Genomic DNA, 57,671 nt, shown 5'->3' with positions numbered 1-57,671 from the left:
TGTCGAGCTTGAACTGCGGGTCCTTCTCGCCGAACGACACGCCGTTGACCCACATCAGCCAGGTCCGCCACTGGCCCGACGCCGAGGCGCCGGCGATGAGGCCGACCAGGGCGGTGATGCCCAGCAGCAGCCACTTCTTGTAGGGCGCGATGCCCATGCGGTAGCGGTCGAGGTTCTGCTGCTCCATCGACATGGCGCTCAGCGGCGGCCGCAGCCGGTGGGCGAGCCAGATGTTGAAGCCGACCGCCAGGGCCATCAGCAGACCGAAGACGAAGAACAGTCCGATCTTCGTCCACAGAGTGGTCGTGAACACGGACGAGTAGTTCACCGACCGGTACCAGAGCCAGTCCGTCCAGAACCCGGCGAACATGGTGAACGCCATGCCGAGTACGGCAAGGACGCCCAGTGTCATGAGCAGGGTCCGGACACGCCGGGACGGGCGGCCCACTCTGATCCGTGGCCCCGTCGGGCCTCCGCCGCGGTCCGGCATCTGGAAAGCCAAGGTGCGCACCTCGAAAGTCGCTGTTGGTCCGTCAGACCCGCGTCCCCGCGAGCCGTCCGTGGGCCACGTGATCGTAGGCCCTCACCTATGCAACTTACTCACGCTTTACTCGGTTCCCGATTCCGGCCATGAACCAGGCAGGATTGTGACCATGTCCAACACTCCCATGGCGGCGAGCCCCCTGACCCGGGCCGTACTCGAGATCGACGAGTACGTCTCCGGCCTCGGCTGGGACCAGCCCGCTCGCCTTTTCGCCCTCGTAGACACCGCGCGACTGCGAGCCCAGGAACCTGCCCTCGCGGCCCAGCTCGGCCTGGAGGACGAGCAGGAGTCCTCCGGCCTGACCCCCATCGAGCAGGAGGAGATCCCGGCGGGCAAGCCGCTCGACGAGTTCCTCGGCACGATCGCCTGGCCCGACGCGGTGGCCGGCTGCGCCCTGACGGTGGAGCGCCTCATGCTGCCCCCGTCCGCCGAGGCGCAGGTCCCGGAGGGCCTCAGCGACAAGAAGCTCACCCAGTGGGTGGCCAGGCACCCCGACCGCCAGGAGGTCCGCATGACCGTCGCGGTCCTCCGCGACGGCACCCGCGACTCGGCCCTGCGCCTGCGCGAGAAGGACTCCCCGACGGAGGTCCTCACGGGCGGCTCCCTGGTCCCGGGGCTGGCGGAAGCACTGGCGGCGACGTTCGAGGACTGAGTTCTACCGGTACGAGAACTGAGCCCTACCGGTACGAGGACTGAGTTCTTCGTGTACGACGACGGGGGCGCCCTCGGCCTTGAGGGCGCCCCCGTTCACGTACGCGCGCGTGCCGGTGCGGTCAGCCCTTGGTGGTGCACGCGGGCAGATCGGCGGTGTCGCCGGAGCGGATGTCCTCGAGGGAGGTGAGGGCGTCCTCGATGGTGTTCACCTTGACCAGGGTGAGCCCGCCGGGGACGTCCTCGGCGGCGGCCGAGCAGTTGTCGGCCGGGGTCAGGAAGTACTGGGCGCCCTTGTCGCGCGCGCCGACGGTCTTCATCTCGATGCCGCCGATGGGGCCGACCTTGCCGTCGTCGTCGATGGTGCCGGTGCCGGCCACGAACTTGCCGCCGGTGAGGCTGCCGGGCGTGAGCTTGTCGTAGATGCCGAGCGCGAACATCAGGCCCGCGCTGGGCCCGCCGACATCGGCGAGCTTGATGTCGATGGTGAACGGGAAGGTGTGGTCGGTCCCGGCGGAGATCCCGACGATGGCGCGCTTCTCGCCGTCGTCGTCGGACTCCTTGGTGGTGATGGTGACGTCCTGGGTCGCGGTGGCCGTCTTGTTCGCCTTCTCCGCGGCGGCCTGCTCCTTGGCGGGCACGATCGTGAAGGTGACCTTCTCGCCGGCCTTGTGCTCGGTGACGAGTTCGGCGACGTCGGCGGGCTCCTTGACGGTGGTCCCGTCGACGGCCTTGATGACGTCACCGGCGTGCAGCACGCCCTCGGCCGGAGAGTCCTTGACCACGGTGGAGACGATCACGAAGGACTTCACCGGGATGTCCAGCTCCTTCAGGGCGGCGACCTTGGCGCTCTCCTGGGACTGGCTGAACTCCTCGGCGTTCTCCTGGGTGGACTCCTCCTCGGTCTTGCCGTCCGGGTAGAGCGTGTCGTGCGGCACGACCTTGTTGTCGTGCGCCAGCCACCCGTAGACGGCCTCGACGAGGTTCATCTTGTAGTCGGCGCTGGTGACCCGGACGGTGGTCATGTTGAGGTGCCCGCTGGTGGAGTAGGTCTTCCGGCCGGAGATCTGCAGCACCGGCTCGCCGTCGTGCTCGCCGAGCGTGTTCACCGTCGGCCCCGGGGACATCTCCGAGTACGGCACGGGGATGAAGACTCCCGCGCACAGGAGCGCGATCAGCATCAGGGTGGAGGCGAGCATCGTCGCGGTGCGGCGTGGCATGGAACGACAGTACGGGACGCCCCTGTCAGCGACCCGTCAGGGCCACCTCGGAGGCGGACTCAGTGCTGCTTCTCCATGGCCTCGCGGAACCGCGCGTATCCGTCCAGCTCGGGCCCGTCGCTCCGCACCTTCCGGGTCCGATTGGCCCAACTGCCCCACAGACCTGCACCGATCGCAGCGACAAGCGGAATCAGCAACCAGGCGAGCGCCGCCATGTCGTCCTCCAACCCCGATGAGCGACCGCAACTGACTGATCAGCAGATTAGCCATCCGCACTGACAACGCTCACGCCAGGGGGGCGGTTACGCAACCGGAGGAGGGAAGGGATGTTCGGGGCGTCAGCAGGCGCCGACCCACTCCTCGGTCCCGTCGGAGAACTTCTGGTGCTTCCAGATCGGCACCTCGTGCTTGAGGTCGTCGATCAGCTTCCGGCACGCCTCGAAGGCCTCACCGCGATGCGGACACGACACGGCGACGACGACGGCGAGATCCCCGACGACGAGATCCCCGACCCGGTGCACGGCGGCCAGCGCCCGCACCGGATACTCGGCGACCACCTTCTCGGCGACCCGCCGCATCTCGGCCTCGGCGCTGGGATGGCACGAGTACCCGAGCCGGTCGACGTCGGCACCTCCGTCGTGATTCCGTACGGTCCCCACGAACAACGCGGTGCCCCCGGCCGCGTCGTCCCCGACGGCCTTGAAGACCTCGTCGAGGGAGAGCGGGGTCTCACGGATGGCGATGAGCTTGACGGGCTCCTGCGCGCCCTGCTCACCGGGGTGATCGTTACTGGCTGCCATGCCCCCCATCGTGCCCCATACCTCCGACCACACGGAATAGAGCCATCGCCCGGCACGCACGCGTGGCCGTTTGGAGCGTCCTACACATCGGGCCCGTAACCCGAGGGGGCTGCGCTGTTCCCTTCAGCCCGTCCGGCGTTTGAGGACGAGGCCCCTTAAGGGCCGAAGCGGGGTCGAAGGGGCGGCAGCCCCTGGGGACGGGAATGGGAAGGGGCCGCGGGGGCGAAGGGCCCCCACGCGCACCCACCCGCCCCCTCAGATCCGCCCCCTCAGATCCGCCGCCGAGCCTTCCGAGCCCGCCGCACCACAGCGGCCGCGCCCAGCAGCGCCACCGTCGCCCCCGCAGCCCCCGCAGCCGTCGCGTCCTTCCGCCCGAGCCGACGCCCCGCGACCGTGTGCCGCCCGGAGACCTCCTCCAGCAGCTCCGCGAGCACCTCCTCGTTCGTCCACTGCGCCCGCCACCCGGCGTCATGCAGCCGACTCCCGCTGACCACCCACGGGTACATCGTGTACGCCAGGTCCCCGGCCGGGGACGGCGTGAGCCCGATCCGGTGCAGCCGGGCAGCCGCCCCCAGCGCCACCGCCGACGGCAACTCCATCCGCCGGATCCCGCTGAGCTCCTCGACCTCCTCCTGCTCCAGCCACCCGTCACACCCGACAGCGAGCTCGCCCTCGACCTTCTCGAGAACGGCGTACTCCAGCGCACTGCACAGATCCTCGACATGGCAGAACTGCCAGGCGGGCCGGGACCCGGCGACGACGAGCAGTCGAGGCGACTCGAAATACCTGGTCAGAGCGGTGTCCGTGCCACCCACCAGCACGGCGGGCCGCACAACGGTGACATTGAGTCCCGGGTGAGCCCGAGGCGCCCTCCGCGCGAGCCGCTCGATCTCCAGCAGATCCCCGACCCCGGTGGCCTCCGCGGTCGCCCGCAACTCCGCGTCCTCGGACAAAGGCAGCTCGTTGTCCGGCAACGCGCCGTACACCATGGAGGACGTGCACAGCACCACCCGATGCACCCCGGCCGCCGCCGCAGCGGTCAGCACGGTCTGCGTCCCCCGTACGTTGTACGCCGTACGGGCGGCCCCGTCCGTCTCCAGATCGAGGTCCAGCGCGAGATGCACCACCACATCCGCGCCCCGCAGCTTCTCCGCGATCGCGGGATCCCGCACGTCCAGGATGTGCCACTGCGCCCCCGCGCACTCCCCGCGCCGCTCATCGATGGCGATGACCTGCTTGATCTCTTCCGACGCGGCGAGCCGCTCGGTGAGCAGCGCACCGATACCGCCCGCCGCACCGGTCACGGCGACGACGGGCCCGCGCAGCCCAGGATTGGTTGACTGGTTTCGCGCTGCGCGAACCTGTGGATCAGGGGAACTCACCGGGCGTCTCCAGCGGTTGTCTTCAGTACGTACACAAGTGACGCGTACGTACCAGGTGGCATCCATCCTGCCGCAGGCCGAGAGTCGGCGAAGCACCGAGGCCCGATCCGCCCACGGTGTCTACGCTGGGTGGTGTTATCGGGCAGTCGCGCCGTCGGAGACAAACCGGCGGCCTTAACAGCCGAGGAATCCCGTGAGTGACACCCCATTCGGATTCGGCCTTCCGCCGGAGGAGCCGGAAGACGGCGACGAGGGCAAGAAGAAGGACCAGCAGAGCGGTGGTGGTCAGGGCCCGGCCAACCCGTTCGGTTTCGGCGGGCTGCCCGGAGCCGGTGGCTTCGGTGGCCCGGGCGGTCCCGGAGGGGACAATCCGTTCGCTGCCATGTTCGGTTCCCTGAACCCCACCGACCTGGGCGCCGCGTTCCAGCAGCTGGGCCAGATGCTCTCCTACGAGGGCGGCCCGGTGAACTGGGACATGGCCAAGCAGATCGCCCGCCAGACGGTCTCCCAGGGCACCGCCGACGGCGTCAAGGACGCGAGCGTCGGTCCGGCCGAGCGCACGGCGGTCCAGGAGGCCGTCCGCCTGGCCGACCTGTGGCTGGACGACGCCACCTCCCTGCCGTCGGGCGCGGGCACCTCCGTGGCGTGGTCCCGCGCGGAGTGGGTCGAGGCGACCCTGCCCGCGTGGAAGGAGCTCGTCGACCCGGTCGCCGAGCGCGTCGGCACCGCGATGGGCGATGTCCTGCCGGAGGAGATGCAGGCCATGGCCGGCCCGCTGATCGGCATGATGCGCTCGATGGGCGGCGCCATGTTCGGCACGCAGATCGGGCAGGCCGTGGGCGTGCTCGCGGGCGAGGTCGTCGGCTCGACCGACATCGGCCTCCCGCTCGGCCCGGCCGGCAAGGCCGCGCTGCTGCCGCTCAACATCGAGGCGTTCGGCAAGGACCTGGGCGTGCCGCAGGAGGAGGTGCGGCTGTATCTCGCCCTGCGCGAGGCCGCCCACCAGCGTCTGTTCGCGCATGTGCCGTGGCTGCGCTCGCACCTGTTCGGCGCGGTCGACGGCTACGCGCGCGGCATCAAGGTCGACACCGCCAAGCTGGAGGACGTGGTCGGTCAGTTCGACCCGCAGAACCCCGAGCAGCTCCAGGACGCCCTCCAGCAGGGCATGTTCCAGCCGGAGGACACCCCGGAGCAGAAGGCGGCCCTGGCCCGTCTGGAGACGGCTCTGGCGCTCGTCGAGGGCTGGGTGGACGCGGTGGTCCACGCGGCCGCCAAGCCCCGGCTGTCGTCGGCGGACGCGCTGCGCGAGACGCTGCGCCGCCGTCGCGCCTCGGGCGGTCCGGCCGAGCAGACCTTCGCCACCCTGATCGGCCTGGAGCTGCGCCCCCGCCGTCTGCGGGACGCCTCCCGTCTGTGGGCCTCGCTCACGGACGCGCGCGGTGTCGACGGCCGCGACGGCCTGTGGGCCCACCCGGACATGCTCCCGACCGCCTCCGACCTGGACGACCCGGACGGCTTCGTCCACCGCGAGCAGCTGGACTTCTCCGAGCTGGACAAGATGCTCGGCGAGGCCGCGGGCGGCTCCGCGGAGAAGCCGAACCTGAAGAAGGACGAGGACGAAAAGGGCGACGACTCCGAGTGAGCCTGCACGACGACGCGGTCCTCGTACTCAAGGGGTACGAGGGCCAGGAAGAGTTGCGCCAGACGTACCTCGACCACTTGGCGGCCCACCCGGACGGCATGTGGAAGGCCTGCGGGGACGGTCACATCACGGCGAGCGCGCTGGTGATCGACCCGTCGCGCGGCCAGGTGCTGCTGACCCTCCACAAGAAGCTGCGGATGTGGCTCCAAATGGGTGGCCACTGCGAACCCGGCGACGCCACGGTGGCCGCCGCGGCGCTGCGCGAGGCGACCGAGGAGTCCGGGATCACGGGCCTGACACTGCTGCCGGGCGGCCCGGTCCGGCTGGACCGGCACCCCATCCCGGCCCCTTGTCACTGGCACTTCGACATCCAGTACGCGGCGCTGGCCCCGGCCGGAACCGTCGAGGCGATCAGCGACGAGTCCCTCGACCTGCGGTGGTTCGCGTACGCCGAGGTCGCGGACGTGGCGGACGAGTCGGTCGTGAGGCTGCTGGAGGCGACTCGCGCGAGGCTGTGACCCTCGGAGTCCCTTCGGGAACGTGTAAGGGGCGACCACCCATGGTGGTCGCCCCTTACGTCTGCTTTCTGGACGGTCAGCTCCAGACGTTGCCCTGATTCTGACCGCGTGCCCCGTGCTGGCCCACCCCGTACTGCGCGGCGAGGCCCGAACCGATCTGGGCGTTCTGCGGCGGCATCAGTTCGCTGGGCTGGACGATGGCGTAACCGCTGCCCATGAAGCTGAGCTCCCAGCCCTCGCCGGTGTTGCCGCGGCGCCGGAACACCCCCGAGGAGTGCGTCTGGGCCTGCATCTGGACGCGCAGCGAGGTCGACCAGGCGACGATCGCGTCGGCGTCGCAGTTGACGTACCTGTCGGGCGTGACCTGCATCATCAGCGGCATGCCGGAGGTCATGAGGGCGACCTTGCCGCGGCCGGTGATGTTGAGCTGGTACTTCCCGGAGCCGGAGATGCCGTAGAGGCTGTCGACGGCGATGACCTCGTGGTGCAGCGAGGAGTCCATGGCGAGGACGTAGGAGCTGTCGACGGTGAGGCCGTCCTGCTCCACGTCCACCAGGTGCACGTGCTGCTTGAGGTTGGCGAGGTAGACCGTGCCCTGCCCGTGGCAGCGCATCAGGTCCAGGCCCTCGCCGGTGTGCGCACGCGAGCGTCCCTGGTCGTTGCTCTGGTACTCGGCGTCGAACTCCATCAGGCCCTGGTAGGCGACCATCGTGCCCTTGCGGGCGAGGATGTCGTCGTGGCCCTCCAGGGTGACGCGGAGCATCTGCTTGTTCTGCAGCGCCCAGCGTTCCTGGGTCTGCTGGTCGTTGTAGGCGAAAAGCGGACTCTGCATGACGTTCTGGCTCCCCCTCAGCCCCGGACCCGGAGTCGGTCGGTGCTGTCCTCGCTGGGCTGGACTACGACGATGCCCTGGCCCGAGAAGGCCATCTGGTAGGCCTCACCGCTGCCGCGGCCGATGAGCGACTGCGCCTTGAAGCTGCGCTTGCCCTTGACCTTGAGGTTCGGGGACCAGGCGACGAGCGCGTCGGGGTCGACGTACGTCTCGTCCTCGCCGCCGCCGCAGTCGACGACGATCGGCTTGCCCCGGGAGGTCAGCGCGACCCAGCCCTGCCCGGAGATCTTGGTGTTCCACAGGCCCTGCCCGGCGAACTTCGCCAGGCCCTTGACGCGCTCGACACCCCAGGTGAGGTGTGCGTCGAAGGCGAGCAGGTTGGTGGCGTTGACGGAGATGCCGTCGCCGTTGAGGTTGATGACGACGACGTTGGCGCCGTAGTCGGCGAGGTAGAGCAGTCCGTCGCCGGAGCACTTCATCAGGGGCGCGCCCTCGCCGGTCATCCAGTCCTTGGCGATCTGGCGCACGGCCGGCGGGTTGGGCTCGTACTGGACGAAGCCCTCGTAGGCGACCATCGAGCCCACGCGCGCGAAGAGGTCGTTCCCGGTCTGCATGGCGATCTTCGCCATGTGGTTGCCGTGGTTCTCCATGCGGGCCGTGACGGGTGCGGGAGCGAAGCCCGCGAGTGGCTGGTTCATGACGGACTCCCTCAGATCTCGTACGGCTGGACGACGATGAAGTTGCCGGGCGCGGCCCGGAACTGCAGGTTCACGCTCTCGCCGGTGTCGCCGGGGTAGGCGTTGCGACGCATGCGGACCTGGCTGGAGACGACGACCTGGGCGGCGGACGACCAGGCGACCACGGCGTTGGCGTCCGCGAAGGTGGTGGGCGTGACCGGCAGCACCACGGGCGTGCCGTGCGTCTTGAGGACGATCGTGCCGGTGCCCTGGAACAGCATCGTGAACAGCGCGCCGCCCGGGATGCCGTGGCCCTCGATCCGGCGGACCTCGTACTGGAGGCTCTCGTCGAAGGCGAGGACGTTCTCGGCGGAGACGCAGATGCCGTCGCCCTGCAGCTCGATGGGGTGCAGCATCGTGGAGTTCTCGGCGAGGAAGACCTGGCCCTGCCCGGTGCAGCGCATCAGCTGCATCTCCTGGCCGGTCGCGTTGCCGACGACCCGGCCGGCGAAACCGGCGCCCTTGTAGCTGAAGTCGACCTTGCCCTGGTAGAGCACCATGCTGCCCTGGCGGGCGAGCACGGGCTGACCGCCGATGCCGAGGTCGACGCGGACGAGCTTCTTGTTCTGCTGCGTCCAGCGCTGGCCGGTGGGCGTCTCCTTGAACTGCGCGAGGGCGCCGGCGACACCGGCGGCCTGGGGCGCGCCCTGCGGCATGCCCTGGGGCGCACCGTAGGGGGCCTGCTGGCCGGGGGCCTGTCCGTAGCCGGGCGGCGGGGTGGGCTGGCCGTAGCCCGGAGGCGGAGTCGGCTGACCGTAGCCCGGAGGCGGAGTCGGCTGACCGTAGCCGGGCGGCGGGCCGGGAGCCTGGGGCGCCTGCGGGGCCTGGGGCTGGGCGCCGTAGCCGGGGGGCAGCGGGGCGGTCTGGCCGGGGGCCTGACCGTACTGGGGCTGCTGCGGCGGCTGACCGTAGGGCGCGGGCGCCGGGGCCGGGGGCGGCACCGGGGCGCCACCGGGCGGGGTCATGGGCGCGACGATGGTGGGCTGGGCGTGCACACTCGGGGCGGGCGCCGGGGCGGGCGCCGGGGGCGCGAAGCCCTGGGCGGGCGCCGGAGCGGGCGCGGGTGCCGGAGCGGCAGCCGGCGCGCCGAACGCGGGCGGGGCGGCGGCCTGGGCGGGCGGGGCGAAGCTCGGCGCGGCACCGGCCTGCGGCTGCTGCGGGGCGGCGGGGGCCTCCTCCTCGGCGACCTCGCCGCCGAAGTTCTTCAGCAGCGCTTCCAGGCCGCCGTCGAAGCCCTGTCCGACCGCGGCGAACCGCCAGACATCCTTCAGGTAGAAGTCGCCCAGCATCACGGCGCGCTCGGTGGTGAACTCCGAGCCGTTGAAGGAGTAGCGGGCGACCTCTTCGCCGCCGGCCACGATCCGGATGTATCCGGGGGCGATCTGCGACATCTGTCCGGCGCCGTCGATCGTCGCAGTGAAGGAGAGCTTCTGGATCTGCGCCGGGATCCGGTCGAGGGTGACGCGGAAGGACTCCGTGTCACCCGCCTGGGCGCCGAGGAGCTGGATGGACTCCTCGGGGGACTTCGGCTGGTTGAAGAAGACGAAGTACCGGTCGTCCGAGAGCCGCTCGTCGGCGTCGAGACCGAAGCAGCTGATGTCGAAGCTCAGTCCGGGGCCGGTGATCTGTACGCCGACGTACAGATCGGTGCCCGCGGTGAGGTCACTGACCTTGGCCTTGTGGCCGCGTTGGAATTCCCTGGCCATGCGTAACGACCGTCCCCCATCCAAATGCGAGTGCGTCGCGCCAGGCTAACGGCAAACTCGGACAACGGACGATGTCGGTACAGACCCGGTACACAACTGCCCGCGCGGGGGCGTCGGTCCCCGCGTCGGTCACTCTCCGCGCGCGCCCGGCAGATGAGGCAGCCGGTCGGCCGCGACGACCCCTTCGAGATAGCCACGGGCCCGCTCGGTGCGCGGATACGCCTCCAGGAGCCGCCAGAAGCGGGGCCCGTGTCCGGGCACGAGCAGATGGGCGAGCTCGTGGACGAGAACGTAGTCGACGACGTACTCGGGCATCCCCTGCAGCCGGTGCGAGAGGCGGATGCTGCCCTCGGAGGGGGTGCAGGAGCCCCAGCGGGTGTTCTGGTTGGTGACCCAGCGCACCGAGGAGGGCCGGGCGCGGCCGTCGAAGTACTGGGCCGACAGCCGCTCCGCCCGCTCGGACAGTTCGGCGTCGCCGAGGACCCGCTTGCTCTCCTGAGCGGCCAGCTTGTCGAGCATGACGCTCACCCAGCGTTGTTCCTCCGCCTCGGACATCCGGGCAGGGATCAGCACAACGGTGCGATCGCCCTCGCGGTACGCGGAGACCGTCCGGCGTCGACGGGCGCTTCTGCGCACCTCGATCGCGCTCGCACCCGAGCCGCTGGGCGGTTGACTCGACGCGCGTCGCTGTGGTGTTCCGGCACGGTGCAGTGGGTCGGCGGACACGCCCCGACGTTACCCGCTGTGAGTGGTGGAAGTCCCGACTCCGGGACGGTTCGGTTCCGATCCCCCACCATGCGTTTGATTTGTACGACGAATACCCACCGCCTGTGGACAACTTTCGGCATCGGATTGCGGATCCGGGCATGCTGGCATTCGCCGACGGAGCCACGGCCGACCGCCGAACGCTCTCCGGGCGGCGTACGGGGACGTTCCACGAGGGCTACGGGGGCCTGTCATGCAGTCTTCACAAGATCCGCCGGTTGCGGTGATCCCACTGGTTCCGCAGGTGAAGCCGGCGCTGCGGCGCGGCTGGCGCGACCTCGACACGGTGCAGTTCGGGATGACTCCGGCGCACGCGATGACGCTGGGTCCGATGGACACCGCGACGGGCAGTTTCCTGGACCTGCTCAACGGCACCCGGGGCCCGGGGCTGCTGCGCGAGGAGGGCCGGCGGATGGATCTGCCCGACGGCCATGTCGACCGGCTCATCGAGCGGCTGTCCCGGGCGGGGCTGCTCGACGACGCGCGCGGCGGCGGACCGGCCGGTGAGGCCCTGCGAAGGAAGAAACGGGTCCTCGACCGGCTCCGCCCCGACCTCGCCTCCCTGTCCCTGACCACGTCCGAACCGGGCGAGGCGATCGGGCTGCTGGCGGCCCGGCGCTCCCTTCGCGTGCAGGTCAGGGGCGCGGGCCGGGTCGGCGCTGTGCTGGCCTCGCTGCTCTCCGGCGCCGGGATCGGCGAGGTCGACGTGCGCGACATCGGCGAGGTCGAGCCGTGGGACGTGGCACCGGGCGGGCTGCCCGTCGAGGCGATCGGCGAGCGCAGGGACGAGGCCGCCCGACGCGCGGCCCGGCGGTACGCGCCGGACCGCTCTTCACGCGGACCGGTCTCCGTAGCCGGTGAGCCCGCGGCCGGTGAGCCCGGCTTCTCCCTGGTGATCCTCGCCCCCAGGGACGACGTAGCCGTGCACGCCCCGCCCCCGGCCGACCAGCTCATCGACTCCGGTACGCCCCATCTGTACGTCGGTGTCGCGGAGGGAACCGGTGTCGTCGGCCCGCTCGTCCTGCCCGGCGTGACGAGTTGCGCGGGCTGTCTGCACGAGGGGCGCACCGACCGGGACCCCGCGTGGCCGCGGCTGGTCGCGCAGTGGCGGTCGGGCTCGGGGCGGTCGCGTCATGTGCGCCCCTGTGATCTGGCTCTGGCCACCACGGTGGCGGGGCTGGCGGCCGCGCACGCCCTCTCCTTCCTCGACGGCCGGCTGCCGTCGAGTGCCGGCGCCCGCTGGGAGGTCTCCGTCCCCTCTCTGAACTGGCATGCGCGGCCGGTCTGGACGCATCCCGCATGCCCCTGCGGAGCAGCGGAGAAAGGTAAGGGAGAACACACCTCCGAGGAGGGGGAGTCGCACGAGACAATGAGCGGGCAAGGGCCGTCGCAGGAGTCGCCCCGCAAGGCGGACGCGGTACGGTCGGCTGGGACCTGGAGGGCGCATGTCTGATCTTCCCCGCAAGGCGGTCACCCGTACCGCCAAGCTCGCCGCGCTCCCGATCGGCTTCGCCGGCCGGGCGACCTGGGGGCTCGGCAAGAGAATCGTCGGGGAATCCGCGGAACTCGTCGGCCGTGAGCTGCAGCAGCGCACCGCGGAGCAGCTGTTCAAGGTGCTCGGCGAGCTCAAGGGCGGCGCGATGAAGTTCGGCCAGGCCCTGTCGGTCTTCGAGTCGGCGCTGCCCGAGGAGGTCGCCGGCCCCTACCGTGCCGCGCTGACGAAGCTCCAGGAGGCGGCGCCTCCGATGCCGACGCGCACGGTGCACAAGGTGCTGGAGGAGCGGCTCGGGGAGGACTGGCAGGAGCTGTTCGAGGAGTTCGAGGACAAGCCCTCCGCCGCGGCGTCGATCGGTCAGGTGCACCACGCGGTGTGGCACGACGGCCGCGAGGTCGCGGTCAAGGTGCAGTACCCGGGTGCCGGCGACGCCCTGCTGTCCGACCTGAACCAGTTGAGCCGCTTCGCCCGGCTGTTGGGCCCGCTGATCCCGGGCATGGACATCAAGCCGCTGATCGCGGAGCTGAAGGACCGGGTCTCCGAGGAGCTGGACTACGGCCTGGAGGCACAGGCCCAGCAGGCGCACGCCGAGGAGTTCGCGGACGACCCCGACGTCGTGGTGCCGGCGGTGGTCCACCAGTGCGAGCAGATCCTGATCACGGAGTGGATGGAGGGCGTCCCGCTGTCGGAGGTCATCTCCGAGGGCACCCAGGACCAGCGCGACCGCGCCGGCCAGCTCCTGGCCCGTTTCCTCTTCTCCGGCCCGGCCCGCACCGGCCTGCTCCACGCCGACCCACATCCCGGGAACTTCCGCCTCCTGCCCGGCGGCCCGCACGGCGCGGACGACTGGCGCCTGGGCGTCCTGGACTTCGGCACGGTGGACCGCCTCCCGGGCGGCCTGCCCACCCCCATCGGTGAGTCGCTGCGCATGACCCTCGACGGCGAGGCCGAGGCCGTCTACGAGCTCCTCTGTCTGGAGGGCTTCGTCAAGGAGTCCATAGAGCTGGACCCCGACGCCGTCCTCGACTATCTCCGCCCGATCATCGAACCGGCCCTGCGCGACGAGTTCACCTTCACCCGCGGCTGGATGCGCAGCCAGGCCGCCCGCATCGCCGACATCCGCTCCCCCGCCTACCAACTGGGCAAGCAGCTCAATCTCCCCCCGGCCTACCTCCTCATCCACCGGGTCACGCTCAGCACCATCGGCGTCCTGTGCCAGCTGGGCGCGACCGTCCGGCTGCGGGCGGAACTGGAGGAGTGGCTGCCGGGGTTCGTGGTGGAGGAGCCGGAGGAGTCGGTGGCGGAAGCCTGAGCCCGACCATCGGTTGCCCACCGGGGGCGGGCCCCGGCGACGCCGGCCCTACCACCAGGCCGAGTCCAAGCGGCCCTCGATCGCTCTGAGATTGTCCCTGGAGCAGGTGTCGCAGAAGTACTGTCGGACGCCGTTCTCCACGGAGCAGGTCCAGGTGGGGCGGGGTCCGTCGGCGGCGATGCCGCAGCGGGCGCACACCAGAGACCGGGGCTCCGTGGCGGAGCCGTCGTCCTCACTGCCCCCGGGAAGACTCGTCACGCGGCGACGATATCGCCGCGGCCGGTGGATCAGCGGGCACAACGCACCGCGGGGGCCGGTCCGTTCGGACGGACCGGCCCCCGCGGGGAGCTTTCGCCTCCCGGAGTCCGGGAGGCCACCGCTACAGGTGTGATCGGTTACTGCATGACGGCCATGGCGAGCGCACGGCGGGCGCGCATCGAGGCGCGCTCGGCCCGGCGCTGCATCCGGCGAGCGCTCATCAGGCGCACGGCCTGACGCTCGCGCTCGGCCTCACGCAGGCGCTCGTGCATATGTGCACGGGCCAGGGCTTCTGGTTGAAGTTGCATCTCACGGGTCCTGTTCTGACGCGAGTCGTGCGCGCCGGTGGTGGTGAAGTCTGGGGTCTCAGAGCCGATGGGCTCAGTGGTGGACGGCTTCATCGGGGCCTGCTTCTTGGGGTCGTGCGTGAGAGGGCGGTCGATCGTTCCTGCGGTGTTCATGCCGAGACCGGGTTCTTGCGCGGGCGACCACGCGGCCGCTTCCGGGCGACGACGACACCCTGGACGAACAGCTCGCCACCCCAGACGCCCCAGGGCTCACGCCGCTCCTTGGCGCCGGCGAGGCAGGCCTCGATCAGCGGGCAGGTGCGGCAGAGGGACTTGGCGTACTCGACGTCCGCCGGCGACTCGGCGAAGAAGACCTCCGGGTCGTAGGAACGGCAGGGGACGGGTACGCCGAGGTTCTCGATGGCGTCGTCGAGCGCGGTGAGCGCAGTGAGCGGGGTCAAGGTGGAGTCCTCCGTGAGGCCGGGCGGGGGGATCGTTTCGGAAGGCGGTACGGACGGGGCGTGCGCTTCGAGTTGCACGGTTCGTCTTCCTCGTCTGGTCGGTCCGGCCCTGTTGGACCGGTAGTCGGCTTTCTTGTCCCGAGGCCCCTTCGCTCCGCTGTCCAAGTTCTTGGACAAACAGAAGGGCCGCGGATCCCGGATGGGGTTCCGCGGCCCTGAAGGCGCCGGCCTGATCAATCAGGCTGGATCACTCCAGGGTTCTGGCCCACGGAAGGCCCACATCAGGTGGTGCTGCGTCGTCTGCTTCCGGCTTCCGGCACCGGCTGCCGTAAAGGCATAGGCCTGAGCCTTGCCCTCTACTGCTTCCAGCGCCTTGGTCGGTCGCTCATTGCGCTCGCGGACAGGGAGACCCGCGAGAGACACGGAGGACGCCGGACCGGCGACACGAATGCCGGACAGACCGGTGCCCTGGTTCGAGACGGCGAGCATGCACAGGGAGACGACGACCGAGCGATCGGTCATTTTCGCGGTGTTGATGTAGCTGGCGTTGATGCTGGTCACTGGACTCGCCTCCTCTCGGCGTCTCGGGGGACTGGGGTGAGCCAGTCCTACGGATATGTAAGTAGAGCACGGAATTGGGGCCTCCGAGAAGGCCTCCGTCCCCGTGGCTAAGAACCTATGGGGATTGCTGGGGCATGCGCAAACTATTTTTTCGACGAGTTCCTCTCAGTCCTCATCTTCTTCGGCCCCAGGCTCCTGGCCTGCACAGATGGCCAGCACATCGGCTCCGTAGCGGTTGAGCTTCCGGGCGAGCACCCCGGAGATACGAGAGAGCTCAGCCGGAGTGGTCGGCTCCGCCTCTGCGATCGCCTTCAGCGTCCTGTCCGTGAAGATGCAGAAGTCCGGCTGGCCGCTGCGCTCGGCCTGAACCGCGCGCCAGTCCCGCAGCCGCTCATAGAGCCCCTCGTCCATGTCGGACGGGCAGTCGTCACAACGCATCAGCTTCATCTCGCCGGCGTCGGTGAGGGTGCGCCCGCAGACCCGGCAGCGAGCCGGGGTGCGCTGGGTGCGCCTCGGCGCGGCAGCCGCCGTACCGCCGGTGAAACCCCGCTCCACGCCTCCGGTGCCCGCCGTGGCGGCCCGTCCCGCAGCGCCGGTCGAGCCGGGGCGCAGGCCGTCGAGGAACCGGCTGGGGCGGCGGTTGGGCCGCCCGCCGGGCGAGCGGGAGAGCGCCCAGGAGACATGGAGGCGCTCCCTGGCGCGGGTCACGCCCACATAGAGGAGCCGACGCTCCTCCTCGATCTGCTCGTCGGTCTTTGCGTAGGTGATCGGCATCATGCCCTCGGCGACCCCGACCAGGAAGACGACGTCCCACTCCAGGCCCTTGGCCGAGTGCAGGGAGGCGAGGGTGACGCCCTGGACGGTCGGGGCGTGCTGCGCATTGGCCCGCTCGTCCAGTTCGGCGACGAGGTCGGCGAGGGTGGCGTCGGCTCTGGCGGCGGCGAAGTCCTGTGCCAGGTTCACCAGGGCGGCCAGCGACTCCCAGCGCTCCCTGACCGCGCCGGAGCCGGCCGGCGGCTCGGACGTCCAGCCCTCGCCGGAGAGCACGGCGCGTACCTGGGAGGGCAGGTCGGGGGCGTCGTCCAGCCGTGAGTCGTTGCCGCCGAAGCGGGCCGCGCCCCGCAGGTTGACGATGGCTCTGCGCACTTCGGGGCGGTCGAAGAAGCGCTCGGCACCGCGCAGCTGGTAGGGGACGCCCGCGTCGGCGAGGGCCTGCTCGTAGGTCTCGGACTGGGCGTTCGTCCGGAACAGGATGGCGATCTCGGCGGCCGGCACCCCGGCGGCCATCAGCTCGCGGATGCGCCGGGCGGCGCCCTCGGCCTCGGCGGGCTCGTCGGTGTACTCGGTGTAGAGGGGCTCGGGGCCCGGGGCGCGCTGGGAGACCAGTTCCAGGCGGTGGTCGGCGGCGCGGCCGCTGGCCTGGGCGAGCAGTCCGTTGGCCAGGTGGACGACCTGCGGGGTGGAGCGGTAGTCCCGGACCAGCTTGACGACGGTGGCCCCGGGGTGGCGGGTGCGGAAGTCGAGCAGATGGTCGGGAGTTGCTCCCGTGAACGAGTAGATCGTCTGACTGGCGTCGCCGACCACGCAGAGGGTGTCCCGGTCGCCGAGCCACAGCTCCAGCAGCCGCTGCTGGAGGGGGCTGACGTCCTGGTACTCGTCGACGACGAAGTGCTGGTACTGGGCGCGGACCTGGTCGGCGATGTCGTGCCGGTCCTGCAGGACCGCCACCGTCAGCAGCAGCACGTCCTCGAAGTCGATGACTCCGCGCTCACGCTTGAGGTCCTCGTAGGCGGTGTAGAGCTGGGCGACCTCGGCGGGGTTGCGCGGGGCCTCCCGGCCCGCCTTGGCGGCCGCGAGGGCGTAGTCGGCGGGGACGGTCTGGGTGACCTTGGACCACTCGATCTCGGCGGTGACGTCCCGCAGCTCGCCCCGGTCGAGGCGGATGCGGCAGGCGGCGGCCGCGTCGGCGACGAGCTGGATCTTGCGGTCGACGAGCCGGGGCATGGAGCCGCCGACGGCTTTCGGCCAGAAGTACTGGAGCTGGCGCAGGGCTGCGGAGTGGAAGGTGCGGGCCTGGACGCCGGCGGCGCCGAGCTGGCGGAGGCGGCCGCGCATCTCACCGGCGGCGCGGTTGGTGAAGGTGACGGCCAGCACGCTGGAGGGCTGGAGGATGCCGGCGCGCACTCCGTAGGCGATGCGGTGGGTGATCGCCCGGGTCTTGCCCGTACCGGCCCCGGCCAGCACGCACACCGGCCCCTGCAGGGCGGTGGCCACCTCGCGCTGCTCGGGGTCGAGCCCTTCGAGCACCGCGTCGGCCGAGTCCGGTACCTGCGGGAAGAGGGTGGAGTGCGTTGCTGCTGTCACACCGCCATGCTGCCAGGTCGGCGGGGACGGCTGTGCCGGTTGTCCACAGGCAGGGGCTCGCAGTCGTACTAATGCGGCAGGCGTCACCTGGCCGGGCACCGCGGTTCGGGAATGCCGGCGCCGGTCGCATACGTTCTCCCCCTGGACCACCCCGTCCCCCGAGCCACCAGAGGAGTGCGCGAGACATGCAGGGCACTGTGACGATGTACAGCACCACGTGGTGCGGTTACTGCCAGCGGCTGAAGAAGCAGCTGGACCGCGAGGGCATCGCGTACACCGAGATCAACATCGAGCAGGACCCGGCGTCCGCGGCCTTCGTCGAGAAGGCGAATGGCGGAAACCAGACGGTTCCGACCGTGCTGTTCGCCGACGGTTCGACGATGACGAACCCGTCGCTGGCGCAGGTGAAGCAGAAGATCGCCGCGTAAGCGCGCGGGTACGCATGCGAAGGGGCCGCTCCCGGTGGGGAGCGGCCCCTTCGCGTCGTCGTCAGACGCTCCGTGTCGGCATCGGCTTTCCGTACCAGAGCTCGATGAGCCGGGCCGCGATCGAGATGCCGTACGGCGGCAGGACCTCGCCGGAGTCGAAGGCGGCGCCCAGTTCGTCGCGGGAGAACCAGCGGGCCTCGTGGATCTCGTCGCCGTCGACGTCGATCTCGGTGGAGGTGGCGCGGGCCATGAAGCCGAGCATGAGGCTGGAGGGGAACGGCCAGGGCTGGCTGGCGACGTACTCGACCTGGCCGACGCTGATGCCGGCCTCCTCGAAGACCTCGCGGCGCACCGCCTGCTCGATGGACTCGCCGGGCTCCACGAAGCCGGCCAGCGTCGAGAAGCGGCCCTCGGGCCAGTGGACCTGGCGGCCGAGCAGGATGCGGTCCTCCTCGTCGGTGACGGCCATGATCACGGCGGGGTCGGTGCGCGGGTAGTGCTCGGCGCCGCAGGCCTGGCAGCGGCGGATGTGGCCGGCCGCGGCGATGACGGTGCGCTCGCCGCAGCGGGAGCAGAAGCGGTGGGTGCGCTGCCAGTTCTCCAGACCGACCGCGTGCACCATCAGGCCCGCCTCGCGCGGCGACAGCAGCAGGCCGGCCTCGCGCAGCCCCGCGGGCCGCGCGGACTGGTCGATGCGGCCGGGCAGGGCGTCCTTCTGGAGGGCGAAGTAGCGGACGCCGTCCTCGTCGATGCCGAGGAAGTAGCGGTGCGCCTCGGTGAGCGGGGCCTCGAAGGCGGGCGTCATGACGAGTTCGGTACGGCCGTCGGCCGTCTCGTCGATGAGGACCTGGCCGCCGGAGACCACGAAGCAGCGCGTCGTGGGGTGGCTCCACGCCGCCGCGAGCCAGGCCTCGTCGAGCCGGTGGTGGGCGGCCCGGTCGATGCCGCTGGGGGCGGTGAGCGAGATGGGTCGGTCGGCGGTGTGGTCGGTCCAGGTGGTCACGGGTGCTTCCAACTCCCCCAGTGGAACGGATTGTTTCGGCGGGCGGTTCGGCGGGACGTGCGGCAGGAGGCGACCGCGTCCGGTGTTCGGCGGTACGGGACAGCTCTTCCAGTCTGCCCCGCGCTCCATGCCGATCCGGACGCCTCGGGAGGATCAGGGCGCATGCCGCCAGTGCTCCGCGAGGTCGCCCCAGAGATACGCGGTGGTCTCGACTCCCTTGAGGAGCAGATCGAGCTCGACCTTCTCGTTCGGCGCGTGCCAGCCGTCGGAGGGGACGGAGATCCCGAGGAAGAGCACGGGGGCGCCGAGCACCTCCTGAAGGTCGGCGGCCGGGCCGGAACCGCCCTCGCGGGTGAAGCGGACGGGTTTCTCGAAGGCGCGGCCCATGGCCCGTACGACGGACTGCAGGGCCGGGTGGTCCAGCGGGGTCAGACACGGGCGCGTGGCGGAGCCGAACACGATCTCGCAGCGGATCCCGGCGGGCACCTGCTCGGCGGCCCAGGCGCGGACGACCTTCTCGATGTGCGCCGGGTCCTGTCCGGCGACAAGGCGGAAGGACAGCTTCACCATCGCGGAGGACGGGATGATCGTCTTGCTGCCAGGGCCCTGGTAGCCGCCGCCGATGCCGTTGACCTCGGCGGTGGGGCGGGCCCAGATGCGCTCCAGGGTGGTCAGCCCGGCCTCGCCCTGGGTGGCGTACGACTTGGCCGTGCGCAGCCACTGCCGCTCGTCGAAGGGCAGTTCGGCGAAGAGTTCGCGCTCGCGGTCGGTGAGTTCGACGATGCCGTCGTAGAAGCCGGGGACGGCCACGCGTGCGTGCTCGTCGTGCAGGGCGGCGACCAGGCGGGCGGCGGCGGTCGCCGGGTTGGGGACGGCGCCGCCGAAGGAGCCGGAGTGGATGTCCTGGTCGGGGCCGAGGAGGCGGATCTCGCACTCGGCGAGACCGCGCATGCCGGTGCAGACGGTCGGGGTGTCCTCGGACCACATGCCGGTGTCGGAGACGATCACGGCGTCGGCGGCGAGCCGCTGCGCGCGCTCCTCGACGAGGGCGCGGAAGTGCGGGGACCCGGACTCCTCCTCGCCCTCGATCAGCAGTTTGAGGTTGACGGCCGGGGTGGTGCGGCCGGTCGCGGCGAGGTGGGCGCGGACGCCGAGTGTGTGGAAGAACACCTGGCCCTTGTCGTCGGCAGCCCCGCGCGCGTAGAGGCGGTTCTCCCGGACGACGGGCTCGAAGGGCTCGCTGTCCCAGCCGTCCTCCAGGGCGGCGGGCTGCACGTCGTGATGGCCGTAGACCAGGACCGTGGGCGCCCCGGGGACGTCTGAGGGCCACTCGGCGAAGACCGCGGGGGCGCCGGGCGTCTCCCAGACCTCGGTGGTCGGGAAGCCGGTCTCCCGCAGTCTGGCGGCGAGCCAGTCGGCGCTGCGGCGTACGTCGGGCGCGTGGTCGGGCTGGGCCGACACGGACGGGATGCGCAGCCATTCGGCGAGATCGTCGAGGAAGGGGGCGCGATGCTGCTCGATGTACGCACGGACGGCGCTGACGACGCTGTCAACGGGATGGCTCATGGTCACGAGCCTATCGGCCCGCACCGACATCCTCGGTGGGCGGTTCCTCACAGTTTGCTTGCGCGGAGATGTCGGAGGTGCCGGAGGCGGCGGAGGGACCGGACGGGTCGGCGGGGTCCTCCCGCAGCAGCCGCTCCAGTGCGCCCCGGTCCGCGAGATCGTCCGGCCGGTCGATCTCGCCGCTGCGGACGTACAGGAACGCCGCCGTGACCGACTCCAGAGGCACCCCCTGCTGCTCGGCCCAGGCGAGCCGGTACAGGGCGAGCTGGAGCGGGTCGGCGGTGCGGTCCCGGTTCGTCTTCCAGTCGACGATCTCGTACGTCGCCGTCTCGCCGTCGCCCTGTTTGTATACGGCGTCGATGCGGCCCCGCACCACGCGTCCGGCGATGGCGAGCTGGAAGGGCGCCTCGACGCGATGGGGCGTGCGATGCGCGTACTCGGTTCGCTCGAACGCGTCCTTGAGGGCCTCCAGGTCCCGCTCGTCGGCGATCTCTGCCTCGCTGCCGGGCAGCTCCTCCGGCTCCAGCATGGGCAGCGTCAGCTCTTCGAAGCGGGCTTCCACCCACGCGTGGAACCGGGTGCCTCGGCGAGCGGCGGGTTGTGGGGGGCGCGGCATGGGGCGCGCGAGTTCCTGTGCGAACCCGTCCGGGTCCTCGGCCAGCCGCAGCAGCTGGGAGGCGGTGAGCGACGCGGGCAGGGGTACCTCGGTGACGGCCTCCCGCGCGCGCAGGAGCTCACCGGTGAGGGCGTCGAGGTCGCGGTCCCAGGAGGCGAGGGTGCGGGCTTCCTCCGGGGTGAGGCGGCGGTGGGCGGGCTCGGTGTCCTGCCCGGCTTGCGTCGGGTGCGCACGCGCGTGCTCGGTCTCACCGAGGTCCGGCCGCGTCGCCTGGTGCGGGACCGTCGGGCGGTCGGTCGTCCATGAGTCCCAGTCGGCTTCGGCGTCGGAGGAGACCTCGTCCTCGTAAGGGGGTTCGCCGTAGGCAGGCTCCTCGTAGGGAGGCTCGTCCTCCTCCGGCGGCGGCGGCCAGTCCGGGTCGTCGTGGACGTCCGGGTCGTGCTCGGCCGCGGGGTGACCGTCCGCGTGGCTCGCGAGGCGCTCCAGGTGGGCCAGGACCGTCTCGGCGGCGGCCCGGCGGCGGGCCAGGGCCCTGTCGTCGAGGGGCAGGGGCCACACCTGGTCGACGGTGGCCGCGTGGAGGGCGGGGTTCTCCTCGTCCTCGGCGGGCTCGTCCGCCCAGGCCTCGATCTCGCCGTACCCGGCCTCGCAGTGGGCGTAGAGGGCCCGGAGGAAGTCGGACGGGCCGCGCGGCTTCTTCTGGGCGGGACCCCACCAGTGGCCGGAGCCGAGGAGGAGGGAGCGCGGGCGGGTGAAGGTGACGTAGCCGAGGCGGAGTTCCTCGGTGTGCTGATGATCCTTCATGGCCTCCTGGAAGGCCTTCAGTCCCCGGGAGTCCCAGGCCTCGACGTCGGGCAGGGTGGCCGCGTCACCGCGCAGTTCGTGCGGCAGCACCTTGCCCTGCGCGGTCCACTTCTCGCGGCCCTGGGTGCTGGGGAAGGTGCCGGTGACCAGCCCGGGCACGGCGACGACGTCCCACTCCAGGCCCTTGGACTTGTGCGCGGTGAGCACCTTGACGGTGTTCTCGCCGCCGGGCAGGGCGTTGTCGAGGCCCTTCTCGTACTGCGCGGCGGTGCGCAGGAAGCCGAGGAAGGCGAGCAGGGTCGCCTCGCCGTCGCCGGCGGCGAACGAGGCGGCGATGTCCAGGAAGTTGGAGAGGGTCTCGCGGCGGCGGGCGGCCAGGGCGTGCGGGGACGCCGACAGCTCCACCTCCAGGCCGGTGACGGCGAGGACGCGGTGCAGGACGTCCATGAGCGGGTCGGCGAGGGAGCGGCGCAGGTCGCGCAGTTCGGTTGCCAGGCGGGCGAACCGCACGCGCGCGTCCGGCGAGAAGGGCAGCCCGTCGTCGTCCCCGTCACCGTCGAACGGCGTCTCCAGGAACGTGTCGAGCGCGTCCGCGAGCGATATCACCTCCGAGGGATCGACCCCCTCGACGGCCTCGGCGAGCCGGCGGTCCGGGTCGTCGTCGCCGTCCACGCGCGCGTGGGACACCAGCCGCCGGGCGCGGCGCCCCAGGAGGGCGAGGTCGCGCGGGCCGATGCGCCAGCGGGGCCCGGTGAGCAGACGCACCAGGGAGGCGTTGGCGCCGGGGTCCTGGAGGACCTCGCAGACGGCGACCAGGTCGGCGACCTCGGGCAGGTGCAGCAACCCGGAGAGGCCGACGACCTCGACAGGGACGTCCCGGGCCACCAGCGCGCCCTGGATCTCGGCGAAGTCGGTCGCCGTGCGGCACAGGACGGCGATCTCGCCCGGCGCCTTGCCGGTGTTGACCAGATGCGCGATCGAGTCGGCGATCCAGTCCATCTCCTCGGCGTGGGTGCGCAGCAGGGCGCAGCGCACCACACCGTCCCGCTCGGCGCCGGGGGCCGGGCGGAGGGCCTCCACGCCCGCGTGCATGGCGCGCAGGGGCTCGGCGAGGCCGTTGGCGAGGTCGAGGAGGCGGCCGCCGCTGCGGCGGTTCTCGCTGAGCGACTGGCGGGCGGCCAGGTGACCGTCGGGGCGGGCGAAGTGCTCCGGGAAGTCGTCGAGGTTGGCGACGGAGGCGCCGCGCCAGCCGTAGATCGCCTGGCAGGGGTCGCCCACCGCGGTCACCGGGTGGCCGGTGCCGCCGCCGAAGAGGCCCGCCAGGAGGACGCGCTGGGCGACCGAGGTGTCCTGATACTCGTCGAGCAGGACGACCCGGAACTCGTCGCGCAGGATCCGCCCGACCTCGGGGATCTGGGCGAGTTCGGCGGACAGGGCGATCTGGTCGCCGAAGTCGAGCAGGTCACGCTCGCGTTTGGCGGCCCGGTAGCGGACCACCAGCTCGGCGAGTTCACGGCGCGCGGCGGCCGCTTCGGGAACCTTGCGCAGGTCGGCGTTGGTCAGCCTGGCGCCCTGCAGGGAGAGCAGCAGCTCGGCGTCGTACGCGCGCAGCGCCTCCGGCCGTACGAGGTGTTCGGCGAGCTCGGCGTCGAGGGTGAGGAGGTCCCCGACCAGGTCGGGGAAGGAGCGGGTCAGCGCCGGGTAGGGGCCCGGGGCCTCGCGGAGCACGCGCGCGGCGAGCTGGTAGCGGGTGGCGTCGGCGAGGAGCCGGGAGGTCGGCTCCAGGCCGATGCGCAGGCCGTGGTCGGTGAGCAGGCGGCCCGCGAAGGCGTGGTACGTGGAGATCACGGGCTCGCCGGGCGGGTTGTCCGGGTCGATGACGTCGGGATCGGTGACGCCCGCCTTGACGAGCGCCTTGCGCACGCGCTCGGCGAGTTCGCCGGCCGCCTTGTTGGTGAAGGTGAGGCCGAGCACCTGCTCGGGGGCTACCTGGCCGGTGCCGACCAGCCACACCACGCGGGCCGCCATCACCGTCGTCTTGCCCGACCCGGCACCGGCCACGATCACCTGCGGGGCGGGCGGCGCGACGATGCAGGCCGTCTGCTCCGGGGTGAACGGGATACCGAGGAGCTCCTTGAGCTGATCGGGATCGGTGATACGGGCGGGCATGTCGGAGAGGCTAGCGGCGCCCACTGACAGTCGAGGACGAATCGCCCCGCGGTCCACCTCCGGGTCGAAAGAAGCGCAGGTCAGCACGTGTGGTGCAACCGATCACACCCGTGCGCTCACTCCACCACGTGACGTCCTTCGGGCCGCGCGCTGCACGACGCCCGGAACGCGCAGTGCGTGCAGTGCTGACCGGCGCTGGGCGTGAACCGCTCGTCGAGGACCTTCCCCGCCGCCGTGGCGAGCAGGTCGCCGACCCACTCCCCCTCCAGCGGCTCCTGGGCCTGCACCTTGGGCAGCGTCTCGCCGCCGTCCCGCCTGGCCGCGCCCTGCCGCAGCTGGACGAGTTCGGCGCCGCCGGGCTCCGGTCGTACGCCGTCGAAGGCCTCGTCGACGGCGCCCTCGCGGACGGCGAGCTGGTAGACGGCGAGCTGCGGGTGGTGCTCGACCTCGCGCGCGGTGGGCGCCTGCTTGCCGGTCTTGAAGTCGACGACGTACGCGCGCCCCTCTCCGTCGGCCTCGACGCGGTCCATCTGGCCCCGGATGCGCACCTCGTAGTCGCCCGCTTCGAGGGTCACGTCGAAGTCGTGCTCGCTGGCGACCGGCGTACGTCCGGTGCGGTCCATGACGTGCCACTTCAGGAAGCGTTCGAGCGCCACGCGCGCGTTCTCCTTCTCCTGCGCCGACTTCCAGGGCGCGTCGAAGGCGAGCGCGTTCCACACGGAGTCGAGGCGCTCCATGAGGACGGCGAGGTCGGCCGGGGTGTGTCCGGAGGCGACCTCGTCGGCGAGGACGTGCACGACGTTGCCGAAGCCCTGGGCGACCGTGGCGGGCGCGTCGGCCTTCACCTCGCGGCCCAGGAACCACTGCAGGGCGCAGGTGTTGGCGAGCTGGTCGAGGGCGCTGCCGGAGAGCACGACGGGCTGGTCGCGGTTGCGCAGCGGCACCTTGGACTCGGTCGGCTCGAACATGCCCCACCAGCGGTAGGGATGGGCGGACGGGACGAGCGGACGGCCGTCCTCGTCGGCGAGCGCGGCGAGCCGGGCCAGTCGGCGGGCGGCGGCCTCCCTGAGGGTGTCCGAGACGCGCGGGTCGACGGTGGTGGCGCGGAGTTCGGCCACCAGGGCGGCGACGGACAGCGGGCGGCGCGGGCGGCCCGTGACGTCCTTGGGTTCGACGCCGAGTTCGGTGAGGAAGCGGGAGGGCTGGTCGCCGTCGTCGGCGGGCGCCTTGACCGCCGTGACGACGAGCCGCTCACGCGCGCGCGTGGCGGCCACGTAGAACAGGCGGCGCTCCTCCGCCAGCAGCGCGCCAGGGGTGAGCGGTTCGGCGAGACCGTCGCGGCCGATGCGGTCGGCCTCCAGGAGGGAGCCGCGGCGGCGCAGGTCGGGCCACAGCCCCTCCTGGACGCCGGCGACGACCACCAGGCGCCACTCCAGGCCCTTGGAGCGGTGCGCGGTCATCAGACGGACGGCGTCGGGGCGTACGGCACGCCGCGTGAGCGTGTCGGCGGCGATGTCCTCGGCGTCGATCTCCTCCAGGAAGTTCAGGGCGCCCCGGCCCCCGGTGCGCTCCTCCGCGCGGGCGGCGGTCGCGAACAGCGCGCACACGGCGTCCAGGTCGCGGTCGGCGTTGCGCCCGGCCGCGCCGCCGCGCCGGGCGGCGCGCTCCAGCCGTGAGGGCCACGGAGTGCCGTTCCACAGGTCCCAGAGCGCCTCCTCGGCGCTGCCGCCGCCCGCGAGGCGCTCCCTGGCCTTGCGCAGCAGCGCGCCCAGCCGCTGGGCGCCCCGCGCGTACGCGGGGTCGTGCACGGCCAGCCGCTCGGGCTCGGCGAGCGCCCGCGCGAGCAGCTCGTCCGAGGGCGCCGGCAAGGCGTTGCCCCCGGCCCGCTCCTCGTCACGCAGGGCACGGCCGAGGCGGCGGAGATCGGCGGCGTCCATGCCGGCGAGGGGGGAGGTGAGAAGGGTGAGGGCGGTCTCGGTGTCGAGCCAGCAGGGGTCCGGATCCGGGGCGTCGGAGGAGGCCGCCGTATCGGGGTGGGGCTGCGGCTCGTCGGTGGCGGTCCCGCCCTCGGCGGGGGGCTCCGGCTCCTCGGTGTCGACCTCGTCCTCGGCGCGGGGCTCGGGCTCCTCAGCGCCGATCCCGTCCTCGGCAGGGGACCCCGCCTCCTCAACGCCAGCCCCGTCCTCGGCGGAGCGCTCCCGCTCCTCGGTACCGGCCTCGCCCTCGGCGCGGGACCCCGCCTCCTCAGCGCCGGTCCTGTCCTCGGTACGAGACCCCGGCTCCTCAGACCCGCCTCCCGCCTCCGGACGTACCGCCTCCGCCGCTGCCACCGCCCGCAACGCCGTCAGCAGCGGTGCCACCGCCGGTTCGTGTCGCAGTGGCAGGTCGTCGCCGTCGATGTCGAGGGGCACGCCGGCCGAGGTGAGGGCGCGCCGGACCGTCGGGATCGTGCGCGACCCGGCACGCACCAGTACGGCCATCTCGCTCCACGGGACGCCGTCCTCCAGATGCGCCCGGCGCAGGATGTCGGCGATGTTGTCCAGCTCCGTACCGGGCGTCGGGTACGTGAAGACCTCGACGCGGCCGCCCTCGCGGACCGGGGCGAGTTCGCGGTGGGCGCGGACCTTCTCCGCCGGGAGCCGGGTCAGGGGCATGCGCTGGGTCAGCAGGCGGGTCGCGGTGAGCAGGTCCGCGCCGGAGCGGCGGGAGGTGCGCAGGACCTCGACGGGCGCCGGACGGCCGTCCACGCGCGCGAAGGCGTGCGGGAAGTCCAGGATGCCGTTCACGTCGGCGCCCCGGAAGGCGTAGATCGACTGGTCGGGGTCGCCGAAGGCGACGAGGGTGCGCCCGCCGCCGGCGAGGGCCTGCAGCAGCCGTACCTGCGCCGGGTCGGTGTCCTGGTACTCGTCCACGAACACGGCGTCGTACTGCGCGGCGAGCCGCCCGGCGACCTCGGGGCGGTGGGCGAGGAGCACCGCGCGGTGGACCAGTTCGGCGTAGTCGAGCACGCCCTGGAGGTCGAGGACGTCGAGGTACTCGGCGAGGAAGGCGGCCGCCGCCCGCCAGTCAGGGCGGCCGATGCGGCGGGCGAAGGCGTCCAGCGCGCCCGGGCCGAGGCCCAGTTCGCGGCTGCGGGCGAGCACCGCGCGGACCTCGTCGGCGAAGCCGCGCGTGGTCAGACAGGCGCGCAGCTCGTCCGGCCAGCGCACGTGCGCGAGGCCGAGCCGCTCCAGGTCGGGCTGGCCGGCGAGGAGTTCGCGTACGGTGACGTCCTGCTCGGGGCCGGAGAGCAGCCGGAGCGGCTCGACGAACAGGTCGCTGTCCTGGTGGGCGCGGACCAGGGCGTAGCAGAAGGAGTGGAAGGTGGTCGCCTGGGGCGCGCGGGCGGCTCCTATGCGCAGGGCCATGCGGTCGCGCAGTTCGACGGCCGCCTTGCGGCTGAACGTCAGCACGAGCACGCGCGCGGGGTCACCGCCCCGGGCGATCCTGGCCGCGACGGACTCGACGAGCGTGGTGGTCTTCCCGGTGCCCGGACCTGCGAGGACGAGCAGTGGACCGGCCTTGTGCTCAACCACGGAGCGCTGTGCGGCGTCCAGACGAGGGGGGTCCACGCGGGTCGGCGGGGTACGCACCAGTCGATAAGCGCCACGGCTCCCCTGCCGCACCTGGGGGTGCGGCAGGCGCCTGGTGGAGGAAGAGGAGCTCACGTGGTTCGCCGGTCCTGGTGGGTGTGCTGGTCGGGCGTCCGCCGTGCGTGCAGGGCGGTGATCGCGGGGTGAGGGGGACGCGTGCAGCCGACGCTACGCCGACGGACGGACCGGAAGCAGGGCTTCCGCTTCTTCCCATACGACACTCATGGCGCTCGCGACACCTGCGTCCCTCGCCCCACGAACGTACGCCATGCCACGGACGTGCCCGCTTTCGCCCGTTTCCCCCAGACGGATCACAGGCTGCCCCTGGATCCGTTCCATGGCGGAAGCTGTCAGGTGTGACCCTCCGCGCGTTCGCCGCCGTCCCATCGCGCCCGCTTCATGTCGAGGCGCGGCAGATGACCGTCGGCGGCCCTGGAGGCCGTCTTCAGAGGCGTGCCCTCCGCGCGGTAGTGGTCGAGCGCCCGCAGCTCGTGCCCGGGGAGCAGTACGCCGTCCGAGCGGACGACCCGCCACCACGGAACGGCTCCGCCGTAGAGGGCCATCACGCGTCCGACCTGACGCGGGCCGCCCTCCTCCAGCCACTCGGCCACGTCGCCGTACGTCATGACGCGCCCGGGCGGGATGTGCTCGGCGACCTCCAGGACCCGCTCGGCGTACTCCGGCAGCGCGTCCGGCGGGACGTCGCTCGGAAGGCTCTCGTCGCTCATCCGCCCCATCCTGCCCCATCCCACCGACAACGTGACGCGCTGGCGACCGTGCGCATCCCTCGCCCCGGGGCAGCGCTTCGGGCAGACTGTGCGCCCCCGCGTTTGCACCCTGATGCCCCCGTGTGTCGGTGGGGCATGCCACCATCGTGCGGGCGGTGACCGGTGATACGAGATCAAGAAGAGACGATGAAGCAACAGGGCGTGCACCCGGAGGACGCGGAAAGCACCTCTGACGCTTCGTCGCGCCCGGACACCGACGACGCGGACGAAGCGTCGGCCGCGACGACCGAGTTCGACGACGAGCCGCACAGCGAAGAGGTCGAGGGCGACGAACCCCTCCTCCCCGCGCGCGTGCACCGTCCTTCGGACCTCATGCGGCTCCTGGTCGGCCTGCTGGCCGTCGTCGTGCTGCTGGCGATCGCCGCGTTCGCGCACGGCACCACCTCGGGCCTCGAACAGGACATCAACAAGGGCACCGGCCAGGCACCCGACCTGCTCATCAAGATCGCCGGTCTGGCCTCCAGCATCGCGATCCTGCTGGTGCCGGTCGCCTTCGCGATCGAGCGGCTGATCAAGCGCGACGGACTGCGCATCGCCGACGGCGTCCTCGCGGCGGTCCTCGCGCACGGAGTGACCCTCGCCACCGACCTGTGGGTCGCCAAGGCCGCCCCCGACTCCATCCAGGAGGCGCTCACCCAACCCTCACCCGGTGACATCCACGCCCTCACCGACCCGGTGCACGGCTATCTCGCGCCGGTCATCGCGTACATGACGGCGGTGGGCATGTCGCGGCGACCGCGCTGGCGCGCGGTGCTGTGGATCGTGCTGATGCTCGACGCCTTCTCGATGCTCGTCACCGGCTACACCACACCGTTCTCGATCATCCTGACGGTGCTGATCGGCTGGACGGTGGCCTACGGCACGCTCTACGCGGTCGGCTCGCCCAACGTGCAGCCCACCGGGCGGACGCTCATGGCGGGCCTGCGGCACGTCGGCTTCCACCCGGTGAGCGCGGCGCGCGAGGAGGTCGCGGAGACGCCGGAGACGGGCGACCGCGGCCGGCGCTACTTCGTCACTCTGGAGGACGGCCCGCCGCTGGACGTGACGGTGGTCGACCGCGAGCAGCAGGCGCAGGGCTTCTTCTACCGCGCGTGGCGCAATCTGACCCTGCGCGGCTTCGCCACCCGCAGCAGCCTCCCCTCCCTGCGCCAGGCCCTGGAGCAGGAGGCCCTGCTCGCCTACGCCGCCATCGCGGCCGGTGCCAACGCCCCGAAGCTCATCGCTACCTCCGAGCTCGGTCCCGACGCCGTGATGCTCGTCTACGAGCACACCGGCGGCCGCACGCTCGATTCGCTGGCGGACGAGGACATCACCGACGAGCTGCTGCGCGACACCTGGCACCAGGTGCGGGCGCTGCAGTCCCGGCGCATCGCCCACCGGCGGCTCGTGGGTGACGCGATTCTGGTGGATCGTTCCGGCACCGTGATCCTCACCGATCTGCGCGTCGGCGAGATCGCGGCCGGCGACCTGCTGCTGCGCATGGACATCTCCCAGCTGCTGGTGACGCTCGGTCTGCGGGTGGGCGCCGAACGCGCGGTGGCCGCGGCGGTGAGCGTCCTCGGACCGGACGCCGTCGCCGACTGTCTGCCGATGCTCCAGCCCATCGCGCTCAGCCGCTCCACGCGCGCGACGCTGCGCACACTGGCCCGGGAGCGGGCCCAGCGCGAGCGCGACGCGATCCTGGAGGCCTCCAAGCAGGCCAAGCAGGCCAAGCTCGAAGAGGCCCACGAGGACGCCAGACCCGTACTCGACAAGCCCGACAAGAAGGCCGTACGCGCGGAGGCGCGGGCCGAGAAGCGGGCCATCGACGAGGCGGTGGAAGAGGCCCGCGAGGAGGATCTGCTCACCCAGATCCGCCACGAGGTGCTGCTGATCAGGCCGCAGGCGCCGGTCGAACCGGCCCGCCTGGAGCGGGTACGGCCGCGCACGCTCATCAGTTTCATCGCCGGCGCCATCGGCGCGTACTTCCTGCTGACGCAGCTCACCCACATCGAGTTCGGCCCGCTGATCCAGAACGCCGAGTGGGGCTGGGTCGCCGCGGCCGTGCTGTTCTCGGCGGCGAGCTACTTCGCGGCGGCCATGTCGCTGCTGGGGTTCGTGCCCGAGCGGGTGCCGTTCATGCGGACCGTGGGGGCGCAGGTCGCCGGGTCGTTCGTCAAGATCGTCGCGCCGGCCGCGGTCGGCGGCGTCGCCCTCAACACCCGCTTCCTGCAACGCCAGGGCGTGCGGCCCGGGCTCGCGGTGGCCAGCGTCGGCGCCTCGCAGCTGTTCGGACTCGGCTGCCACATCCTGATGCTGCTGTCCTTCGGCTATCTGACCGGCACCGAGAAGACGCCGTCGCTGTCGCCGTCCCGGACGGTCATCGCGGGTCTTTTGACGGTCGCAGTGCTCGTACTGGTCGTCACGTCGGTGCCGTTCCTGCGGAAGTTCGTCGTCACGCGCGTGCGCTCGCTCTTCGCGGGTGTCGTGCCGCGCATGCTCGACGTCCTGCAGCGGCCGCAGAAGCTCCTCACCGGCATCGGCGGGATGCTCCTGCTGACCGCCTGCTTCGTGATGTGCCTGGACGCCTCCATCCGCGCGTTCGGCACCGAGGGCTCCTCGATCAGCATCGCCAGCGTCGCCGTGGTCTTCCTGGCCGGCAACGCGCTCGGTTCGGCGGCGCCGACGCCGGGCGGTGTGGGCGCGGTGGAGGCGACTCTGACGGTCGGTCTGATCGCCGTGGGCCTGCCCAGCGAGGTCGCGGCACCCGCCGTACTGCTGTACCGGCTGCTGACCCTGTGGCTGCCGGTGCTGCCGGGCTGGCTGGCCTTCAACCACCTGACCCGCAAGGGCGCGCTGTAAGCAAGCACGCATGTTCCGCACGACGGCCACGCGCGCGTGTCCGGTACGACGCCCACGCGCGCGTACCTCGTACGGCCCGTGCCCCGAGCGGCTCGCCCTGCCCGACCGCAGGATGGGTTCATGCCGAACCCTCCCCGCCTGCGCGCCGCTGCCCTGACCGCCTCCGTCGTCCTGATCTGCACTCTGGTGGCGGGCTGCGGCGACGACTCCGAGGACCAGGACGTGACGGCTCAGAAGCTGAGCTGGAAGGACTGCCCGGCCCCGAACGCGGCAGAGGGCGGCGGTGACGCCCCGTCACCTCTGCCGAACGGCGACAAGTGGCAGTGCGCCACCATGAAGGCGCCGCTCGACTGGGACGAGCCCGAGGGCGAGAAGATCGGGCTGGCGCTGATCCGCGCGAAGGCCGACGGTGACGAGAGCAAGCGGATCGGCTCGCTGATCTTCAACTTCGGCGGTCCGGGCGGCTCGGGCGTCACCGCCCTGCCCGCCTTCGGCGAGGACTACGCCAAGCTGCGCACCCGCTACGACCTGGTCAGCTTCGACCCGCGCGGGGTGGGCCGCAGCGCCCCCGTGAAGTGCCTCGACGACCTGCAGCTGGACGCCTTCTACCAACAGGACGCGACCCCCGACACCGCCGCGGAGCGCACCCGGTTCATGGCCGACACCAAGGAGTTCAACGCGGCCTGCGAGGACAACTCCGAGAAGATCCTGCCGCATGTCCGCACCACCGACGCGGCCCGCGACCTGGACCTGATGCGCCAGGTCCTCGGCGATGACCGACTGCACTACTTCGGCATCTCGTACGGCACCGAACTGGGCGGCGTCTACGCCCACTTGTTCCCCAAGAGGGTGGGCCGCGCGGTCTTCGACGCCGTTGTCGACCCGACCGAGGACAGCGAACAGGGCGCCCTCGGCCAGACCAAGGGCTTCCAGCTCGCGCTCGACAACTTCGCCGAGGACTGTGTGTCCCGGACCGAGGACTGCCCCATCGGCGACAGCGCCCAGGACGTGAAGGACCGTATCGCCAAGCTGCTGAAGGATCTCGACAGCGCACCGATTCCCGGCCTCGGCCTGCGCAAGCTGACCCAGACCGCGGCGACCAGCGGGATCGTCCAGTCCCTGTACTCGCAGGACTTCTGGGAGTACCTCACCGAGGGCCTCGATCAGGCGTACGACGGCGACGGCCGGGTGCTGATGGTCCTGGCCGACTCCATGAACGGGCGCAACGAGGACGGTGAGTACAGCAACGTCGGCGCGGCCAACATCGCCGTCAACTGCGCCGACGACAAGCCCCGTTACACCGAGTCCTACGTCCAGCGGAAGCTGCCCGAGTTCCGGTCCGCCTCCCCGGTCTTCGGCGACTACCTGGCCTGGCAGATGATCAGCTGCACCGACTGGGCCGTGGCGGGCGAGGCCGACCACCCGGACGTGAGCGCGGCCGGCTCGGCGCCGATCCTCGTCGTCGGCAACACCGGCGACCCGGCGACACCGTACGAGGGGGCGCGGAAGATGGTGGAGGCGCTCGGCAAGGGCGTCGGCGTCGAGCTCACGTACAAGGGGCAGGGGCACGGCGCGTACGACAGCAAGAACAAATGTGTGCAGAGCGCGGTGAACGGCTATCTGCTGGACGGGAAGGTGCCGACGGCCGGGACCATCTGCTCCTGACCCTGACCCTGCCCCTGACACTTCAAGAAAACTGCAGGTCAGAAGGTTATCCACAGGCATGTCCTGCCGTCGTGTGATCCGCCTACCATGGCATGACCGCCATCCGCGGCACGGTGCGGACGGCTTGCGAGGGGGGATCGCGATGACGCGTTTCGTACGGTGGACGGCTCTGGCCGCCGCCGCGGCACTGCTGGTGGGGGGCTGCAGCGGCGGCTCGTCGGACGATGACAAGGGCGACGGCAAGGGCGACGGGGAGACGAGCGCGACCGGCCCGTCGTCGAATCCCCCCGGCACCCAGGGCGCGGCCGCCCTGCCGGCGTCACTGACCTCGCAGCGGCTCGACTGGGCGGACTGCGAGGGCACGGCGGACTCCCCCGCGCCGAGCAGCGACTGGCAGTGCGCGACGCTCAAGGTGCCGCTGGACTGGTCCGAGCCGGAGGGCCGGACGATCGGCCTGGCGCTGATCCGCTCCGAGGCCCGCGGCGACAAGGACCAGCGCATCGGCTCGCTGCTGTTCAACTTCGGCGGCCCGGGTGGCTCGGGCGTCTCGATGATGCCGCTGTACGGCGCGACGGTCTCCCCGCTGCGCGAGCGGTACGACCTGGTGAGCTGGGACCCGCGCGGCGTCGCCGCCAGCGAGGGCGTCCGCTGCCGCAGCGACAAGGCCATCCAGACCGCCGAATCGGTGGACGCCACCCCGGACACCGCGGCCGAGGAGGCGGCCTACTTCAAGGACGCCACCGACTTCGGCAAAGGCTGCGAGAAGGCGGCCGGCAAGCTGCTGGCGCACGTCTCGACCACCGACACCGCCCGTGACATGGACCTCATGCGCCAGGTGCTGGGCGACTCGAAGATGCACTACTTCGGCATCTCGTACGGCACCGAACTGGGCGGCGTCTACGCCCATCTGTTCCCGGGGAACGTGGGGCGGCTCGTCCTCGACGCGGTCGTCGACCCGAGCGCCGACACGGTGGGGCACGCCGAGAACCAGACCCGGGGCTTCCAGCGAGCGCTCGACGACTATCTGAAGTCCACCGGGCAGGACCCCGAGCAGGGCACACGGAAGATCGCCGACCTGCTGAAGGAACTCGACGCGAACCCGCTGCCCACCGGGACCGACCGGAAGCTGACCCAGACCCTCGCGGTCACCGGCATCGTGCTGCCGCTGTACAGCAAGGCCAGCTGGCCGACCCTGACCAGTGCCCTGGAGGCCGCCGAGCAGGGCGACGGCTCCGAGCTGCTGACGCTGGCCGACGGCTACAACGAGCGGGACACCTCGGGCCACTACGGCACGACGACCCACTCGCAGCGGGTCATATCGTGCTTGGACGACAAGCAGCGGCCCACCGCCGCGGAGACGAAGAAGCTGCTGCCGGCCTTCGAGAAGCTCTCGCCCGTCTTCGGCCCCTTCCTCGGCTGGGACACGGCCGGCTGGTGCCACGACTGGCCGGTGGCCGGACAGTGGGACACCCCGGAGGTGAGCGCACCCGGTGCGCCGCCGGTCCTGGTGGTCGGCAACACCGGCGACCCGGCGACTCCCTACGAAGGCGCCCGGAAGATGGCGGACGAGCTGGGCAAGGGCGTCGGTGTGACGCTCACCTGGAAGGGCGAGGGGCACGGGGCGTACGGCAGCGGGAGCGACTGCGTGGACTCCACGGTGAACGCGTATCTGCTCAGGGGAACGGTGCCGAAGGACGGCAAGGTCTGCTCATGACGACGGCGGGGGCCGCCCCTGTGAGGAGCAGCCCCCGCCGTACGGAGCAGGTCCGGTCAGTAGACCGGCTTGTGCGGCTCGATCTGGTTGACCCAGCCGATCACACCGCCGCCGACGTGCACGGCGTCCGCGAAGCCCGCGGACTTCAGCACGGCGAGGACTTCCGCACTGCGGACACCCGTCTTGCAGTGCAGGACGATCTTCTTGTCCTGCGGGAGGGTCTCCAGGGCGGTGCCCATGAGGAACTCGTTCTTCGGGATCAGCTTGGCGCCCGGGATGGAGACGATCTCGTACTCGTTGATCTCGCGGACGTCGATGATCTCGATGTTCTCGTCGTCGTCGATCCACTCCTTGAGCTGCTTGGGAGTGATCGTCGAGCCGGCGGCCGCCTCCTGGGCCTCCTCGGAGACGACGCCGCAGAAGGCCTCGTAGTCGATGAGCTCGGTGACGGTCGGGTTCTCGCCGCAGACCGCGCAGCCCGGGTCCTTGCGAACCTTGACCTGCCGGTACTGCATCTCCAGGGCGTCGTAGATCATCAGGCGGCCGACGAGGGGCTCACCGGTGCCGGTGAGGACCTTGATGGCCTCGGTGACCTGGATGGAGCCGATGGACGCGCACAGCACGCCCAGGACGCCGCCCTCGGCGCAGGAGGGGACCATGCCCGGCGGCGGGGGCTCCGGGTAGAGGCAGCGGTAGCAGGGGCCGTGCTCGGACCAGAAGACGGAGGCCTGGCCGTCGAAGCGGTAGATCGAACCCCACACGTACGGCTTGTTCAGCAGTACGGCCGCGTCGTTGACCAGGTAGCGGGTCGCGAAGTTGTCGGTGCCGTCGACGATCAGGTCGTACTGGCTGAAGATGTCCATCACGTTGTCGGCCTCGAGCCGCTCCTCGTGAAGGATCACGTTCACGTACGGGTTGATGCCGAGGACGGAGTCACGCGCGGACTCGGCCTTGGAGCGGCCGATGTCTGCCTGGCTGTGGATGATCTGACGCTGCAGGTTCGACTCGTCGACCTCGTCGAACTCCACGATGCCGAGCGTGCCGACGCCCGCCGCGGCCAGGTACATCAGCGCCGGCGAGCCCAGGCCGCCGGCGCCCACACAGAGCACCTTGGCGTTCTTCAGCCGCTTCTGCCCGTCCATCCCGACGTCGGGGATGATCAGGTGGCGGGAGTACCTGCGGACCTCGTCTACGGTGAGCTCGGCAGCGGGCTCGACCAGGGGTGGCAGCGACACGGGGACTCCGTTGGTCGGTCAGTCATTACGGTTGTTCTCCCCGTAACACTGCCATGGCCTTTTTCATTCCGAGACACCCGTCCCGATCCGCGAGACGATTTCGTCCCAGTAACCGGGCATGGTCTCCCAGGGGTCGGTGCGGCCGCCGCGGTCCGTGCGGTCGGTGAAGTAGATGGTCGAGGCGCCCTGCCAGCGGGCGATGCGCAGGGCCTCCTCCAGGTGCGGGCCCGGTACTCCGTGGACGAAGTGGCAGAAGCGGTCGGGCGGGTAGTCGGCGGTCCACTCGGCCACCTGCGACCAGCGGTAGTCGCTCCACGGGCCGGAGAACGTGACCAGCTGGTCGGCGGTCTCGGCGTAACCCGGGTACGGGTGCGTGCCGTGGCCGAGGACCACGTGGGCGTCGTCGCGGATCGCGCGGAGCGTGGTGACCGTGCGGCGGATCTCGGGGAGGGCGGTGCGTTCGGTCGGGCACCGGTCGAGGAGGAAGCCGTCGACCTTGTACCAGTCGATGTAGCGGTGCGCGTCGGAGACCATCTCGCCGAAGCTGCGGGCGCCGTACGTCGCGTCGATGCCGCCGAGCACCCGGATGCCCGCGTTGCGCAGCCGGCCGGCCGCCTCCAGACAGTGCGGGTCGGGGCGGCTGCCGGGGCCGTCGGCGACGTTGAGGACGACCCAGTGCAGCGGGGTGCCGGGTCGGGTGAGCTCGGCCCATTCGGCGGGGGCGACGAGGGGGTGGGCGAAGCCGGGGACACCGAAGCCGGGGTGCAGCTCGATGCCGGGTTTTGTTGTCTTCGTGCTGGTCAGATGCGGCATGCCGCCTCCATCCAGATGTCTGCGAGGGACTCTTCGAGGTTGATGCGCGGGCGCCACCCGAGGCGGTCGCGGGCGGTGCGCACGTCGGCCTGCTGCCAGCTGCCGCAGCCGTCCGGGTACGGGTATGCGACCGGAGCCGCGTGGTCTGGTTCGGAGCGGGGGTGGCCGATGGATGGGCGCAGGGGGCCGGGAGGGCCGTCGAGTTCATGGAGGGCGCCGCCGTATCCGGCCACGCGCGCCAGGACGGCGGCGGCGTCGCGGAGGCGGACCGCCCTGCCGGAGCCGATGTTGATGACGCCCTGGGCGGCGGAGAGGCTGGCGGCGTGCACGGCGCGGGCGACGTCCCGGACGTCGACGAAGTCGCGCTGGGCGCCGAGGCCGGCGAGCTTGAGCTCACCGTCACCGGACTGCATGGCTCGGCGCATGGCTTCGGCGAGGCGGCCGAGGGGGGATCCTGCGGGGGTGCCGGGGCCTGCGGGGCTGAAGACGCGGAGGACGACTGCGTCGAGGCCGGAGCCCAGGACGAGTTCGGTGGCGGCGAGTTTGCTGACGCCGTACGGGCCGCCGGGGCGGGGGACGGCGTCCTCCGCTGTCGAGGAGCCCGGCTGGCTGGGGCCGTATTCGGCGCCGCAGCCGATCTGGACGAGCCTTGCTCCGCAGCCGCTGCGGCGGAGGGCTTCGCAGACGGTGGCCACCGCGACCGTGTTGTGGCGGGTGAGTTCGCGGGCGCCGCCTCTTGTGGCGCCGGCGCAGTTGATGACCACGCCGGGGTGGACCGCGTCGAGGAAGCGGGTGAGTGCGCCGGGGCTGCCGGACGCGAGGTCGAAGCGGACGTCCGCGTCGTCGCCGCGGCCGAGAGCGGTGAGCTGGACGGCCGGGTCGGCGAGCAGGCGGTCGGCCACGAAGCGGCCGATGTAGCCGTTGGCTCCGATCAGCAGGACTCTCATCGTGCGGCTCCCGGGGCCTCGTCGTCGGGGCGGGAGGTGTTCATGCGGTGCGCTCCTTTGTGGAGGGGGTTGCGTGGTGCCGTCGGCGGTTGAGCGGGATGCGGGGTGCCTGCGGCGGCCTGTGCGGCTGGGCGGGGGTGCGTGCAACGCCTGGTCCGCCTGGTCGTTCGTCGTGGGGCGCCGTTCGCGGGGGCCCTCGGCGCTTCTCGCCGCGTCACCATGGCTGGTCCGTGACGGGGGCGTGGGCTGACGCCCTCGTCAGCCTGCGCGTGGCGTGCAGGAGCAGGACCGCGGCTCCTGCTCCGCAGGCGAGCGTCGGGATGCTGCCCGCGCCCCAAGCCGCTACGACGGTTTCGACCGGGGCGGCCAGGAAGTCGCAGCCCGGGAGGCGGGACGTGAAGACCGCGGCGAGGGCGGTCAGCTCGGTCGCGGCCGTGGCCGTGAGGACCAGGGCCGGCGCGTGGGTGAAGCCGTGGGTCGTGAGGAGGCGGCCCAGAAACAGGAGGGCGCCGAGGGTGACGGTCTGGGCGTAGGGGGCGGGGGTGGACAACACCGCGCCGGTCAGCGTCAGCAGGGATGCCAGGGCGCAGAGGTAGAGGGCGACTGCGCCCAGGAGGAGGGGGAGCACGGAGGACGTGAAGTCCTCCAGCCCTCGGCTGAGGCTGAGCTTGCGGCGGGCTCCCGCGGTGAGAAGGCGGGCCGTCCAGGCCGCGGGGGCGCACGAGAGGGTGAGGGCCAGGACCGTGGCGGTCGTCAGGGGCCAGGGGCCGTCCTGGGCGCCTGTGGGCAGGGCGTCGGGGCCGCCGCTGACGGCCGCTTGGAGGAGGCCGTCGCCCAGGAGGGCGTAGGCGGCCAGCCAGCAGGTCAGGGTGACGGTGCGGGGCGGGGTGTGGTGTGTCGTGCGCAGAGGGCCTCGCGCCAGGGCCGCGCGCAGGGACAGGGCCACCGCGAGGGTGCCCACGACCGCTGCGATCAGGCGTGGCTGGCCGGTGGTGAGGCGGAGGCCGGCCACGGTGGCGGCGCACAGGGCGCCCGGGAGGAGGGTGAGCAGCAGCCAGTCGGCGCTCACGCGGGGCGCCGCGGGGGGTGGGGCGAGGGAAGGGGTTTCGGCGTCTCGCGGTACGCGCGCGTACATCTCCTCTGCGAGGGAGAAGACGTCCCGGTGGCGGAAGCGGGTGGCGGTGCGGTCGGTGACCCCGTGGGCCTCCAGGCCGGCCGCGATCTCCAGCGGGTCCACGGCTCTTTCGCACAGGTCGCGGTGGCGGTGCATCAGGGCCTTCACCGGGTCCGCGGCGGTGCGGCGAGCCGTCGTGGCGGTGGTCGTCTGGTGCTGCTGTCTGCGGGACGAGGATGCCTTGGAGGCAGTGGGGCGGGGACGTGCGGCGGGCGGTTCTTCCAGGCCGCCCGTGGCTTCCACGCCCTTGCCGCCGGACGGCTCGGTCGCTGCATCGTCACGGCCGTACGGCTCGATCTCCGCACCCTCACCGCCGGACGGCTCGCTCTCCGCGCCCTCGACACCGGACGGCTCGCTCTCCGCGTCCCCACCGCCGTACGCCTCGCTCTCCGCGCCCTCCCCCTCCAGCCATTCCTCCGACCGCTCGTCCCAGGGGCCGGGGCTGTTCGGGGTGCCGGGGCGGTCCAGTTCGCCCAGGTCGGTCATCGGGCTCCCTCCGGGGCGGGCAGGGGGGTGTTGGCGCGGACCGGGGGGCCCGCTGCCCAGCCGGGGCCGCCTCGGGCGACGACGCGGGCGCCGGTGTCCGTCCAACGGCCGGGGAGGTGGGCCTCGGCCGGGACGGCGAAGGGGAGGGGCTCGCCGGTGGTGTCGTCCAGGACGACCCGGCGGACCGGGTGCCGGGAGACGATCTCCAGGTAAATGCCGTGAAATGCCGTGATGTTCTGTTCGACGGTGAACAGCTCGAGCGCACGGGCGCGTGCGGCGGCGCCCAGGCGCTCACGGCGCTCGGGGTCGCGCAGCAGCGCCACGCACGCCTCGGCGAGCGCCCGCGGATTGCGCGGGGGTACGACGAGCCCGGTGCCGCCGATGACCTCCACGACCGCGCCGACGTCGGTCGAGACGGTCGCGCGGCCGCAGAACATGGCCTCGACCAGGCTGAGCGGGAAGCCCTCGACGACGCTGGAGAGGACGGTGACGGCGCCCGACGCGTACGCCTCGGCGAGTGTCGGGACCTCCGGGCCGCCGATCTCCTCGAAGGAGACCGGGTTGTCGCCGACGGCGTGCAGGCCGTCGGCCTCGTCCGGGAAGAGCTGTGCGGCCAGTGCCTTGCAGTGGCCGAGGTAGGCGGCGCCCTCGGGGCCCGTGGGGGCGCCGATGACGCGCAGTCGGGTCTTCGGCTCCTCCTTGCGGATCTCCGCGAAGGCGTGCAGCAACGAGATCAGGTCCTTGGTCGGCTCCACCCGCCCGACCCAGACCAGGGTGTCCGGGTCCGCGCACTCCGGGGACTCGCCGACCTCCGCGAAGTGGGTGGCGTCCATGCCCGGGTAGACCGTGCGGATCTTCTCGCGGTCGGCGCCGCAGCGTTCCTGCCAGCGGCGGGCGTGGGCGTTGCCGGGCGTGACGAGCGCGGCCTTGCGGTAGATCTCGGTGGCGAGCCGGCCGTGGAAGGCGGCGAGGAGGGAGCGGACCGGGGGCGCGGCCTCCGTGGCGGAGAGGTAGTGCGTGCGCAGTTGTACGCCGTACTCCGTCACCAGGAGGGGGACGCCCGCGAAGTGCCGCGTCAGCAGACCGGGCAGGGCGGCCGGGCCGCCGGAGGCCGCGTGGCACAGGTCGACCGAGCCGAGGCCGTCGTCCTCGTACCAGTCGAGGGACAGGGGGCGCAGGGCGCGTTCCAGGTGTCCGGCGACGGCGAGCAGGTCGGGCACGCGCGCCTCACGCGCGGTGCGCGGGGCGCCCGGCGCGCGACAGGCGCGTTCGAGGGCGCGTACGGCGGTCTCGGAGCGGAGCGCCCCGACCAGCCCGCCCTCGTCGCGGGCGAGTTCGGCGAGGCCGTACAGCGCATTGGCGAAACGGTCCGCCTCAGCGGTGGACGACCCCTCGGAGGGGCCCGCGCAGAGGACGGCCGCCAGCTCGCCGTAGCACTCGGCGAACCGTCGGCGTGCGCGGCGCCCGTATCCGACGCCGTCGTCCTCGGCCGTCCACAGCGGCGCCGTACGCACGCGGCTGACCTGCGGCGGGAGCGGGACCCAGCCCTCGTCCTCCTGACGCTCGCTGCGGCTGAGCGCGTAGATGTCGAACTCATGCTGCTCGAGCCCGCGCACGAGCCGGTCGCACCAGAGCCTGGCGTCACCGCTCACATACGGATAGCCACCCTCCGTAAGCAGTCCGATGCGCACGAGCGCACCCCCGATCTCCCGTATGGGGAGCCGCCGTTGGTCCGGCGGCTCGCAGCGGGACGAACGTATGCGGACAAGGCGGTGGCGCGACGGACGGTTGTCCATCGCGCCACCAAAAGGGGTGAACGGTCGTAACTTTCCCGTGCGGGTCGCGTTCGATCGCGCTAAGAGATCAAGCAGTTACGTTACGTCAGACAGCGGCCGGTTCCCGACGTGCGGCTCTGCGCCTCGCGGCCGCTTCGGGATCGAGTGCCGGTACGGCGGCCAGGAGCTGCTTGGTGTACGGGTCCCGGGGGGTGTCGTACACCTCGTCGGCGGGGCCCGATTCGACGATCCGGCCGCGCCGCATCACGGCCACCCGGTCGCTGACCTGGCGCACCACGGCGAGGTCGTGCGCGACGAAGACGAGCGCGAGCCCCAGTTCGCGCTGCAACTCGCCCAGCAGGGCGACCACCTGGGCCTGGGTCGTCACGTCGAGGGCGGTGGTGGGCTCGTCGGCGATCAGGAGGTCCGGTTCGCAGGCGAGCGCCCTGGCGATGAGCGCCCGCCGGCGCATGCCGCCGCTGAACTCGTGCACGCGGTACACCTCGGCGATCTGGTCGCCGATCGCGTAGTACGGGTCGAGGGACGACAACGGGCCCTGGAAGACCATCGCGGCCTTTCCGCCGCGCAGCCGCCGCAGTTCCTCGTCCGACGCCGCCGGCACGTCTCTGCGCATGTCAACGCGCCACAAGCGGGCCACAGGAGAGGCGCCCGTCAACTCCCGGGGTACGCCCAGGGGTTGGCCTTGCAGGTGATCCCGTTGTAGGTCAGGAACTTGGTCTGCTGCTGCATGACCGGGGCGAGCTCGCCGTCCTTGTCGCAGGTCACGTGGTGGAAGCCGAGCCGGTGGCCGACCTCGTGGTTGATCAGCATCTGCCGGTAGGCGTGAATTTGATCACCGTAGGTCTTGGACCCCTGCGCCCATCGATAGGCGTTGATCATCACGCGCTCGGTGGAGAGCGAATCGCAGGACACGTTGTCCACGGTCGTGTCCAGACCGGACTTCGCGCACCACTCCGCGGTCGTCCCCGGACTGGCCAGCGTGATCACGAAATCGGGCTTGCCGGAGTAGATCCGCTCAAAGGTACGGGCGCCGTTGTGCGCCCAGCTCCGGTCGTCGTTGAGCGTCTTGTGCACGGCCTCGGCGAACAGCTCCCCGTCGAGCCCGAGCCCCTGCTCCACATCCACGCGATAGGTGAACTTCTGCCCCGTACCGGGTGCCTTGTCGACCCCCTTGACCGCGTCGAACCTCCCCGACCCGTCGAGCTTCGCACTGAGCGCGTACTTCCGCCCCATCGCCTGCTCGTACGTCAACGTCACCGCGCTCGGAGCCGCGGACGGCGCCGGCCGCCCGTCCGACCGCGAGGCCCAATCCCGCGCGTCCCGCGCCTGATCGGTCGCCGACTGCGGCTGTACGGCGCTGTCGTCCCGCCCGTCGGTGACCTGCCCGGCGACCACGACGGCCAGCACGGTGGTGACGGCTGCGGCCGCGATCCCGGTGAACGTCCGCCCCTTGCCGCCGTTCTGCTGCCCGGCCGCACCGGCGGGCGGCGCGTCCTCGTCGACGTCGTCGGTACGGGGCTCCGGCACGGTCCGCCAGTCGGTGACCGAGGCGTACGGGTCCTCGGCCCCCCGCGGAGAGCCGGGTCCGCGGGGAGACCGCGGCGCGAAGACGTCCTGCTCCTCGAAGGCGTCGAGATAGTCCTGCCGAGGGCTCGCGGCCCCCGCCTGCCGGGCTCCTCCAGGAGGCGGCGCCTGCCGCTGCCGCGGTATGGCCACACCGGGCGGCGCACCGGTCACGCCGTACGCCCCCAACTCACCCCACGCACCACCGGTTTCCCGCTGCTCGGGGTGCCCACCACGAACCCGGGGAGTGCCGTGCGCGGGGGTGCCGTCGGAGAACCGCGGCACACCGTGCGCGGGCGTGCCGTCAGGGAACCGCGGCACACCCTGGGCGGGCGTACCGTCGGGCAGCCGCGGAACCCCACGAGCCGGAGTCCCGTCGGCGAACCTCGGCACCCCACGAGCCGGCGTCCCGTCAGGAAGCCGCGGCACCCCACGAGCGGGCGTGCCTTCGGCGAACCTCGGCACACCCTGGGCAGGCGTCCCGTCGGGCAAGCGGGGAACCCCTCGTGCAGGCGTCCCGTCCCCGATGCGCGGCACCCCCTGCGCGGGAGTCCGGTCGGCGAACCCGGGCGCCCCTTGCGCCGGAGTCCCACCGAACCCGGGACCCCCCGCCGGAGTCCCACCGAACCCAGGCCCCTGCGCCGGCGCCGGCCCCGCGCCCGGGATCCTCCGGGCGCCCTGCGGAACCGCCCGATAGACCGGGTCCCCGTACACCGAAGGCCCGCCCGGGGCCGGCATCCCCTGCCGCGGCGAAGCGGCGCCCTGCTGTGGACCTGCAGCTCCTCGCTGAGGCGCGGCGGCACCCTGAGGCGCCGCAGTGCCCTCGGCACCCCGGTCAGCTCGTCTTGCAGTTATGTCCGCGGGGTCGCTCTTGGGAGCAGGCCCACGGCGGCGACTGTGTCGTCCCACCCCGCCCCTCAGCTCCCCGCGCCGGCGGCCTCGGCCGCACCGTCGGACGCACCCGCGAACGAGGACCCGACCACACGCTCGGCCTCGGACACGGCCGCCCCGGCCCCCGCGGACGCACCACCGGAAACACCCGCGCCCCCGGTGCCTGCACCGGCACCGGAGGTCTCCGCCGAGAACTCCCGGAACGCCCGGGACACCGTCTCCGGGTACTCCATCATCGCCACGTGCCCCGCGTCGGGCAGGCTCAGCAGCCGGGAGTCGCGGAAGGACCTGACCGCCTTGCGTGCCATGCGGTACCCCACGAGCTGGTCGCGGCCGCCGTAGACCAGAAGCGTCGGGGCGAGGACGCGCTCGGCCTGGCGCCAGAGCGCGTGCTGCCCGCCCAGGGTGTACGCGTTGACCAGCCCGCGCGCGGACCGTGTCATCGCGTCCCAGAAGTACGGCAGTTGCTGCCGGCGCTCCATCTCCTCGACGGCGTGCCGGAACCCTTCCGGCGACACCCGCGAGGGATCGCCGTAGCAGAGCGCCATGACCCCGCTGACCCGCTGCTCGGCCGTCCAGTCGCGGCTCAGCCGGGTGAACAGCGCGGCCACGCCCGGCACCGCCAGCAACGCGGTGGGCACGGCGCTGCGCTGCACGCGGATCTCGGGGAGGGCCGGCGACACAAGGGTGAGCGTGCGCACGAGGTCGGGCCGGACCGCGGCCACGCGCGTGGAGACCGCGCCGCCGAGGGAGTTGCCGAAGAGGTGCACGGGCCCGCGGCCGGAGGCGTCCAGATAACGGATCACCGCACGCGCGTGTGCGGTGATGGAGTAGTCGCCGTCGTCCGGCGGTGGCGAGTCCCCGAAGCCCGGCAGATCGACGGCCTCACCGTCCAGATCGCCTTCGAGCTCCTGCATCAGCACCGACCAGTTCTGCGAGGAGCCGCCGAGGCCATGGACATAGAGGGCGGGCGGCAGTCCCTCGCGCGCGGGCGGTCTCGACCGGACCGACAGGGTGATCCCGGGCAGTCCCACCGACCTGAGCCGCTCACCCTCCGCCACCCGCACAGGAGTCACCTTCGGGAGCACATTGGCGGCCGGCACGGATGGCAACTCGGTCGAAGACATGCGGCAATGTTACGAGACGATCACGCAGTGATTCATGTGTTCGCCGTCACAGAGAGCACGCGGATCGCATGGCGTCCGAATCGTGTGTCTCCTAGGCTCGTACGCAGGGCACCCGAAACGTGGCCCCCTGTGTAAGTCAGGGACGTTCTAGGAAGGGAGCCCGCCATGGCCTACGACCCCAGCGACCCCGACACCTTCGAGGAGGGCGACGGTGACGTCGAACTCGACGTCGAGGCCCCCGAGGGCGACGCCGCCGAGCAGCAGAAGGATGTCTCCCAGGAGCGCGACGACCCGCTGACCGGCGTTGACCCCGACCGGGCCAACGAGGCCGATCTCATCGAACAGGCCCGCGTCGTGCAGATCGACGAGGACGACTATCGGTGACCGCGCGGGCGGCATCTCCGAGCGGGAGCGCGACACCCGCTGCCCGCTAGGTACCTCTTTGAAACCTTCGCGTGGCTTTCGTCACCGTCCGGGACGTGAAATTCTGCGCTCGCACCGCGCACACCACGGTTACCGAAAAGTACGATGGCGGCGCGGCGCACACCGCACGTGGACGACTTATGGGAGGCGGCGTGACAGCCATCGAGCAGACAGAGGCGGCACGCCCTCGAGGTACGCGCCTGCCGCGCCGTGCCCGACGGAATCAGCTGCTGGGCGCCGCACAGGAAGTGTTCGTGGCGCAGGGCTACCACGCGGCCGCGATGGACGACATCGCCGAGCGCGCCGGCGTCAGCAAGCCGGTGCTCTACCAGCACTTCCCTGGCAAGCTCGACCTCTATCTCGCCCTGCTGGACCAGCACTGCGAGTCCCTGATCCAGGCCGTACGCGCCGCGCTCGCGTCCACGACGGACAACAAGCAGCGCGTCCGGGCGACCATGGACGCCTACTTCGCGTACGTCGAGGACGACGGCGGCGCCTTCCGTCTCGTCTTCGAGTCGGACCTGACCAACGAGCCCGCGGTCCGCGAGCGCGTGGACAAGGTCACGAACGAGTGCGCCGAGGCGATCTGCGACGTCATCGCAGAGGACACCGGCCTCTCGCGCGCCGAGTCCATGCTGCTGGCCTCCGGTCTCGGCGGCCTCGCCCAGGTCGTGGCCCGCTCCTGGCTGCACAGCGACCGCAGCGTCCCGCGCGACCAGGCGGTCCAGCTGCTGACGTCCCTGGCATGGCGGGGCATCGCCGGTTTCCCGCTGCACGGCATCGACCACCACTGACCCGACCCGGGCGGGGACTTTTGTTCCCGCCCGGTGTTCGCTCCTGGCGTTCTTGAGCGGAGCGTGTACGTCCCCTCACCGGGCTAATGTGTGCTGGGTACGGCGCGGAAGGTCGCGCACTTCACTGACCGTCGGAGGGACATAGCCGTGGAGGTCAAGATCGGCGTGCAGCACGCGCCCCGCGAGATCGTTCTGGAGAGCGGTCAGAGTGCCGAGGAGGTCGAGCGTGCCGTCTCCGAGGCGCTGGCCGGGAAGTCGGCGCTGCTGAGCCTCGTGGACGAGCACGGCCGTAAGGTCCTCGTTCCGGCGGACCGCCTGGCCTACGTGGAGCTCGGCGAGCCGGCCCCGCGCAAGGTGGGCTTCGGCGCGCTGTAGGCGGACGCACACGGAAGGGCCCGGCGACCTGAGGTCGCCGGGCCCTTCTGCTGTCGTCGGCAAGATTTTTTCTCCACATATGGAGCACAGGTCACACACAGAGGAGGATTGCATTCCGCAGGTCACGGGTATGACGGGCTACGACCGTGATACGCAGCGTGGCCACGTGGGAGGGACCCCCAATGATGTTGCTGGAAGCGCTCGGCTCCGCTCTGCTCGGTCTCGCCTTGGCCGCTGTGGCCGCACACCGGCTGGCCCACCGCCTGCCCGCCCGCTCCCTGGTCTTCGCGACGGGAGTGACCGGAGCCCTGTTCGGCGCCTTCCTGACCCACAGCGCCCTGGGCGCGGGCAACGTCCTGCTCACATTGATCGGCGCGACGGTCGTCTCGGTGGCGTCCCTGTCCCTGCTGCTCCGCCCGGCGGGAAGACTGCGCCGTAGGTCGGCCCCGGCGTAGGGCTTGAACTTCTGACCCCGTTGCGGGACGCGCCCCGTCAGGGGCGCGGGGCTGTGTCGATCTGCGGCACCGCCGCGTGGGCGCGACCAGCTCCCACGCACCCGCAGCCGCGACACAGCCGAAGCACCCCCCACAGAGCGCTACGCAGCCAACCCCAACGCAGCCATCCGCTTGGTGTGCGCCTCAGTGATCCGCGAGAACATCCGCCCGACCTCCGCGAGGTCGAACCCGTCCGCGACGCCGCCCACGAGCATCGTCGACAGCGCGTCCCGGTCGGCGACAACCCGCTGGGACTGCGACAGCGCCTCGCCCATGAGACGCCGGGCCCACAGAGCGAGACGCCCGCCCACACGCGGATCGGCATCGATGGCGGCCCGCACCTTCTCCACGGCGAACCCGGCATGCCCCGTGTCGTCCAGCACGGCGAGGACGAGCTCACGCGTGTCCGAGTCCAGGCGCGCCGCGACCTCCCGATAGAAGTCACTGGCGATCGAGTCCCCGACGTACGCCTTGACGAGCCCTTCCAGCCAGTCCGACGGCGCCGTCTGCTTGTGGAACCCGTCGAGCGCGGCGACGAACGGCTCCATGGCCTCGGTCGGCTCCGCACCGATCTCGGTGAGCCGGTCCCGCAGCTTCTCGTAGTGGTGGAACTCCGCCGACGCCATCTTCGCCAGCTCCGCCTTGTCCGCCAGCGTCGGCGCCAGTTTGGCGTCCTCCGCGAGCCGCTCGAACGCCGCCAGCTCTCCGTACGCGAGCGCGCCGAGCAGGTCGACGACCGCGGCCCGGTACTGCGGTTCGGCGGAGGCGGTCGCCCAGTTCTGGGCGGCGACTCCGGTGGGTTCGGCGGCAGCGTCAGAGGTGTTGTCAGGCGTCGTCATGAAGCGCACAATAGCCCGCTCCCCGCGCGGCGGAAGTCCCTGGTGAAGCAGTGTGACGACGACTACGTGACCAAATCGGCCATCGCATGTGCGCGTTTCCGGGGTATGGTGGTAATGCGCCTGCTGAGTACGCACGTCTATGAGGACCGCGTATTTCGACGGGCCGCACGTATGAGGATGCCCGGTCGGTGGCCCGATCGGCTCCGACCTGACAGCTCTCCTTGGCCGTACGGCACTGTGCGTACGGCATCCGGAGGGACCCTCAGCGGTTCGAGCGCTAGAGCGTCGGCAGAGGTCCCGTGCCATTACGGCTGGTCCGTAAGGCAGTCGACGTCCCCAGCACGGTCTTAACAGATCCCCGAGCTCGCCTCGCACCGCGCACACAGAAGAGGCAGCACCCTGACTACGACGTTCAGAGATCTCGGAATCCTTCCCGAGACCGCCGAGGCGCTTGAGGCCGTCGGCATCATCAACCCCTTCCCCATCCAGGAGATGACGCTCCCCGTCGCCCTTTCCGGCACGGACGTCATCGGCCAGGCCAAGACCGGCACCGGCAAGACGCTGGGCTTCGGCCTCCCGCTCCTCGAGCGCGTCACCGTTCCCGCCGACGTCGAGGCCGGCCGCGCCAGGCCCGAGGACCTCACCGAGGCCCCGCAGGCGCTCGTCGTCGTCCCCACGCGCGAGCTGTGCACCCAGGTCACCAACGACCTGCTGACGGCCGGCAAGGTCCGCAACGTGCGCGTGCTCGCCATCTACGGCGGCCGGGCGTACGAGCCTCAGGTGGAGGCCCTCAAGAAGGGCGTCGACGTCATCGTCGGCACCCCGGGCCGGCTCCTGGACCTCGCGGGCCAGAAGAAGCTCAACCTGAAGCACATCAAGGCGCTCGTCCTCGACGAGGCCGACGAGATGCTCGACCTGGGCTTCCTGCCCGACGTCGAGAAGATCATCGACATGCTGCCGGCCCGCCGTCAGACCATGCTGTTCTCGGCGACCATGCCGGGCGCGGTCATCGGTCTCGCGCGCCGCTACATGTCGCGGCCCACGCACATCCGCGCCACCGCGCCGGACGACGAGGGCGTGACGGTCGCGAACATCTCGCAGCACGTGTACCGGGCCCACAACATGGACAAGCCCGAGATGGTCGCGCGCATCCTCCAGGCCGACGGCCGCGGACTGGCCATGATCTTCTGCCGTACGAAGCGCACCGCGGCCGACCTCGCCGACCAGCTCAAGCAGCGCGGCTTCGCCTCCGGCGCGGTCCACGGCGACCTCGGCCAGGGCGCCCGCGAGCAGGCGCTGCGCGCGTTCCGCAACGGCAAGGTGGACGTCCTCGTCTGCACCGACGTCGCCGCGCGCGGTATCGACGTCGAGGGTGTCACCCACGTCATCAACTACCAGTCCCCCGAGGACGAGAAGACGTACCTGCACCGGGTCGGCCGCACCGGCCGCGCGGGCGCCAAGGGCATCGCGATCACCCTCGTCGACTGGGACGACATCCCGCGCTGGCAGCTGATCAACAAGGCGCTGGAACTCAACTTCAACGACCCGCCGGAGACGTACTCCAGCTCCCCGCACTTCTACGAGGAGATGAACATCCCCGCGGGCACCAAGGGTGTCCTGCCGCGTACCGAGCGCACCCGCGCGGGCCTCGACGCGGAGGAGTTGGAGGACCTCGGCGAGACCGGTGGCCGTGGTGGCCGCGGTCGCGGCGACCGGGGTGGCCGTGGCGGCCGGGACGAGTCCCGTTCCGGTGACCGCGAGCGCCCGGCGCGTACGCCGCGCCGCCGTCGTCGTACGCGCAACGGCGCCCCGCTGGACGACACCGCCGCCCCCGCGGGCACGGTCGCGCCGGAGGAGACCGCGGTGACCGAGGACTCGCCCGCGTCCCGCACGCCGCGTCGCCGCCGCCGTACCCGCAACGGAGCCCCCGCGGTGGAGTCGGTGCCGGCCACGACCACGACGTCCGAGGCCGCGGAGACCGCCGTCGACACGGCCGAGGCCGTCGAGGCCAAGCCGCGCCGCCGCCGGACCCGCCGGTCCGCGGAGGCCGCCGCGGTCGAGACGCCGGTCGCCGTCGAGGCGCCGCAGGTCGTCGCCGAGGCCGCGGAGCCCGAGGCCCCGGCCGCCGAGGCCACCGTGACGAGGCCCCGCCGCCGGACCCGCAAGGCCGCGGAGACGGTCGCCGTCGAGGCACCGGCCGTCGTCGAGGTCGCGGAGGCCGAGGCCCCCGCCGCCGCGCCGCGCCGCCGCACGCGCAAGACGGCTGCCGCCGCCGAGACCGCGGTCGACACGGCCGAGGGCACGGAAACCAAGCCGCGCCGCACCCGCAAGGCCGCCGCCGTCCCCGAGGCCACGGTCGAGGCCGTCGAGGCCACGGAGACCAAGCCGCGCCGTACGCGAAAGGCGGCGGCGTCCGCCGAGGCCGCGGTCGACACTGCGGAGGCCACCGAGGCCAAGCCCCGGACCCGGCGTACCCGCAAGGTCGCCGAGCCCGCCGCAGCCGTCGTCGAGATCCCGGCGCAGACCGCGGAGGAGCCGGAGACCAAGCCGCGTCGTACGCGGAAGGCCACGGCCGCCGCGGAGACCGCGGTGGACACGGCCGAAGGCACGGAGACCAAGCCGCGCCGCACCCGCAAGGCCGCCGTGGCCACGGAGACCGCCGAGGCCAAGCCGGCACGCAAGACCGCCGCGCGCAAGACGGCTGCCGCCGCGGAGGCCGCGGTCGACACCGTCGAAGCCACGGAGACCAAGCCGCGTCGTACACGCAAGGCGACGACCGCCGCGGAGACCGCGGTGGACACGGCCGAGGCCACCGAGGCCAAGCCGCGCCGCACCCGCAAGGCCGCCGTGGCCGCGACGGAGCCGGAGGCCGCCGAGGCCCCCGCCGCGCCGCGCCGCCGTACGCGCAAGACGGCTGCCGCCGCCGAGACCGCGGTCGACACGGCCGAGGGCACGGAGACCAAGCCGCGCCGCACCCGCAAGGCCGCCGTGGCCACGGAGACCGCCGAGGCCAAGCCGGCACGCAAGACCACCGCGCGCAAGACGGCTGCCGCCACCGACATCCCGGCCCAGGCGGCCGAGGAGCCGGAGGCCAAGCCGCGCCGCCGGACCCGCAAGGCCACGGCCGCCGCGGAGTCCACGGAGAGCTGACAGCCGCTCACCCGACGGCCCGGTCCACCACAGGTGGGCCGGGCCGTCGGCGTTCCGGAGCCTGCACCACGGCCGTACGGCGCGGCGCACTCGTCCCACCGGGGCGGCGGAACAGGCCGGCGGCTCCGGTGGGCGCCCCGGGCGGGTCGGCCTCGGGCAGTCCAGCCCTCTCCGGAACCCGAGCCTCAGCACACGCCCCAGGCCGTCGGCGTACCGGCCCGCCGCATCACATCGCCGCCCCACCGCATCCCGCGCGACATCGATGCGCCCGCCCGGCCCGACCGTCCACGCACCGCCCCCACGCACCCCCGCGTCGGCCCCCTCCCCACCCGCCCACCATGGCCCACCTCACACAACCACCCCCGCCCGTCCGCCCACCCGCCCGATAGCCTCAAGGCATGAGCAGGCCCCCCACCTTCGTCCCGCCTCCCGGCGCCCGCGCGTACTCGCTGCGCACCGCCCGTGGCGAGTTCGCCGTAGTCGACGCACCCGTGGCCGACGGAGTGGCCCCGAAGGGGACCGCTCTGCTGCTGCCCGGGTTCACCGGCAGCAAGGAGGACTTCAACCCGTTGCACGTGCCGCTCGCGGCGCGCGGGTACCGGACGGTCGCCGTGGACGGACGGGGTCAGTTCGAGTCCGACGGTCCGGCCGGCGACGAATCGGCGTACGCGCAGGACGAGTTGGCCAAGGACGTGCTCGCACAGGCCGCAGCGCTCGGCACGCCCGTGCATCTGCTCGGGCACTCCCTCGGCGGGCAGATCTCACGGGCCGCGGTCCTGCTGGACCCGTCGCCCTTCCTCTCGCTCACCCTGATGTCCTCGGGCCCCGCCCAGATCTCCGACTCCCAACAGCAGCGCGTGAAGCTGCTCCGGGACGGGCTCGCGGTGATGAGCATGGCCGAGGTCTGGGACGCGATCCAGGCCATGGAACCGCCGGAGGAGACCGACACCGGGGGCGAGTTGGACTCGGGGCTCGATGACGCGGAGGATCTGCGCCGGCGCTGGCTGGGCAACAAGCCCGCGCAACTCATCGCCACCGGCCGCCAGTTGTGCGCCGAGCCGGACCGGGTGGCCGAACTGGCCGCCGTGCCCCTGCCGTTCCACGTACTGTCCGGCTCGCACGACGACACCTGGCCGGTGCCGCTCCTCGACCACATGGCCGTCCGGCTGCAGGCCCGCCGGACCGTCATCCCCGGCGCCGAGCACTCCCCCAACACGGACCGCCCCCTGGAGACGGCACACGCGATCGCCGACTTCTGGGACCACACCGAGAAGCCGTAGCCGGGCCCGGGCACGAGTCGGCATCAAGCCCAGACCCAAACCCCGGTCCGCCCGGACGTAAAGCCGGGGCCCGGCTCAGACCCAAACCCAGGCCGGGGCTCAGACGCAAACCCCGGCGCAGCCCCGGACCCAAACCCCTGCCGGGCTCAGACACATACCCACGCCAGGGCTCAGTCACAAACCCGGCCCCGGGCCCCGGACCCAAATCCCCGCCGGGGCTCAGACGCAATCCCCGGCCCGGGCCCTGGACACAAAGCCCAGACCAGCCCAGACCAAACCCGTTCCGGGCCCAGGCCCAAACCCCGTCCGGCCCCAGACACGAGTCAGCCCTGGTCAAGCCCAGCCACAAAGCCCGTCCAGCCCACACCCACCCGGCCGATACCAGCCACCGACCCCGCTCGACCACGTCACAAACTCCGGTGGACCCAGCCGCGAACCTCGCTCGACCCCGACCACAAACCCGGTCGAGCCCAACCCAGCCCTGGCAGCCCCCGCCACGCCCCCCTGCAAACCCAGCCGCACCTTTGGCTACCCCCGTATCCCCACCACCCCCACCGCCCAAAGCGCCCCCCAGAAACTGCCCCTACACCCCAGCCGCCACCCAGAACCGCCCCTACACCCCAGACCCCGACCCCGATCCGCCCCTACAACGGCAGCCGCGCCTAGAACTGCCCCTGCAAGTGCCCCCAGAACCCATCCCGCAACGCCCGCCGCAGATCCGCCTGCCCCCGCAGCGAGTACTGCAGCAACCCCTCCGCCTCCACCAACAGATCCTGATCCACCGAGCCCGGCAGATACGGATGCCCCGGCAGCAGCTCCCCCACCGCCTCCCGCCCCCGCGCCGCCAGCCACTTCGCCGCGATCTGGGCGCCCACGAACCGGACGTCCTCGCGGCTCGGCCGGTTGGCCGAGGTCTCGTACGCGGCGGCCGTACGCCGTGACACGTACGGCTTGAAGAAGTCGAGGTCGAGGACGCGCTGGCTGTCGACCTCCCAGAGGAGGGGCTCGGCCTGGTTGCGGCCCTCGGGCGCCTCGATGCCCCAGAGGTGGACGCGGGCGCCGTAGCCCTGCGCGGCCTCCACCGCCGACACCAGGTCCTCGTCACCGCCGAGCAGCGCCGCGTCGCTGATGGCGCGGTGCCGGGCGAGGGACTCCAGATCGGTCCGGATCAGTGAGTCGACGCCCTTCTGCTGGTTGTTGGCGTTGAGGTTGCCGAGCCGCACCTTGACGTCCGGGAGCTCGGCGATCGTCTGCTGCTCGGCGGTGTGGATGCGGCGCCGGGCGCCGTCGTACCAGTAGACCCGCAGCAGCCTGCTGTCCGCGAAGATCGTGCGGGCCCGGTCGATGAGCGCCTCGATGAGCCCCTCGGCGTCCAGGTCGAAGGCGCGGCGGTCCTCGGTGCCGGCGACCAGACGGCCCGCGGCCGCGTACAGATACCCCGCGTCGACGAAGATCGCGTGAGTGGAGGGCGTCTTCGCCACCTCGGCGAGCATGCGGGTCAGCAGCTCGTTGGTGTGGTCGATGCGGGCGGCGAGCGCCGCGAGGTCGTCGTTCATCATTTCCATTGTCCCGGCGGTCACGCTGCGAACACAACCGCTCGCTTACCGGTCAGTAGTTAGTCGTTCGAAAAATTTCTTTAGCGTAGGGAATGTTTGTAACGCAGCCACCGTTGACTACCTCTGTACGCAGTAATCCCCTCCGGGGGATGACCAGACGAAGGGAGAGGCCATGCGCTTCGAAATCATGCGACTCGACGACGTCGACGGCACGCCCGTGGACAGCACCGTCGTGGACGCCGCCTCCGTCAATCGGATCGTTCAGCAGGCCGCCGCGATCGGTCAGCGCCTCTGGATCCGCCCGGCCGAGACTACGGCCTCATAACAGAGACAACTCCGGAGCCCCGTACGACATCGATGTCGTACGGGGCTCCGCTGCGTCCGGCGATAGGCGATAGGCGATAGGGAGACAAGGGGGCTCAGCTCCCCTGGATCACCTGCGTGACGCCGTTGATGATCTGCTGCACGGCGATCGCGGAGAGCATCATGCCCGCGAGCCGGGTCACCAGGACCACACCGCCGTCCTTGATGACCCGGATGATCAGCAGCGAGTACCGCATCACCAGCCACAGCACGACATGGATGGCGAGGATCGCCATCCACACCGACACCTGCGTGGCCACACTGTCGGCCTTCTGCACGGCGAGGATGACCGACACGATCGCCCCCGGCCCGGCGAGCAGCGGCATGCCCAGCGGCACCAGCGCCACGTTGACGTCCTTGGTCTGCTTGGGCTCGTCGGTCTTGCCGGTCAGCAGGTCGAGGGCGATCAGCAGGAGCAGCAGCCCGCCCGCGATCATCAGCGCGGGCACGGAGACATGCAGGTAGTCCAGGATCTGGTGCCCGAGCAGCCCGAACACGGCGATGACACCGCCGGCGACACAGACGGCCTGGAAGGCCATCCGCTTCTGCACCTTGGCGGGCCGGCCGGAGGTCAGCGCGAGGAAGATCGGGGTGATCCCGGGGGGATCCATGATGACGAACAGGGTCAGGAACAGGGAGCCGAAAACGGCAGCGTCGAACACAGAAGCGCCTTGCAGGAAGAAAAGAAAGAAAGGGTGAGGTCAGGTGGGCTTGAGGACGATGCTCAGGCCCCGCCGGTCCCCGGCACCGGAAACGCGCCGGTGGCACGCCGGGTGATCTCGCCGTACACCTCGGGGTCGGTCCGGTACTCGCCGAGCGTGACGGTCTTCCGGCTGCCGTGGTAGTCCGAGGATCCGGTGACCAGCAGCCCCAGATCGGCGGCGAGACCGCGCAGCCGCACCCGGGTCTCCGCGTCGTGGTCCATGTGGTCGACCTCGATACCGTCGAGCCCGGCCGCGGCCATCTCGGCGATCGCGGACTCGGGAACGGTGTACCCCCGCTTGCTGGCCCCCGGGTGCGCGAACACACTCACCCCGCCCGCGGCCTTGACCAGCCGGATCGCCTCGAAGGGATCGGTCTCGTGCTTCTCCACGTGGGCCCGCCCGCCGTCGGCCAGCCAGTCCTGGGTGAAGGCGTCGCTCACGGTCGGCACGACCCCGAGTTCGACGAGTGCGGTGGCAACATGCGGCCGCCCCACGGACCCGTCCCCGGCGATCCGCATCACCTGCTCCCAGGTGATGCCCACGCCGAGTTCCTGAAGCTTCGCGACCATGCCCCGCGCCCGCGGCACCCGGTCGTCCCGCACGAGCTCCCGCTCGGCGAGCAGCTCCGGCTCCTCGGGGTCGAAGAGGTAGGCCAGCATGTGCATGGAAATGCCGTCGATACGGCAGGACAGTTCGGCTCCGGTCACGAGCGTGAGCCCGGCGGGCAGCGCGGCGATGGCCTCGGCGTGCCCTCGGGTGGTGTCGTGATCGGTGAGCGCGACGACGTCGAGCCCGGCAGCGGCGGCATTGCGCACCAGCTCAGCGGGCGTGTCCGTCCCGTCGGAGGCCGTGGAGTGGGTGTGCAGGTCGATACGCACGGCACGAACTCCAGACGCTGACGAGACAGAAGGGGACGCTCAAGGATAACCGGATATTCGAGCCCCCCTGTCACACCTGAAACCCGTGAGCGACCTTTACACGGACCCGCCTCCGTCACTCCGGCCAGCGCTCCGACAGACACTTCGGCCCACGGTCCGACGGGCACGCCGGCCCCCGCTCCGGCAGGCGCTCCGCCCACCCCACTCCGGCAGGCGCTACGGCGCAAGCAAACGCGGCGACAACGCCCCGCACGGCACGAGCTCCACCTCCGCGCCCGCGTCCCGCAGATCCGTCAGCACCAGCTCGTCGTACATCAGCAGTCCCGACTGCTCCGGCCACACGACCGCCCACAGCCACAGCCCACGCGCCTCACCGGCGAACACCGCGCGGTCGTCCGGCGCCCCGGTGACATGCCACAGCGGCGTCGGGCGCCCCGCGGCCAGCACCTTCGCCTGCGGCGGCTTCTCCACGTTCAGATACGGCCCCGGGTCGGGCCCCTCGATACCCGCGTACCGCGCGCCGAGTCCCACGCCGAGCTCCTCGGCGACCAGGATGAGCTCCCCGATACCGCCCAGCGGCCCCGGCCCCGAGCACGCGACAGCGGTCGCGCGGCCTCCGCTGCGGTCGTCGCCCGCGCAGCCCACGCCCGTGAACAGCCAGCCGACCGGCAGCGGCCACGGCATCCACACCGGTACCTGCGTGCGGTGCACCACGACGCCGAGAGCCTCGACGCTGGGCGGGATCACCGGCTGCAGTGGATGCACGCTGCCGTGCACGTCGCACTGCCAGGTGTCGGCGAAGAGTCCGGGAGCCCTGACCCGGCCACCACACTTCGGGCAACTGGGTTCGCCCCTCATAGGGCCCCACGGTCCTACCCCTGCTCCGCCACGTCAAGGACGATCACCCGTCCGGGCGGAACCACTTGACCTCGACAAACCAGATGTATGTTGCACTAATTAGCCGACCTAACTTACTATGTGCATACACCAACGATCTCCTCGCCGGAATTGGAGAAACCATGGACGCCTTCGACGCGGGAGCGGGCAGCCTCCTGCGACAGCCCAAGGCGGTCTGGGCCACGGCCGGTGCCTCCGTCGTCGCCTTCATGGGCATCGGACTGGTCGACCCGATCCTCCCGTCCATCGCCCAGGGCCTCAACGCCACGGCCGGCCAGGTCTCCCTGCTCTTCACCTCGTACTTCCTGATCACCGCCGTGGCGATGCTGGTCACCGGCTTCGTCTCCAGCCGCATCGGCGGCCGCAAGACCCTGCTGGCCGGCCTGGCGTTCGTGGTCGTCTTCGCCGGTCTGGCCGGTACGTCGGACTCGGTCGCCGAACTCGTCGGCTTCCGCGCCGGCTGGGGCCTCGGCAACGCCCTCTTCGTCTCGACGGCCCTCGCCGTCATCGTCGGCGCGGCGGCGGGAGGCAGCGCCGCGGCGATCCTGCTGTACGAGTCCGCCCTCGGCCTCGGCATGGCCTGCGGCCCCCTGCTGGGCGCGCTGCTCGGGAACGCGAGCTGGCGCTACCCGTTCTTCGGTACGGCCTTCCTGATGGCGGTCGGCTTCCTCTGCATCACGGTGTTCCTGAAGGAGCAGCCCAGGCCGGCGAGGAAGACCTCGCTCCTCGACCCCCTCAAGGCCCTCGGCCACGGCGGCCTCGCCTCCGCCGCCGCCTCGGCGTTCTTCTACAACTACACGTTCTTCACCGTGCTGGCCTTCACGCCGTTCGTGCTGGACATGACCCCGTACAAGTCGGGTGCCGTCTTCTTCGCGTGGGGTGTGCTGCTCGCCGTGTTCTCGGTCATCGTGGCGCCGCGCCTCCAGGCCCGGTTCGGCTCGCTGAAGGTGCTCGGCGGCTCACTCGTCCTGCTCGCCGCCGACGTACTCGTCCTCGGTTACGGCGACCACACCACGGCGATCGTCTGCACGATCCTGTCCGGCGCCTTCATCGGCGTGAACAACACCGTCTACACCGAGCTCGCCCTCGGCGTCTCGGACGCGCCACGCCCGGTGGCGAGCGCCG

48 protein-coding genes and 1 pseudogene (2 of these 49 running past the window's edge) are annotated in these 57,671 nt (G+C 71.7%); 17 read left to right on the top strand and 32 right to left on the bottom strand.

All coding sequences use genetic code 11. From position 1 onward, the window contains the following. Positions 1-490, bottom strand: the 5' end (the start) of a protein-coding gene (locus PH203_RS32820) for a UPF0182 family protein (protein ID WP_289924946.1). The gene continues 2,465 nt to the left of window position 1, outside the view; the window shows 490 of its 2,955 coding nt (coding positions 1-490); the start codon lies at positions 488-490; its stop codon lies beyond the left edge, outside the window. A 163-nt stretch (positions 491-653) separates the two neighbouring features. On the opposite strand from PH203_RS32820, the gene PH203_RS32815 reads away from it, so the two are divergent. Next, the gene (locus PH203_RS32815) at positions 654-1,196 is read left to right on the top strand and encodes a PPA1309 family protein (RefSeq protein WP_289924747.1); all 543 of its coding nucleotides are present in this window, start codon (positions 654-656) and stop codon (positions 1,194-1,196) included. A gap of 121 nt (positions 1,197-1,317) precedes the next feature. Here the strand turns inward: PH203_RS32815 and PH203_RS32810 are convergent, their stop codons facing one another. The 4 genes from PH203_RS32810 to PH203_RS32795 form a co-directional block, all read right to left on the bottom strand. Then, on the bottom strand, positions 1,318-2,415 hold the full coding sequence (locus PH203_RS32810) for a PDZ domain-containing protein (protein ID WP_289924744.1): 1,098 nt from the start codon (positions 2,413-2,415) through the stop codon (positions 1,318-1,320). A gap of 59 nt (positions 2,416-2,474) precedes the next feature. Continuing rightward, positions 2,475-2,630, bottom strand: coding sequence for a hypothetical protein (locus tag PH203_RS32805; RefSeq protein ID WP_289924743.1), 156 nt, complete (start codon positions 2,628-2,630; stop codon positions 2,475-2,477). 123 nt (positions 2,631-2,753) lie between these two features. Further along, positions 2,754-3,215, bottom strand: coding sequence for a molybdenum cofactor biosynthesis protein MoaE (locus tag PH203_RS32800; protein WP_289924742.1), 462 nt, complete (start codon positions 3,213-3,215; stop codon positions 2,754-2,756). A gap of 269 nt (positions 3,216-3,484) precedes the next feature. Further along, the gene (locus PH203_RS32795; protein ID WP_289924741.1) at positions 3,485-4,597 is read right to left on the bottom strand and encodes an SDR family oxidoreductase; all 1,113 of its coding nucleotides are present in this window, start codon (positions 4,595-4,597) and stop codon (positions 3,485-3,487) included. 193 nt (positions 4,598-4,790) lie between these two features. Between PH203_RS32795 and PH203_RS32790 the strand changes: the two genes are divergently transcribed. Beyond that, positions 4,791-6,239 (top strand): zinc-dependent metalloprotease, encoded by a 1,449-nt coding sequence (locus tag PH203_RS32790; RefSeq protein WP_289924740.1) that lies wholly within the window; start codon positions 4,791-4,793, stop codon positions 6,237-6,239. Continuing rightward, a complete protein-coding gene (locus tag PH203_RS32785; RefSeq protein ID WP_289924739.1) occupies positions 6,236-6,757 on the top strand; it encodes an NUDIX hydrolase in 522 nt (173 codons plus the stop codon). The genes PH203_RS32790 and PH203_RS32785 overlap by 4 nt, the downstream gene beginning before the upstream one ends. Positions 6,758-6,833: 76 nt before the next feature. Here PH203_RS32785 and PH203_RS32780 read toward each other — a convergent pair whose 3' ends face one another. From PH203_RS32780 to PH203_RS32765, 4 genes are all read right to left on the bottom strand, one after another. Then, positions 6,834-7,589, bottom strand: a complete 756-nt coding sequence (locus PH203_RS32780; protein ID WP_289924738.1) for an AIM24 family protein — start codon at positions 7,587-7,589, stop codon at positions 6,834-6,836. A gap of 17 nt (positions 7,590-7,606) precedes the next feature. Further along, positions 7,607-8,287 (bottom strand): AIM24 family protein, encoded by a 681-nt coding sequence (locus PH203_RS32775; protein WP_171141547.1) that lies wholly within the window; start codon positions 8,285-8,287, stop codon positions 7,607-7,609. 11 nt (positions 8,288-8,298) lie between these two features. Beyond that, positions 8,299-10,032 carry a TerD family protein gene (locus PH203_RS32770; protein WP_289924737.1) on the bottom strand — a complete coding sequence of 578 codons (1,734 nt, stop codon included), beginning with the start codon at positions 10,030-10,032 and terminating at the stop codon, positions 8,299-8,301. A 129-nt stretch (positions 10,033-10,161) separates the two neighbouring features. Beyond that, positions 10,162-10,758, bottom strand: coding sequence for a M48 family metallopeptidase (locus PH203_RS32765; protein WP_289924736.1), 597 nt, complete (start codon positions 10,756-10,758; stop codon positions 10,162-10,164). A gap of 271 nt (positions 10,759-11,029) precedes the next feature. On the opposite strand from PH203_RS32765, the gene PH203_RS32760 reads away from it, so the two are divergent. Continuing rightward, positions 11,030-12,250, top strand: coding sequence for a TOMM precursor leader peptide-binding protein (locus PH203_RS32760; protein ID WP_289924945.1), 1,221 nt, complete (start codon positions 11,030-11,032; stop codon positions 12,248-12,250). Beyond that, on the top strand, positions 12,243-13,604 hold the full coding sequence (locus PH203_RS32755; RefSeq protein ID WP_289924735.1) for an AarF/ABC1/UbiB kinase family protein: 1,362 nt from the start codon (positions 12,243-12,245) through the stop codon (positions 13,602-13,604). The genes PH203_RS32760 and PH203_RS32755 overlap by 8 nt, the downstream gene beginning before the upstream one ends. Positions 13,605-13,652: 48 nt before the next feature. On the opposite strand, the gene PH203_RS32750 is transcribed toward PH203_RS32755, so the two are convergent. From PH203_RS32750 to PH203_RS32730, 5 genes are all read right to left on the bottom strand, one after another. Beyond that, the gene (locus tag PH203_RS32750) at positions 13,653-13,862 is read right to left on the bottom strand and encodes a hypothetical protein (protein WP_289924733.1); all 210 of its coding nucleotides are present in this window, start codon (positions 13,860-13,862) and stop codon (positions 13,653-13,655) included. A 137-nt stretch (positions 13,863-13,999) separates the two neighbouring features. Further along, positions 14,000-14,323 carry a hypothetical protein gene (locus PH203_RS32745; RefSeq protein ID WP_289924731.1) on the bottom strand — a complete coding sequence of 108 codons (324 nt, stop codon included), beginning with the start codon at positions 14,321-14,323 and terminating at the stop codon, positions 14,000-14,002. Beyond that, the gene (locus PH203_RS32740) at positions 14,320-14,688 is read right to left on the bottom strand and encodes a WhiB family transcriptional regulator (protein WP_289924729.1); all 369 of its coding nucleotides are present in this window, start codon (positions 14,686-14,688) and stop codon (positions 14,320-14,322) included. Before PH203_RS32740 ends, PH203_RS32745 begins: the two co-directional genes overlap by 4 nt. Before the next feature lie 159 nt (positions 14,689-14,847). Further along, a complete protein-coding gene (locus PH203_RS32735; protein ID WP_289924728.1) occupies positions 14,848-15,171 on the bottom strand; it encodes a hypothetical protein in 324 nt (107 codons plus the stop codon). Between the two features lie 165 nt (positions 15,172-15,336). Then, positions 15,337-17,535, bottom strand: a complete 2,199-nt coding sequence (locus PH203_RS32730; protein ID WP_289924727.1) for an ATP-dependent DNA helicase UvrD2 — start codon at positions 17,533-17,535, stop codon at positions 15,337-15,339. 185 nt (positions 17,536-17,720) lie between these two features. Here PH203_RS32730 and PH203_RS32725 point away from each other — a divergent pair, with 185 nt between their 5' ends. Then, the gene (locus tag PH203_RS32725) at positions 17,721-17,963 is read left to right on the top strand and encodes a mycoredoxin (protein WP_289924726.1); all 243 of its coding nucleotides are present in this window, start codon (positions 17,721-17,723) and stop codon (positions 17,961-17,963) included. Positions 17,964-18,024: 61 nt separating this feature from the next. Here PH203_RS32725 and nudC read toward each other — a convergent pair whose 3' ends face one another. The 5 genes from nudC to PH203_RS32700 form a co-directional block, all read right to left on the bottom strand. After that, positions 18,025-18,966, bottom strand: coding sequence for an NAD(+) diphosphatase (gene nudC / locus PH203_RS32720; RefSeq protein ID WP_289924725.1), 942 nt, complete (start codon positions 18,964-18,966; stop codon positions 18,025-18,027). 153 nt (positions 18,967-19,119) lie between these two features. Next, complete coding sequence (locus PH203_RS32715) at positions 19,120-20,532, bottom strand: dipeptidase (protein WP_289924722.1); 1,413 nt, start codon at positions 20,530-20,532, stop codon at positions 19,120-19,122. A gap of 10 nt (positions 20,533-20,542) precedes the next feature. After that, a complete protein-coding gene (locus PH203_RS32710) occupies positions 20,543-24,121 on the bottom strand; it encodes an ATP-dependent DNA helicase (protein WP_289924721.1) in 3,579 nt (1,192 codons plus the stop codon). A gap of 116 nt (positions 24,122-24,237) precedes the next feature. After that, positions 24,238-27,828: a UvrD-helicase domain-containing protein gene (locus PH203_RS32705; RefSeq protein WP_289924720.1), complete on the bottom strand. Its 3,591-nt coding sequence runs from the start codon at positions 27,826-27,828 to the stop codon at positions 24,238-24,240. A 275-nt stretch (positions 27,829-28,103) separates the two neighbouring features. Further along, the gene (locus PH203_RS32700) at positions 28,104-28,481 is read right to left on the bottom strand and encodes an MGMT family protein (protein ID WP_289924719.1); all 378 of its coding nucleotides are present in this window, start codon (positions 28,479-28,481) and stop codon (positions 28,104-28,106) included. 186 nt (positions 28,482-28,667) lie between these two features. Here PH203_RS32700 and PH203_RS32695 point away from each other — a divergent pair, with 186 nt between their 5' ends. The 3 genes from PH203_RS32695 to PH203_RS32685 all read left to right on the top strand — a co-directional run bounded on the left by PH203_RS32695 (position 28,668) and on the right by PH203_RS32685 (position 34,761). Then, positions 28,668-31,382 (top strand): lysylphosphatidylglycerol synthase domain-containing protein, encoded by a 2,715-nt coding sequence (locus tag PH203_RS32695; protein ID WP_289924718.1) that lies wholly within the window; start codon positions 28,668-28,670, stop codon positions 31,380-31,382. 120 nt (positions 31,383-31,502) lie between these two features. Further along, positions 31,503-33,047 carry an alpha/beta fold hydrolase gene (locus PH203_RS32690; RefSeq protein ID WP_289924717.1) on the top strand — a complete coding sequence of 515 codons (1,545 nt, stop codon included), beginning with the start codon at positions 31,503-31,505 and terminating at the stop codon, positions 33,045-33,047. 142 nt (positions 33,048-33,189) lie between these two features. Further along, positions 33,190-34,761: an alpha/beta hydrolase gene (locus tag PH203_RS32685; protein ID WP_289924716.1), complete on the top strand. Its 1,572-nt coding sequence runs from the start codon at positions 33,190-33,192 to the stop codon at positions 34,759-34,761. A 56-nt stretch (positions 34,762-34,817) separates the two neighbouring features. Here PH203_RS32685 and moeZ read toward each other — a convergent pair whose 3' ends face one another. The 8 genes and pseudogenes from moeZ to PH203_RS32645 form a co-directional block, all read right to left on the bottom strand. Beyond that, entirely contained in the window at positions 34,818-35,996 is a 1,179-nt protein-coding gene (gene moeZ, locus PH203_RS32680; RefSeq protein WP_289924714.1) for an adenylyltransferase/sulfurtransferase MoeZ, read from the bottom strand. Between the two features lie 63 nt (positions 35,997-36,059). Further along, entirely contained in the window at positions 36,060-36,809 is a 750-nt protein-coding gene (locus PH203_RS32675) for a spherulation-specific family 4 protein (RefSeq protein WP_289924713.1), read from the bottom strand. Beyond that, on the bottom strand, positions 36,797-37,756 hold the full coding sequence (locus PH203_RS32670; RefSeq protein WP_289924710.1) for an NAD-dependent epimerase/dehydratase family protein: 960 nt from the start codon (positions 37,754-37,756) through the stop codon (positions 36,797-36,799). The genes PH203_RS32675 and PH203_RS32670 overlap by 13 nt, the downstream gene beginning before the upstream one ends. Before the next feature lie 214 nt (positions 37,757-37,970). After that, positions 37,971-39,416 (bottom strand): hypothetical protein, encoded by a 1,446-nt coding sequence (locus tag PH203_RS32665; protein ID WP_289924709.1) that lies wholly within the window; start codon positions 39,414-39,416, stop codon positions 37,971-37,973. After that, positions 39,413-41,107 (bottom strand): DUF3492 domain-containing protein, encoded by a 1,695-nt coding sequence (locus tag PH203_RS32660; protein WP_289924708.1) that lies wholly within the window; start codon positions 41,105-41,107, stop codon positions 39,413-39,415. The genes PH203_RS32665 and PH203_RS32660 overlap by 4 nt, the downstream gene beginning before the upstream one ends. Positions 41,108-41,297: 190 nt before the next feature. After that, positions 41,298-41,759 (bottom strand): annotated as a pseudogene (locus PH203_RS32655) (ATP-binding cassette domain-containing protein); the annotation flags it as partial. A gap of 104 nt (positions 41,760-41,863) precedes the next feature. Beyond that, positions 41,864-43,204, bottom strand: coding sequence for a DUF3152 domain-containing protein (locus PH203_RS32650; RefSeq protein ID WP_289924706.1), 1,341 nt, complete (start codon positions 43,202-43,204; stop codon positions 41,864-41,866). Positions 43,205-43,692: 488 nt separating this feature from the next. Continuing rightward, positions 43,693-44,793: an alpha/beta hydrolase gene (locus PH203_RS32645; RefSeq protein ID WP_289924704.1), complete on the bottom strand. Its 1,101-nt coding sequence runs from the start codon at positions 44,791-44,793 to the stop codon at positions 43,693-43,695. 165 nt (positions 44,794-44,958) lie between these two features. Here PH203_RS32645 and PH203_RS32640 point away from each other — a divergent pair, with 165 nt between their 5' ends. The 4 genes from PH203_RS32640 (at position 44,959) to PH203_RS32625 (ending at position 46,840) form a co-directional block, all read left to right on the top strand. Next, complete coding sequence (locus tag PH203_RS32640) at positions 44,959-45,177, top strand: hypothetical protein (protein ID WP_289924703.1); 219 nt, start codon at positions 44,959-44,961, stop codon at positions 45,175-45,177. Between the two features lie 191 nt (positions 45,178-45,368). Beyond that, positions 45,369-46,010, top strand: coding sequence for a TetR/AcrR family transcriptional regulator (locus PH203_RS32635; RefSeq protein WP_289924701.1), 642 nt, complete (start codon positions 45,369-45,371; stop codon positions 46,008-46,010). Positions 46,011-46,157: 147 nt separating this feature from the next. Then, entirely contained in the window at positions 46,158-46,385 is a 228-nt protein-coding gene (locus PH203_RS32630; protein ID WP_037674258.1) for a DUF3107 domain-containing protein, read from the top strand. Between the two features lie 185 nt (positions 46,386-46,570). Continuing rightward, positions 46,571-46,840 (top strand): hypothetical protein, encoded by a 270-nt coding sequence (locus tag PH203_RS32625; RefSeq protein WP_289924944.1) that lies wholly within the window; start codon positions 46,571-46,573, stop codon positions 46,838-46,840. 140 nt (positions 46,841-46,980) lie between these two features. Here the strand turns inward: PH203_RS32625 and PH203_RS32620 are convergent, their stop codons facing one another. Continuing rightward, complete coding sequence (locus PH203_RS32620; protein WP_289924696.1) at positions 46,981-47,727, bottom strand: ferritin-like fold-containing protein; 747 nt, start codon at positions 47,725-47,727, stop codon at positions 46,981-46,983. A 483-nt stretch (positions 47,728-48,210) separates the two neighbouring features. Between PH203_RS32620 and PH203_RS32615 the strand changes: the two genes are divergently transcribed. Further along, positions 48,211-50,868, top strand: coding sequence for a DEAD/DEAH box helicase (locus PH203_RS32615; protein WP_289924694.1), 2,658 nt, complete (start codon positions 48,211-48,213; stop codon positions 50,866-50,868). A gap of 398 nt (positions 50,869-51,266) precedes the next feature. After that, on the top strand, positions 51,267-52,148 hold the full coding sequence (locus PH203_RS32610; protein ID WP_289924693.1) for an alpha/beta hydrolase: 882 nt from the start codon (positions 51,267-51,269) through the stop codon (positions 52,146-52,148). 662 nt (positions 52,149-52,810) lie between these two features. On the opposite strand, the gene PH203_RS32605 is transcribed toward PH203_RS32610, so the two are convergent. After that, the gene (locus PH203_RS32605) at positions 52,811-53,704 is read right to left on the bottom strand and encodes an NYN domain-containing protein (RefSeq protein ID WP_289924692.1); all 894 of its coding nucleotides are present in this window, start codon (positions 53,702-53,704) and stop codon (positions 52,811-52,813) included. 172 nt (positions 53,705-53,876) lie between these two features. Here PH203_RS32605 and PH203_RS32600 point away from each other — a divergent pair, with 172 nt between their 5' ends. Next, positions 53,877-54,029, top strand: a complete 153-nt coding sequence (locus PH203_RS32600; RefSeq protein WP_003992775.1) for a hypothetical protein — start codon at positions 53,877-53,879, stop codon at positions 54,027-54,029. 94 nt (positions 54,030-54,123) lie between these two features. On the opposite strand, the gene PH203_RS32595 is transcribed toward PH203_RS32600, so the two are convergent. The 3 genes from PH203_RS32595 to PH203_RS32585 form a co-directional block, all read right to left on the bottom strand. Continuing rightward, complete coding sequence (locus tag PH203_RS32595) at positions 54,124-54,729, bottom strand: MarC family protein (protein WP_289924688.1); 606 nt, start codon at positions 54,727-54,729, stop codon at positions 54,124-54,126. A gap of 62 nt (positions 54,730-54,791) precedes the next feature. After that, a complete protein-coding gene (locus PH203_RS32590; RefSeq protein ID WP_289924687.1) occupies positions 54,792-55,649 on the bottom strand; it encodes a PHP domain-containing protein in 858 nt (285 codons plus the stop codon). Positions 55,650-55,865: 216 nt separating this feature from the next. Beyond that, on the bottom strand, positions 55,866-56,507 hold the full coding sequence (locus PH203_RS32585) for a DUF6758 family protein (RefSeq protein ID WP_289924686.1): 642 nt from the start codon (positions 56,505-56,507) through the stop codon (positions 55,866-55,868). Between the two features lie 161 nt (positions 56,508-56,668). Between PH203_RS32585 and PH203_RS32580 the strand changes: the two genes are divergently transcribed. Next, a protein-coding gene (locus tag PH203_RS32580; RefSeq protein WP_289924684.1) for an MFS transporter crosses the window boundary here: on the top strand, positions 56,669-57,671 show its 5' portion. The gene runs 221 nt beyond the window's last position; only the first 1,003 of its 1,224 coding nucleotides appear in the window; it begins with the start codon at positions 56,669-56,671; its stop codon lies off the right edge, out of view.

It is taken from the genome of Streptomyces sp. S.PB5 (assembly GCF_030403745.1).
Lineage (GTDB): Bacteria > Actinomycetota > Actinomycetes > Streptomycetales > Streptomycetaceae > Streptomyces.
This window is presented reverse-complemented; position numbering and strand designations above follow the sequence as displayed.

Bases quoted from the DNA above. Each gene is read 5' to 3' on its own strand.
- PH203_RS32665 (WP_289924709.1), bottom strand. From the start codon at position 39,416: ATGACCGACCTGGGCGAACTGGACCGCCCCGGCACCCCGAACAGCCCC.
- PH203_RS32690 (WP_289924717.1), top strand. From the start codon at position 31,503: ATGCCGAACCCTCCCCGCCTGCGCGCCGCTGCCCTGACCGCCTCCGTC.
- PH203_RS32710 (WP_289924721.1), bottom strand. From the start codon at position 24,121: ATGCCCGCCCGTATCACCGATCCCGATCAGCTCAAGGAGCTCCTCGGT.
- PH203_RS32615 (WP_289924694.1), top strand. From the start codon at position 48,211: ATGACGCTCCCCGTCGCCCTTTCCGGCACGGACGTCATCGGCCAGGCC.
- PH203_RS32625 (WP_289924944.1), top strand. From the start codon at position 46,571: ATGTTGCTGGAAGCGCTCGGCTCCGCTCTGCTCGGTCTCGCCTTGGCC.
- PH203_RS32775 (WP_171141547.1), bottom strand. From the start codon at position 8,287: ATGAACCAGCCACTCGCGGGCTTCGCTCCCGCACCCGTCACGGCCCGC.
- PH203_RS32780 (WP_289924738.1), bottom strand. From the start codon at position 7,589: ATGCAGAGTCCGCTTTTCGCCTACAACGACCAGCAGACCCAGGAACGC.
- PH203_RS32585 (WP_289924686.1), bottom strand. From the start codon at position 56,507: ATGAGGGGCGAACCCAGTTGCCCGAAGTGTGGTGGCCGGGTCAGGGCT.
- PH203_RS32600 (WP_003992775.1), top strand. From the start codon at position 53,877: ATGCGCTTCGAAATCATGCGACTCGACGACGTCGACGGCACGCCCGTG.
- PH203_RS32610 (WP_289924693.1), top strand. From the start codon at position 51,267: ATGAGCAGGCCCCCCACCTTCGTCCCGCCTCCCGGCGCCCGCGCGTAC.
- PH203_RS32670 (WP_289924710.1), bottom strand. From the start codon at position 37,756: ATGAGAGTCCTGCTGATCGGAGCCAACGGCTACATCGGCCGCTTCGTG.
- PH203_RS32800 (WP_289924742.1), bottom strand. From the start codon at position 3,215: ATGGCAGCCAGTAACGATCACCCCGGTGAGCAGGGCGCGCAGGAGCCC.
- PH203_RS32805 (WP_289924743.1), bottom strand. From the start codon at position 2,630: ATGGCGGCGCTCGCCTGGTTGCTGATTCCGCTTGTCGCTGCGATCGGT.
- PH203_RS32815 (WP_289924747.1), top strand. From the start codon at position 654: ATGTCCAACACTCCCATGGCGGCGAGCCCCCTGACCCGGGCCGTACTC.
- PH203_RS32685 (WP_289924716.1), top strand. From the start codon at position 33,190: ATGACGCGTTTCGTACGGTGGACGGCTCTGGCCGCCGCCGCGGCACTG.
- PH203_RS32695 (WP_289924718.1), top strand. From the start codon at position 28,668: ATGAAGCAACAGGGCGTGCACCCGGAGGACGCGGAAAGCACCTCTGAC.
- PH203_RS32810 (WP_289924744.1), bottom strand. From the start codon at position 2,415: ATGCCACGCCGCACCGCGACGATGCTCGCCTCCACCCTGATGCTGATC.
- PH203_RS32725 (WP_289924726.1), top strand. From the start codon at position 17,721: ATGCAGGGCACTGTGACGATGTACAGCACCACGTGGTGCGGTTACTGC.
- PH203_RS32675 (WP_289924713.1), bottom strand. From the start codon at position 36,809: ATGCCGCATCTGACCAGCACGAAGACAACAAAACCCGGCATCGAGCTG.
- PH203_RS32700 (WP_289924719.1), bottom strand. From the start codon at position 28,481: ATGAGCGACGAGAGCCTTCCGAGCGACGTCCCGCCGGACGCGCTGCCG.
- PH203_RS32715 (WP_289924722.1), bottom strand. From the start codon at position 20,532: ATGAGCCATCCCGTTGACAGCGTCGTCAGCGCCGTCCGTGCGTACATC.
- PH203_RS32605 (WP_289924692.1), bottom strand. From the start codon at position 53,704: ATGAACGACGACCTCGCGGCGCTCGCCGCCCGCATCGACCACACCAAC.
- PH203_RS32770 (WP_289924737.1), bottom strand. From the start codon at position 10,032: ATGGCCAGGGAATTCCAACGCGGCCACAAGGCCAAGGTCAGTGACCTC.
- PH203_RS32640 (WP_289924703.1), top strand. From the start codon at position 44,959: ATGGCCTACGACCCCAGCGACCCCGACACCTTCGAGGAGGGCGACGGT.
- PH203_RS32645 (WP_289924704.1), bottom strand. From the start codon at position 44,793: ATGTCTTCGACCGAGTTGCCATCCGTGCCGGCCGCCAATGTGCTCCCG.
- PH203_RS32745 (WP_289924731.1), bottom strand. From the start codon at position 14,323: ATGAACACCGCAGGAACGATCGACCGCCCTCTCACGCACGACCCCAAG.
- PH203_RS32755 (WP_289924735.1), top strand. From the start codon at position 12,243: ATGTCTGATCTTCCCCGCAAGGCGGTCACCCGTACCGCCAAGCTCGCC.